At 62.1% G+C, this 55,486-nt stretch carries 57 protein-coding genes, 1 tRNA gene and 1 pseudogene (2 of these 59 only partly in view); 37 read left to right on the top strand and 22 right to left on the bottom strand.

Annotated elements, in window-relative coordinates; genetic code table 11:
- From BHMPCIPO_RS30210 to BHMPCIPO_RS30205, 3 genes and pseudogenes are all read left to right on the top strand, one after another.
- A protein-coding gene (locus BHMPCIPO_RS30210; protein WP_173520507.1) for a cysteine hydrolase family protein crosses the window boundary here: on the top strand, positions 1-586 show its 3' portion. Its footprint begins 77 nt before the window's first position; 586 of the gene's 663 nt are visible here — the last part of the coding sequence; the start codon falls outside the window, past its left edge; its stop codon occupies positions 584-586.
- Positions 587-623: 37 nt separating this feature from the next.
- Positions 624-1,514: pseudogene (locus BHMPCIPO_RS33275) on the top strand (type I glutamate--ammonia ligase); the annotation flags it as partial.
- A gap of 5 nt (positions 1,515-1,519) precedes the next feature.
- The gene (locus tag BHMPCIPO_RS30205) at positions 1,520-2,578 is read left to right on the top strand and encodes an aspartate aminotransferase family protein (RefSeq protein ID WP_246304740.1); all 1,059 of its coding nucleotides are present in this window, start codon (positions 1,520-1,522) and stop codon (positions 2,576-2,578) included.
- Between the two features lie 30 nt (positions 2,579-2,608).
- On the opposite strand, the gene BHMPCIPO_RS30200 is transcribed toward BHMPCIPO_RS30205, so the two are convergent.
- Positions 2,609-5,533, bottom strand: a complete 2,925-nt coding sequence (locus BHMPCIPO_RS30200) for an aminotransferase (RefSeq protein ID WP_173520506.1) — start codon at positions 5,531-5,533, stop codon at positions 2,609-2,611.
- A gap of 114 nt (positions 5,534-5,647) precedes the next feature.
- A complete protein-coding gene (gene hutC, locus BHMPCIPO_RS30195; protein ID WP_173520505.1) occupies positions 5,648-6,391 on the bottom strand; it encodes a histidine utilization transcriptional repressor HutC in 744 nt (247 codons plus the stop codon).
- Positions 6,392-6,528: 137 nt separating this feature from the next.
- On the opposite strand from hutC, the gene hutF reads away from it, so the two are divergent.
- The 6 genes from hutF to BHMPCIPO_RS30165 all read left to right on the top strand — a co-directional run bounded on the left by hutF (position 6,529) and on the right by BHMPCIPO_RS30165 (position 12,859).
- A complete protein-coding gene (gene hutF, locus BHMPCIPO_RS30190) occupies positions 6,529-7,905 on the top strand; it encodes a formimidoylglutamate deiminase (RefSeq protein ID WP_173520504.1) in 1,377 nt (458 codons plus the stop codon).
- A gap of 35 nt (positions 7,906-7,940) precedes the next feature.
- Entirely contained in the window at positions 7,941-8,975 is a 1,035-nt protein-coding gene (locus BHMPCIPO_RS30185; RefSeq protein ID WP_173520503.1) for an ABC transporter substrate-binding protein, read from the top strand.
- A gap of 139 nt (positions 8,976-9,114) precedes the next feature.
- Positions 9,115-9,972: an ABC transporter permease gene (locus BHMPCIPO_RS30180; protein WP_173520502.1), complete on the top strand. Its 858-nt coding sequence runs from the start codon at positions 9,115-9,117 to the stop codon at positions 9,970-9,972.
- Entirely contained in the window at positions 9,965-10,792 is an 828-nt protein-coding gene (locus tag BHMPCIPO_RS30175; protein WP_173520501.1) for a quaternary amine ABC transporter ATP-binding protein, read from the top strand. Before BHMPCIPO_RS30180 ends, BHMPCIPO_RS30175 begins: the two co-directional genes overlap by 8 nt.
- Positions 10,785-12,281, top strand: a complete 1,497-nt coding sequence (locus BHMPCIPO_RS30170; RefSeq protein ID WP_173520500.1) for an HAL/PAL/TAL family ammonia-lyase — start codon at positions 10,785-10,787, stop codon at positions 12,279-12,281. Before BHMPCIPO_RS30175 ends, BHMPCIPO_RS30170 begins: the two co-directional genes overlap by 8 nt.
- On the top strand, positions 12,278-12,859 hold the full coding sequence (locus tag BHMPCIPO_RS30165) for a HutD/Ves family protein (RefSeq protein WP_173520499.1): 582 nt from the start codon (positions 12,278-12,280) through the stop codon (positions 12,857-12,859). Before BHMPCIPO_RS30170 ends, BHMPCIPO_RS30165 begins: the two co-directional genes overlap by 4 nt.
- On the opposite strand, the gene BHMPCIPO_RS33270 is transcribed toward BHMPCIPO_RS30165, so the two are convergent.
- Together BHMPCIPO_RS33270 and BHMPCIPO_RS33265 are read right to left on the bottom strand one after the other, a co-directional pair.
- Positions 12,860-13,123 carry a GNAT family N-acetyltransferase gene (locus BHMPCIPO_RS33270; RefSeq protein ID WP_246304739.1) on the bottom strand — a complete coding sequence of 88 codons (264 nt, stop codon included), beginning with the start codon at positions 13,121-13,123 and terminating at the stop codon, positions 12,860-12,862. It abuts the gene before it with no gap.
- The gene (locus BHMPCIPO_RS33265; protein WP_246304738.1) at positions 13,114-13,317 is read right to left on the bottom strand and encodes a GNAT family protein; all 204 of its coding nucleotides are present in this window, start codon (positions 13,315-13,317) and stop codon (positions 13,114-13,116) included. The genes BHMPCIPO_RS33270 and BHMPCIPO_RS33265 overlap by 10 nt, the downstream gene beginning before the upstream one ends.
- Before the next feature lie 317 nt (positions 13,318-13,634).
- Between BHMPCIPO_RS33265 and BHMPCIPO_RS30155 the strand changes: the two genes are divergently transcribed.
- From BHMPCIPO_RS30155 to BHMPCIPO_RS30075, 17 genes are all read left to right on the top strand, one after another.
- Positions 13,635-13,793, top strand: a complete 159-nt coding sequence (locus tag BHMPCIPO_RS30155; protein ID WP_173520498.1) for a hypothetical protein — start codon at positions 13,635-13,637, stop codon at positions 13,791-13,793.
- A gap of 163 nt (positions 13,794-13,956) precedes the next feature.
- Positions 13,957-14,322 carry a hypothetical protein gene (locus BHMPCIPO_RS30150; protein ID WP_173520497.1) on the top strand — a complete coding sequence of 122 codons (366 nt, stop codon included), beginning with the start codon at positions 13,957-13,959 and terminating at the stop codon, positions 14,320-14,322.
- Positions 14,323-14,626: 304 nt separating this feature from the next.
- Entirely contained in the window at positions 14,627-14,908 is a 282-nt protein-coding gene (locus tag BHMPCIPO_RS30145) for a hypothetical protein (RefSeq protein ID WP_173520496.1), read from the top strand.
- Positions 14,874-17,255, top strand: a complete 2,382-nt coding sequence (locus BHMPCIPO_RS30140) for a bifunctional DNA primase/polymerase (RefSeq protein WP_173520495.1) — start codon at positions 14,874-14,876, stop codon at positions 17,253-17,255. The genes BHMPCIPO_RS30145 and BHMPCIPO_RS30140 overlap by 35 nt, the downstream gene beginning before the upstream one ends.
- 300 nt (positions 17,256-17,555) lie before the next feature.
- A complete protein-coding gene (locus BHMPCIPO_RS30135) occupies positions 17,556-17,717 on the top strand; it encodes a hypothetical protein (RefSeq protein ID WP_173520494.1) in 162 nt (53 codons plus the stop codon).
- A gap of 308 nt (positions 17,718-18,025) precedes the next feature.
- A complete protein-coding gene (locus BHMPCIPO_RS30130) occupies positions 18,026-19,501 on the top strand; it encodes a hypothetical protein (protein WP_173520493.1) in 1,476 nt (491 codons plus the stop codon).
- 337 nt (positions 19,502-19,838) lie between these two features.
- Positions 19,839-20,273, top strand: coding sequence for a hypothetical protein (locus BHMPCIPO_RS30125; RefSeq protein WP_173520492.1), 435 nt, complete (start codon positions 19,839-19,841; stop codon positions 20,271-20,273).
- Positions 20,260-21,465: a phage portal protein gene (locus BHMPCIPO_RS30120; RefSeq protein WP_173520491.1), complete on the top strand. Its 1,206-nt coding sequence runs from the start codon at positions 20,260-20,262 to the stop codon at positions 21,463-21,465. The genes BHMPCIPO_RS30125 and BHMPCIPO_RS30120 overlap by 14 nt, the downstream gene beginning before the upstream one ends.
- On the top strand, positions 21,462-22,961 hold the full coding sequence (locus tag BHMPCIPO_RS30115; RefSeq protein ID WP_173520490.1) for a phage major capsid protein: 1,500 nt from the start codon (positions 21,462-21,464) through the stop codon (positions 22,959-22,961). The genes BHMPCIPO_RS30120 and BHMPCIPO_RS30115 overlap by 4 nt, the downstream gene beginning before the upstream one ends.
- Before the next feature lie 33 nt (positions 22,962-22,994).
- The gene (locus tag BHMPCIPO_RS30110) at positions 22,995-23,333 is read left to right on the top strand and encodes an HNH endonuclease signature motif containing protein (RefSeq protein ID WP_173520489.1); all 339 of its coding nucleotides are present in this window, start codon (positions 22,995-22,997) and stop codon (positions 23,331-23,333) included.
- Positions 23,334-23,370: 37 nt separating this feature from the next.
- Positions 23,371-23,592, top strand: coding sequence for a hypothetical protein (locus tag BHMPCIPO_RS30105; protein ID WP_173520488.1), 222 nt, complete (start codon positions 23,371-23,373; stop codon positions 23,590-23,592).
- 65 nt (positions 23,593-23,657) lie between these two features.
- The gene (locus BHMPCIPO_RS30100; RefSeq protein ID WP_173520487.1) at positions 23,658-23,942 is read left to right on the top strand and encodes a head-tail connector protein; all 285 of its coding nucleotides are present in this window, start codon (positions 23,658-23,660) and stop codon (positions 23,940-23,942) included.
- The gene (locus tag BHMPCIPO_RS30095) at positions 23,942-24,283 is read left to right on the top strand and encodes a phage head closure protein (protein WP_173520486.1); all 342 of its coding nucleotides are present in this window, start codon (positions 23,942-23,944) and stop codon (positions 24,281-24,283) included. Before BHMPCIPO_RS30100 ends, BHMPCIPO_RS30095 begins: the two co-directional genes overlap by 1 nt.
- 105 nt (positions 24,284-24,388) lie before the next feature.
- On the top strand, positions 24,389-24,742 hold the full coding sequence (locus tag BHMPCIPO_RS30090) for a hypothetical protein (RefSeq protein ID WP_173520485.1): 354 nt from the start codon (positions 24,389-24,391) through the stop codon (positions 24,740-24,742).
- A complete protein-coding gene (locus tag BHMPCIPO_RS30085) occupies positions 24,739-25,158 on the top strand; it encodes a phage terminase small subunit P27 family (protein WP_173520484.1) in 420 nt (139 codons plus the stop codon). The genes BHMPCIPO_RS30090 and BHMPCIPO_RS30085 overlap by 4 nt, the downstream gene beginning before the upstream one ends.
- 34 nt (positions 25,159-25,192) lie before the next feature.
- Positions 25,193-26,821, top strand: coding sequence for a terminase large subunit (locus BHMPCIPO_RS30080; protein WP_376741735.1), 1,629 nt, complete (start codon positions 25,193-25,195; stop codon positions 26,819-26,821).
- Between the two features lie 347 nt (positions 26,822-27,168).
- Positions 27,169-27,564 (top strand): hypothetical protein, encoded by a 396-nt coding sequence (locus BHMPCIPO_RS30075; RefSeq protein ID WP_173520482.1) that lies wholly within the window; start codon positions 27,169-27,171, stop codon positions 27,562-27,564.
- On the opposite strand, the gene BHMPCIPO_RS30070 is transcribed toward BHMPCIPO_RS30075, so the two are convergent.
- Positions 27,565-27,750 carry a hypothetical protein gene (locus BHMPCIPO_RS30070; RefSeq protein WP_173520481.1) on the bottom strand — a complete coding sequence of 62 codons (186 nt, stop codon included), beginning with the start codon at positions 27,748-27,750 and terminating at the stop codon, positions 27,565-27,567. It abuts the gene before it with no gap.
- A 48-nt stretch (positions 27,751-27,798) separates the two neighbouring features.
- Positions 27,799-28,359, bottom strand: a complete 561-nt coding sequence (locus BHMPCIPO_RS30065; protein WP_173520480.1) for a hypothetical protein — start codon at positions 28,357-28,359, stop codon at positions 27,799-27,801.
- 133 nt (positions 28,360-28,492) lie between these two features.
- Between BHMPCIPO_RS30065 and BHMPCIPO_RS30060 the strand changes: the two genes are divergently transcribed.
- The 3 genes from BHMPCIPO_RS30060 to BHMPCIPO_RS30050 all read left to right on the top strand — a co-directional run bounded on the left by BHMPCIPO_RS30060 (position 28,493) and on the right by BHMPCIPO_RS30050 (position 31,215).
- Positions 28,493-28,747 carry a hypothetical protein gene (locus BHMPCIPO_RS30060; protein WP_173520479.1) on the top strand — a complete coding sequence of 85 codons (255 nt, stop codon included), beginning with the start codon at positions 28,493-28,495 and terminating at the stop codon, positions 28,745-28,747.
- A 210-nt stretch (positions 28,748-28,957) separates the two neighbouring features.
- Entirely contained in the window at positions 28,958-29,347 is a 390-nt protein-coding gene (locus tag BHMPCIPO_RS30055) for a hypothetical protein (protein WP_173520478.1), read from the top strand.
- A 266-nt stretch (positions 29,348-29,613) separates the two neighbouring features.
- Positions 29,614-31,215: a recombinase family protein gene (locus BHMPCIPO_RS30050; RefSeq protein WP_173520668.1), complete on the top strand. Its 1,602-nt coding sequence runs from the start codon at positions 29,614-29,616 to the stop codon at positions 31,213-31,215.
- On the opposite strand, the gene BHMPCIPO_RS30045 is transcribed toward BHMPCIPO_RS30050, so the two are convergent.
- From BHMPCIPO_RS30045 to BHMPCIPO_RS30035, 3 genes are all read right to left on the bottom strand, one after another.
- Positions 31,172-31,248, bottom strand: a tRNA-Met gene (locus tag BHMPCIPO_RS30045). The two genes, BHMPCIPO_RS30050 and BHMPCIPO_RS30045, sit on opposite strands and share 44 nt — an antisense overlap.
- A gap of 135 nt (positions 31,249-31,383) precedes the next feature.
- Positions 31,384-32,637 carry a tRNA 2-thiouridine(34) synthase MnmA gene (gene mnmA / locus BHMPCIPO_RS30040; RefSeq protein WP_173520477.1) on the bottom strand — a complete coding sequence of 418 codons (1,254 nt, stop codon included), beginning with the start codon at positions 32,635-32,637 and terminating at the stop codon, positions 31,384-31,386.
- Between the two features lie 293 nt (positions 32,638-32,930).
- Positions 32,931-33,680 (bottom strand): helix-turn-helix transcriptional regulator, encoded by a 750-nt coding sequence (locus BHMPCIPO_RS30035; protein WP_173520476.1) that lies wholly within the window; start codon positions 33,678-33,680, stop codon positions 32,931-32,933.
- A 490-nt stretch (positions 33,681-34,170) separates the two neighbouring features.
- Between BHMPCIPO_RS30035 and sciP the strand changes: the two genes are divergently transcribed.
- Entirely contained in the window at positions 34,171-34,446 is a 276-nt protein-coding gene (sciP, locus tag BHMPCIPO_RS30030; protein ID WP_003527546.1) for a CtrA inhibitor SciP, read from the top strand.
- Positions 34,447-34,750: 304 nt separating this feature from the next.
- Positions 34,751-35,032, top strand: coding sequence for a GNAT family N-acetyltransferase (locus tag BHMPCIPO_RS30025; RefSeq protein ID WP_173520475.1), 282 nt, complete (start codon positions 34,751-34,753; stop codon positions 35,030-35,032).
- 298 nt (positions 35,033-35,330) lie between these two features.
- Here BHMPCIPO_RS30025 and BHMPCIPO_RS30020 read toward each other — a convergent pair whose 3' ends face one another.
- A complete protein-coding gene (locus tag BHMPCIPO_RS30020) occupies positions 35,331-35,681 on the bottom strand; it encodes a flagellin family protein (protein WP_057254717.1) in 351 nt (116 codons plus the stop codon).
- 440 nt (positions 35,682-36,121) lie between these two features.
- Here BHMPCIPO_RS30020 and ctrA point away from each other — a divergent pair, with 440 nt between their 5' ends.
- Positions 36,122-36,823: a response regulator transcription factor CtrA gene (gene ctrA / locus BHMPCIPO_RS30015; RefSeq protein ID WP_025424706.1), complete on the top strand. Its 702-nt coding sequence runs from the start codon at positions 36,122-36,124 to the stop codon at positions 36,821-36,823.
- Between the two features lie 315 nt (positions 36,824-37,138).
- On the opposite strand, the gene BHMPCIPO_RS30010 is transcribed toward ctrA, so the two are convergent.
- Both BHMPCIPO_RS30010 and chpT read right to left on the bottom strand, forming a co-directional pair.
- Positions 37,139-37,501 (bottom strand): response regulator, encoded by a 363-nt coding sequence (locus BHMPCIPO_RS30010; RefSeq protein WP_034806707.1) that lies wholly within the window; start codon positions 37,499-37,501, stop codon positions 37,139-37,141.
- A 260-nt stretch (positions 37,502-37,761) separates the two neighbouring features.
- A complete protein-coding gene (gene chpT / locus BHMPCIPO_RS30005) occupies positions 37,762-38,406 on the bottom strand; it encodes a histidine phosphotransferase ChpT (RefSeq protein ID WP_173520474.1) in 645 nt (214 codons plus the stop codon).
- A 274-nt stretch (positions 38,407-38,680) separates the two neighbouring features.
- Between chpT and BHMPCIPO_RS30000 the strand changes: the two genes are divergently transcribed.
- Together BHMPCIPO_RS30000 and BHMPCIPO_RS29995 are read left to right on the top strand one after the other, a co-directional pair.
- The gene (locus BHMPCIPO_RS30000) at positions 38,681-39,271 is read left to right on the top strand and encodes a DUF1134 domain-containing protein (protein ID WP_173520473.1); all 591 of its coding nucleotides are present in this window, start codon (positions 38,681-38,683) and stop codon (positions 39,269-39,271) included.
- Between the two features lie 238 nt (positions 39,272-39,509).
- Positions 39,510-40,679: a coiled-coil domain-containing protein gene (locus tag BHMPCIPO_RS29995; protein ID WP_173520472.1), complete on the top strand. Its 1,170-nt coding sequence runs from the start codon at positions 39,510-39,512 to the stop codon at positions 40,677-40,679.
- 103 nt (positions 40,680-40,782) lie between these two features.
- Here BHMPCIPO_RS29995 and BHMPCIPO_RS29990 read toward each other — a convergent pair whose 3' ends face one another.
- Together BHMPCIPO_RS29990 and BHMPCIPO_RS29985 are read right to left on the bottom strand one after the other, a co-directional pair.
- The gene (locus tag BHMPCIPO_RS29990; protein ID WP_173520471.1) at positions 40,783-41,619 is read right to left on the bottom strand and encodes a TrmH family RNA methyltransferase; all 837 of its coding nucleotides are present in this window, start codon (positions 41,617-41,619) and stop codon (positions 40,783-40,785) included.
- A 4-nt stretch (positions 41,620-41,623) separates the two neighbouring features.
- Positions 41,624-42,007, bottom strand: a complete 384-nt coding sequence (locus BHMPCIPO_RS29985; protein WP_173520470.1) for a hypothetical protein — start codon at positions 42,005-42,007, stop codon at positions 41,624-41,626.
- 29 nt (positions 42,008-42,036) lie between these two features.
- Here BHMPCIPO_RS29985 and BHMPCIPO_RS29980 point away from each other — a divergent pair, with 29 nt between their 5' ends.
- Together BHMPCIPO_RS29980 and rpoH are read left to right on the top strand one after the other, a co-directional pair.
- On the top strand, positions 42,037-43,065 hold the full coding sequence (locus tag BHMPCIPO_RS29980) for an RluA family pseudouridine synthase (RefSeq protein WP_173520469.1): 1,029 nt from the start codon (positions 42,037-42,039) through the stop codon (positions 43,063-43,065).
- A 212-nt stretch (positions 43,066-43,277) separates the two neighbouring features.
- Entirely contained in the window at positions 43,278-44,186 is a 909-nt protein-coding gene (rpoH, locus tag BHMPCIPO_RS29975; RefSeq protein WP_173520468.1) for an RNA polymerase sigma factor RpoH, read from the top strand.
- Between the two features lie 105 nt (positions 44,187-44,291).
- Here the strand turns inward: rpoH and BHMPCIPO_RS29970 are convergent, their stop codons facing one another.
- Together BHMPCIPO_RS29970 and BHMPCIPO_RS29965 are read right to left on the bottom strand one after the other, a co-directional pair.
- Positions 44,292-46,571, bottom strand: coding sequence for a hypothetical protein (locus tag BHMPCIPO_RS29970; protein ID WP_173520467.1), 2,280 nt, complete (start codon positions 46,569-46,571; stop codon positions 44,292-44,294).
- A gap of 63 nt (positions 46,572-46,634) precedes the next feature.
- Positions 46,635-47,933, bottom strand: a complete 1,299-nt coding sequence (locus BHMPCIPO_RS29965; protein ID WP_173520466.1) for an adenylosuccinate synthase — start codon at positions 47,931-47,933, stop codon at positions 46,635-46,637.
- Positions 47,934-48,137: 204 nt separating this feature from the next.
- On the opposite strand from BHMPCIPO_RS29965, the gene BHMPCIPO_RS29960 reads away from it, so the two are divergent.
- Entirely contained in the window at positions 48,138-49,019 is an 882-nt protein-coding gene (locus BHMPCIPO_RS29960) for a DMT family transporter (RefSeq protein ID WP_173520465.1), read from the top strand.
- Between the two features lie 125 nt (positions 49,020-49,144).
- Here the strand turns inward: BHMPCIPO_RS29960 and BHMPCIPO_RS29955 are convergent, their stop codons facing one another.
- From BHMPCIPO_RS29955 to glmM, 6 genes are all read right to left on the bottom strand, one after another.
- On the bottom strand, positions 49,145-49,651 hold the full coding sequence (locus tag BHMPCIPO_RS29955) for a GNAT family N-acetyltransferase (protein ID WP_173520464.1): 507 nt from the start codon (positions 49,649-49,651) through the stop codon (positions 49,145-49,147).
- 118 nt (positions 49,652-49,769) lie between these two features.
- Positions 49,770-51,365 carry a phosphoglycerate dehydrogenase gene (serA, locus tag BHMPCIPO_RS29950; protein WP_173520463.1) on the bottom strand — a complete coding sequence of 532 codons (1,596 nt, stop codon included), beginning with the start codon at positions 51,363-51,365 and terminating at the stop codon, positions 49,770-49,772.
- A 136-nt stretch (positions 51,366-51,501) separates the two neighbouring features.
- Positions 51,502-52,680, bottom strand: coding sequence for a phosphoserine transaminase (locus BHMPCIPO_RS29945; protein ID WP_173520462.1), 1,179 nt, complete (start codon positions 52,678-52,680; stop codon positions 51,502-51,504).
- Between the two features lie 212 nt (positions 52,681-52,892).
- A complete protein-coding gene (locus BHMPCIPO_RS29940; RefSeq protein WP_173520461.1) occupies positions 52,893-53,732 on the bottom strand; it encodes an outer membrane protein in 840 nt (279 codons plus the stop codon).
- 188 nt (positions 53,733-53,920) lie between these two features.
- Positions 53,921-54,745, bottom strand: coding sequence for an outer membrane protein (locus BHMPCIPO_RS29935; RefSeq protein ID WP_173520460.1), 825 nt, complete (start codon positions 54,743-54,745; stop codon positions 53,921-53,923).
- Positions 54,746-55,129: 384 nt separating this feature from the next.
- A protein-coding gene (gene glmM / locus BHMPCIPO_RS29930) for a phosphoglucosamine mutase (RefSeq protein WP_173520459.1) crosses the window boundary here: on the bottom strand, positions 55,130-55,486 show its 3' portion. 996 nt of this gene lie beyond the right edge of the window; only the last 357 of its 1,353 coding nucleotides appear in the window; its start codon lies off the right edge, out of view — the gene reads right to left on this strand; the stop codon is at positions 55,130-55,132.

Genomic DNA, 55,486 nt, shown 5'->3' with positions numbered 1-55,486 from the left:
GCTGTTCGTCGACATGCAGCGCATCTGGTGCGAGCCGAACCTCGACCCGACCCACCCGCAGGATGCCGACAGCTATTACCACAGGCGCCTGCGCCAGACCGTCATTCCCAACCAGGTCCGTATTCTGGAAGCGGCCCGAAAGGCTGGCTGCGAGGTGCTGCACACGATCATAGAGAGCCTGACGCTCGACGGCCGCGACCGTTCGCTCGACCACAAGCTCTCGGACATGCACGTGCCGAAGGGCGCGCCCGAGGGCCAGGTCATTCCGGAACTCGCGCCAGTCGACAACGAGATCGTGTTGCCGAAGACGTCGTCCGGCGTCTTCAACTCGACCAACATCGACTACATCCTGCGCAACCTCAACACCCGCTACCTGATCATCGCCGGCGTCATCACCGACCAGTGCGTCGACATGGCCGTGCGCGATGCCGCCGACCGCGGCTACCTCGTCACCGTCGTCAACGATGCCTGCGCCACCTACAGCGAGCAGCGCCACGACGCAGCACTGCGCGCCTATGCCGGCTATTGCTGGACGACCGACACCGACACCGTCGTCAGCCGCCTGAACGGCCTGCGCCAAGCCTAGATCGCCGCCGAAGAAAACAGAGACAAGAGGGGAACCCATGACCGAAACCAACAATGGCACGGCGGCCGCCGAACTGACGGAACTCGCCACCTTCGTCACGACCGATATCGCCGGCATCACCCGCGGCCGCAGCTTCGCCGCCGCACAGATCGACGACTACCTGCGCAAGGGCGTCGGCTGGGTACCGGCCAACCTGGCGCTGACGCCCTTCGACCAGATTGCCGAGAACAATCCCTGGGGCTCGGCCGGCGACCTTCGGCTGATCGCCGACCCCAACAGCAAGGCGCGCGTCACCTGCCTGCCCGACGAAACGCCGCTGCATTTCTATCACTCCGATATCACCGACCTGCAGGGCAATGCCTGGGACTGCTGCGTGCGCAGCTTCCTGAAACGGACGCTGAAGGAGTACGAGGACGCCGGCCTCAAGGTCATCTCCGCCGTCGAGCAGGAGTTCCAGCTGCTCGGCGTCGACTGGCCGGATGCTCCCTCCTTCGGCCTGCGCGCCCAGCGCCGCGCCGAGCCCTTCGGCCCGCTGCTGATGACGGCGCTGCAGGAAGCCGGCGCCGAGCCGGAAATGTTCCTGCCGGAATATGGCAAGGACCAGTTTGAAATCACCTGCCGCCCGGCCGACGCGCTGACGGCCGCCGATCGTGGAGCCACCATCCGCGCGATCACCAAGGAAGTCGCCGCCCTCTTCGGCTGGAATGCGAGCTTCGCGCCGAAGACATCCGCCAGCGGCGTCGGCAACGGCGTGCACCTGCATGTGAGCTTCACCGATCTCGACGGCAATCCGGTGACCTTCGATGCCTCGCGTCCCGGCAGGCTTTCCAAGGCCGCCGGCTCCTTCGCCGCCGGTGTCGTCAAGCACCTGCCGGCGCTGACCGCCTTTACCGCTCCGTCGGTGCTCTCCTACATGCGGCTCGTGCCGCACCATTGGAGCGCCGCTTACACCTGCCTCGGCGAAAAGAACCGCGAGGCGACAACAAGGTCTGGTTCGGCCATTCCGGTTCCGATGCCAACGAGGCCGTCTTCCGCGCCGTCATCAAGGCGACGGGCCGCACGGGCGTCATTGCTTTCGTCGGCGCCTATCACGGTTGCACCACGGGCTCGATGGCGTTCTCCGGCCATAGCGTCCAGGCAGGCGCGGCGAAGGCCGACGGCCTGCTCCTGCTCCCCTATCCCGACCCCTACCGACCCTATCGCGACGACCCGACGGGCGGCGCGATCCTCGACGAATTGCGCCAGCCGCTCGAAGCGGCGCCGGAACGGTTCGCGGCCGCCTTCATCGAACCGATCCAGTCCGATGGCGGCCTGATCGTTCCGCCGCCCGGCTTCTTCCGGGCATTTGCCGAGATCTGCCGTGAATACGGCGTGCTCGTCGTCTGTGACGAGGTGAAAGTCGGCCTCGGTCGCAGCGGCCGGCTGCATTGCTTCGAGCATGAGGATTTCGTCCCCGACATCCTGACGATCGGCAAGGGCCTTGGCGGCGGGCTGCCGCTCTCCGCCGCGATCGGTCCGGCCAAGGTGCTCGACTGCGCCAATGCCTTCGCCATGCAGACGCTGCACGGCAACCCGATCTCCGCTGCCGCCGGCCTGGCGGTCCTCGAAACCATCGAACGCGAAGAGCTTGCGCGGGAGGCGGAGCGCAAGGGTGAGCGGCTCCGTCAGGGTCTGCAGCGCCTTGCCGAACGTCATCGCCTGATCGGCGATGTTCGCGGGCGCGGGCTTGCCTGCGGCGTCGAGCTCGTCACCAACAGTCAGAACCGAACGCCGGCATCGCGTGAAACGGCCAAGCTCGTCTACCGCGCCTATGAGCTCGGCCTCGTCGTCTACTATGTCGGCATGAATTCGAACGTGCTGGAGATGACGCCGCCGCTGACGATCACCGTTCAGGACATCGACGCGGCACTCGATATCCTCGACCAGGCCTTCGACGATGTGGGCGCCGGTCGTGTTTCTGACACAGTGCTGGCGGATTTCGCCGGCTGGTAGCCTGGCTCGGCGGCAGTGCCACCGATGGCTTTACCAGCCGTCCTCCAGCACCCGCGCCAACATGTCGGCGAAAAAGTCGGCGCTCTCCCGGCTGAGGCAGAGCGGTGGCTTGATCTTCAGCACATTCAGATGGTCACCGGTCGGCTGCATGATGACACCGAGTTCGAGCAGGCGATCGCAGATCGCTGCTGTCTCCTCTGTCGCCGGCACCAGGGTCTCCCGGTCGCGCACGAATTCGACGCCGAGATAGAGCCCCATGCCGTGCACGGCGCCGATCAGCGGGAAGCGTTGTCCGAGCGCTTCGAGCCGCGCCTTCAGATGGCCGCCGACGACACGGGCATTCTCCGGAAGCCGCTCTTCCGTGAGGATGTCGAGCACGGTCTGGCCGACGACGGAGCTGACGGGGCTGCCGCCGGCGGACGAGAAGAAATACCCCTCCTTCTCCAGCGCATCGGCAATCTCGCGCCGGGTGATGACGGCGCCGAGCGGATGGCCGTTGCCCATGCCCTTGGCGACGGTAATGATATCGGGAACGACGCCCTGCTCTTCAAAGCCCCAGAAGTAGTCGCCGAGACGACCATAGCCGACCTGCACCTCGTCGGCGATGCAGACGCCGCCGCGTGACCGCACCATGGCATAGACCGCGTCGAGATAACCCTTCGGCAAAGGAATGCCGCCGGCATTGCCGTACACGGGTTCGCAGATGAAGCCGGCAAGCTTTTCGCCGGCGGCGTCGAGCTCGGTAAGCTTCGTGACGACGGCGCGGACATAACTGTCGGTCGTATCGGCACCACGGAATTCGCCGCGATAGGTGTTGGGCGCCTGCACCGGATGCACCCAGGCCGGTCGTGTTTCGAGCGCCTGCGGATTGTCGGCGATCGAGGTGGAGACTGCGTCGCTGGCAACCGTCCAGCCGTGATAGGCCTCGAGCAGGCTGACGACGTTGCGGGCGCCGGAATGGGCCCAGGCAAGCCTGAGCGCCAGATCGTTCGCCTCCGAGCCGCTATTGACCAGGAACACCGTGTCGAGCCCGTCTGGCGCAAGCGCCGCCAGCCGCGTCGAGAATTCGGCGACGGAGGCATAGTGGAAGCGCGAATTGGTGTTGAGCAGCGACCATTGCCGCCCGACCGCGGACGCCAGTCGCGGATGCCCATGACCGAGGATCGTCACGTTGTTGACCATGTCGAGATAGCTGCGGCCCTCGACGTCAAAGAGGTATTCCTTCCAGCCGCGCTCGATCTGGGGCGGGTGCCGGTAGTAGTTCTTCTGCGGCTTGGCGAAATGCTGCCGGCGACGGGCAAGCAGCGCGTCGCTGTGCGGTTCCGGCGCATCGCATTCGAAGCCGAGGACGGCGGCCGGCGACGGGCACAAGGCCTTCCACGCCTCCGCCTGATGCGGCATCACGAAGAGCGGCGGAACGAGGCCGTGCTCGCGGCAAAGCTGCACGCGGATCAGGCCATAGGTCTGCTGCTCACCCGAGACGACACCGACCACGTCACCGGCGGCGACGGTCTCCTCGATTTCGCCACCGACTTCGACGCCTTCAAGGAAAAGGCTCGCCTCGGCTCCGTCCAGAACCAGCAGCCCGTCCTGCCGGATGATGCGCCCCGCAAACGGGGCAACGATCTCGCGGCCCGCTTCCAGGCAGATGTCGACATGCAGCGCCAGCGTCGGGTCGGGCTTCGGCGATCTGCGTTGCGTTTCGGTCATCCGGTACTCGCCGTAGCGGGTGGTCGCGACCCCGATCGCGTGGGCGGCGTGCTGCAGCAGCGAAATCGGCAGCCCCTGGTGCTGCCAGCGTTCCTCCGGCAACAGCGGGCTCAGGATCGACAGGTCGATCGGACGCACGTCGGTCGGCCCGAGCCCCCGGATCAGGCCTTCTCCCGTGACAGGCGTCAACGCGGGGGAAAGCCCCGCCGCCGTCAGGATGGCGTGTTCCATCACCGCCGGCGGAACCGAGGTCGCAACATCGAAGATCTCCCGCTCATGCGCGGCATTGCCCTCGACATAGGCGTTGTCGGGCTCGCGGGAAAGCTGGTGCTCGGAGCTTGCGATGAGCACGGCGGCGCGGGCGACGATCAGCGGCCAGAGCGCCTTCAGTTCCGCTTCGGTCAGCGGGCACGCCGCATGAAACGCCTTGACCGCCGGCAGGATGAACCAGGGGTCGCCATCGGCGTGATGGAGCAGCGAGGCGCAGGTGACCGCAAGTTCGGCAACCAGCCACCCCTTCAGGATATCGCCGAAATCGATGACGCCATCCGGGATCGGACGGCCGGCCGCATCCGGCTGGCTCACCACATTGTCATCGGTGACATCATGATGGATCGCCTGGACGCGCAGTTCCGCCGTGAGCGGCTGCAGACGCCGCATCGCGCCGACCATAATTTCGGCGATCCGCTTCTTGCGCTGCTGATCCGGCATGTCGGCGAGAAGATGGAGCACGACGGGACCGGCGCGGCGCACGTCCCATTGCAGCTCGCGTTCAAGCCCGGGATGCTCGAAGTCCTGCAGCGCGGCGGCCAGCCGCCCGGCCAGGTCTCCGAGCGCGGAAACGGCTTCACGCGAGAGATGCTTGCGCCGGGTGAGCGGCTCGCCATCGAGAAAATTCAGCAGGCGGATGCGGTAGGCCTGGTCGCGAACGGTAACGCTCTCGATCGCCTCGCCCTTGAGCGAAGGCACCACTTCCGCAACACGCGCCGAAGTCAGGCGCTGGGACAAGTGCTCTAAGGCCGCATTCTGGGCCTCGAGTTCGAGCGCTCCATATTCCGCACGGCAGATTTTCAAGACATAGCGCCGCTCGCCGGTATCGATGCGATAGTTGCGGTCCTGCTGGCTGCCGAGTTCGCTGATCGTGCCTGACAGACCGTAGTGCTCGGCCAGCAGCGCCCGCGCCTCCTCGGCGCTGACATCGGGCCTCGGCAGCTCGGTGCGAAGCTTCAGCGCGTCCTCAACCATATCTCGTCATCCTCCCATACGGCGGTCGATCCTCCGAATCGACCGGAATAGTGTCGAGATTAGAGCGGGATGAGGAAAAGATGTGCGGTTTTCTGCCGAAGCATCCATCCCGATCTATTGCGACATGCCTTCGAGGCGATAGCGGGTGCCGGGATAGAGCAGCCGTGCCGTCGTCACATTGGCCGTCTCCGACCAGGTGCGGCGGCGGATCATCAGGCAGGGTTCGTTGCGGTCGATGCCGAGCAGCTTGCATTCCCAAGGCTGCGGCGACACAGCCTCGACGATCTGTTCGGTGCGGGTGATCGGCGCGACTGCAGTGAGATAGGCATTCGGCGTCATCGCCTGGAAATCCTGCTCCAGATAACGCGGGCAGACCGCCGGATTGACGAAACGGTCCTCGATCTGGATCGGCAGGCCGTTTTCCGAATGCACCATGATCGAATGAAAGACACGGGCGCCGGTTGCAAGTCCGAGCGCGTAACCGATTTCGGGCGTCGCCACCTCTTCCTGCAGAAGCGTCATCAGCGACGTGTGGATGTGGCCGCGTTCATGGATTTCATCGGCGATGTTGCGGACTTCCAAGAGGGCGGTGCTGCCCTTGTGCGCGGCGACGAAGGAGCCGACGCCCTGCACCCGCGTGATCGCGCCTTCGGTCGCGAGTTCCCTGAGCGCCCGGTTGGCGGTCATGCGGCTGACGCCGAGGTCGGCGACGATCTCGTTTTCCGAGGGGATGCGGTGATGCGCCGGCCACTCGCCGCTCTCGATACGGCTGCGGATGAACTGCTTGACCGCCTCGTAGCGCGGCACCGGCCCGTCTTCGAAGGCGGCCATATCGTTTCGTTTTTTGAGTGCCGTCATCAACTCACGCCCCGCCTTTTCCAGAATGCCGAACAAATCATGCGCATTCGCTCACAAATCTTTTCGTTCATTTCACGCTTGCGCGCCAGCGCAAAATATCTATAGTTCCATATACAACTACGTACAGGAAAATGCACATGGCCACTTTTCCCGTCAACCGGATCTTTGCAGAACGGGCGCTCCTGCCCGGCGGCTGGGCCCAGAACGTCGCGATCTCGCTCGACGCGTCGGGTCACATTGCAGCGATCGAAACCGGCAGCGCCGCCGCCAATGGCGACGAGCGTGCGGCTGGCCCGCTGATCCCGGCAATCGCCAACCTTCATTCCCACGCCTTCCAGCGTGCCATGGCCGGCCTTGCCGAGGTCGCCGGCAGCGGCGACGACAGCTTCTGGACCTGGCGCGAGGAAATGTATCGCACCGTCGGGCTGGTAAACCCCGACGATGTCGAGGCGATCGCCGCCAAGCTCTACACGGAGATGCTGAAGGGCGGTTTCGGCCATGTTGCCGAATTCCATTACCTACATCATCAGGCCGATGGCACTCCCTATGCCGACCCGGCGGAAATGTCGCTGCGCATTCTCGCCGCCGCCCGCACCACCGGTATCGGCCTCACGCATCTGCCGGTGTTCTATGCGCACGCCAATTTCGGCGGGGTCGCACCGAACCCCGGTCAGCGACCCTTCCTGCATGATCCCGATCGTTTCTTGGCCCTACTCCAGCGCCTTGAGCCGCTCTACCGCGAAGCCAGCAACACGCTCGGCTACGCCATCCATTCGCTGCGCGCGGCAACGCCCGAGGAAATGCGCATCATCCTCGATGCGGCGCCCGTTTCCGGCCCGATCCATATCCATGTCGCCGAGCAGACCAAGGAAGTCGACGATAGCCTCGCCTGGAGCGGCCGCCGCCCGGTCGAATGGCTGCTCGATGAGATGCCGGTTGATCAGCGCTGGTGCGCCATCCACGCGACCCATCTCACGGAAACCGAACGCCAGCGCCTGGCGCGTTCGGGCGCAGTCGCCGGCCTCTGCCCTGCCACCGAAGCCAATCTCGGCGACGGCATCTTCCCGGCGGTCGACTTCATGGCCGAGGGCGGCATCTTCGGCGTCGGCACCGACAGCCATGTGGCGACTAGCGTCGCCGAGGAACTGCGCCTGCTCGAATACGGTCAGCGCCTGCGCGATCGTCGCCGCAATCGGCTCGCGACGGGCCCGGGCGCCTCGATCGGCCGGACCATCTTCGACGCCGCACTTAGAGGCGGCGCCCAGGCTGCCGGCCAGAAGACGGCCGGCATCGCCGTCGGTGCCCGCGCCGATTTCGTCGTGCTCGACGGCAGCAACCCCTATATCGCCGCCGCCAGCGACAACCAGATCCTCGACCGCTGGCTCTTTGCGCTTGGCGGCGAGAGCGTCCGCGACGTCATGGTCGCGGGCGAGTGGAAGATCCGGAACGGACGCCACGACCGCGAGGACGATATCGACCGCGCCTTCGCGCGGGTGCTGATGAAACTGAAATAGTCATCGAAGCCAAAATCAAAAAAGGGAACAGCTTAATGTCGATCAACAAACTGAAACTCACGCTTGCCGCCACCGGCCTCGTGCTTGCGGCCTCCACCGGCAGCGCCAGCGCCTCCTATTGCGGCGACGGCAAGACCGTCACCTTCGCCGGCATCGACTGGGAAAGCGGTGCCTTCATCACCGAAGTGATGAAGACCATCCTTTCCAAGGGCTACGACTGCCAGGTGGATTCGATCCCCGGCAACTCCGTGACGCTGGAGCAGGCGACGGCCAACAACGACGTGCAGATCTTCGCCGAGGAATGGCTTGGCCGCTCCGACGTCTGGAACAAGGCCGTCGAGGAAAAGAAGGTCGTCGCCATCGGCAAGACCTTCGTCGGCGCCAGCGAGGGCTGGTTCGTGCCGGAATACGTGATCAAGGGTGACGCCTCCCGCAATCTCGAAGCCAAGGCACCGGACCTGAAGAGCGTCTCGCAGCTTTCCGATCCCAAGATCGTCGAGCTTTTCGCCGATCCGGAAGAACCGTCCAAGGGCCGCTTCCTCAATTGCCCGTCGGGTTGGACCTGCGAGGGCGTGAGCTCCGCCAAGCTCGAAGCCTACAAGCTCGGCGAGACCTATGTGAACTTCCGCCCGGGCACCGGCACCGCGCTCGATTCCGCCATCACCTCGGCCTATCTCCAGGGCGAGCCGATCCTCTTCTACTACTGGTCGCCGACCGCGATCATGGGCAAGTTCAAGCTCGTCCAGCTCGAAGAACCGGCCTACAACGAAGCCTGCTGGAAGGAGCTTTCGAGCGCCAACGGCAAGCGTGACCAGGGCTGCGCTTTCCCGTCGGTGGACGTCTCCTACGGCGTCAACAGCACTTTTGCCCAGGAAGCGCCCGAGATCGTCGCGATCCTCGAAAAGGCGACTTTCCCGCTCGACGCCGTCAACGGCAGCCTCGCCTACATGGCCGACAACAAGGTCGACGCGACGGCGGCCGCCGCCGAGTTCCTGAAGACCAAGGCCGACGTCTGGGGCAAGTGGGTTTCCGATGAAGCCCGCGGCAAGATCGAAGCCAGCCTGAAGTAATCGCCCCTCATCGCCGGCTCGGGTCCCTCGCCGCTTTCAACGCGACGCGTGAGCCCGGGCCGGCGACTGGCCACAATACCCGAGGCAAGCGCCGTCGGCCGCCTTTCTGCGCCCGTCGGTCCGAGCAAGGAACCGTCCGATGTTTCCGGATACTCTCAATCTCTCCATTCGCGGGCCGGTGAACGATTTCATCCAGGCGCTGGTCAGCGGCTATGGCTGGGTCTTCAAGGCGATCAGCGGCGTCATCCTGAAAGCCGTTCTGTTCATCGAATGGATCCTGCGCGGCCTGCCCTGGTGGGTCGTCATCCTCATCTTCATGGCGCTTGCCTGGCAGAGCTCCAAGCGCTGGGGTCTGACGGTCGTCGTCGGCGTTCTCCTGTTCTTCGTCGGCGTGCTCGGCCTCTGGGACCTGACGATGCAGACGCTGGCGCTGATGCTGATGGCAACGATCGTCTCGGTCGTCATCGGCGTGCCGATGGGCATTCTTGTCGCCAAGAGCCGGATGGTGCGCAACATCACCCTGCCGGTGCTCGACGTCATGCAGACGATGCCGAGCTTCGTCTACCTGATCCCGGCGTTGATGCTCTTCGGCCTCGGCAAGGTGCCGGCGATCCTGGCGACCATCATCTACGCGGTGCCGCCCTTGATCCGCCTCACCGATCTCGGCATCCGCCAGGTCGACCATGAGGTGGTGGAAGCGGCGACCGCCTTCGGCGGCAGCCCCAACCAGATCCTCTTCGGCGTCGAGCTGCCGCTCGCCACGCCGACGATCATGGCCGGCCTCAACCAGACGATCATGATGGCGCTGTCGATGGTGGTCGTCGCCTCGATGATCGGCGCCCGCGGCCTCGGCGAGCAGGTGCTGAACGGCATCCAGACGCTCGACGTCGGCAAGGGGCTCGAAGCCGGCATCGGCATCGTCATTCTCGCGATCGTTCTCGACCGCATCACACAAGGCTTCGGCAAGAGCCAGACGGAGGATCCGCGCAATGGCTGATATCGAGATCCGCAACGTCTACAAGATCTTTGGACAGGACGCGAAGGCCGCGCTCGCCATGGCCAAGGAAGGGCTCAACAAGTCCGAAATCCTCGCCCGCTCCGGCTGCAGCGTCGGCCTCAACAATGTCAGCCTGACGATCGGTGCCGGCAAGATCTTCGTGATCATGGGGCTTTCCGGCTCCGGCAAATCGACGCTGGTGCGCCACATCAACCGGCTCATCGAGCCGACCAGCGGCGAAGTAGCGTTCGACGGCAACAACATCTTGGACCTCGATGCCAAGGCGCTGCGCACCTTCCGCATGCACCGCGTCAGCATGGTGTTCCAGAGCTTCGCCTTGATGCCGCACCGAACCGTGCTGCAGAACGTCGTCTACGGCCAGCGCGTGCGCGGCTTGCCCAAGGCCGAAGCCCGCGAGATCGGCATGAAGTGGATCGAGACCGTCGGCCTTGCCGGCTACGACGCCAAGTTCCCGCACCAGCTCTCCGGCGGCATGAAGCAGCGCGTTGGGCTTGCCCGTGCGCTCGCCGCCGATACCGACGTGATCCTGATGGACGAGGCCTTTTCGGCGCTCGACCCACTGATCCGCGCCGACATGCAGGACCAGTTGCTGCAACTGCAGCAGAATCTCGCGAAAACCATCGTCTTCATCACCCACGATCTCGACGAGGCGCTGCGCATCGGTTCGGAAATCGCCATCCTCAAGGACGGTCAGGTGGTGCAGGTCGGCACGCCGGACGATATTCTGGAGCGGCCGGCCAACGATTACGTCGCCCGGTTCGTGCAACGCCGACAGGGACGACCGGAAGCCCATGAGTGAAAGTAGAAGCGCTGAGAGCATAATCCTCGATGCGCCGCTGACGTGGCGGCAAATCGCGGCGGTCGCCAATGGCGCCCCGCTCGCTCTTTCCGATGCCGCACGGCAGCGCATCGTCCATGCCCGCCGGATCGTCGACGCGCTGGTCGAGCGCAGCATCCGCGGCTACGGCATCAACACCGGCGTCGGCGCGCTCTGCGACATCGTCATCGATCGCGAGAACCAGCAGGCACTGTCGCGCAACATCATCCTCAGCCATGCCTGCGGCGTCGGCGAGCCGCTCGCCCGCGCCGAGGCTCGCGCGGTGATGGCGGCGCAGATCGCCAACTTCGCCCACGGCTATTCCGGTGTGCGCATCGAGACGGTCGAGGCGCTGCTTGCGCTCCTCAACGCCGATCTCGTCCCGGACATCCCGTCGCGCGGCTCGGTCGGCTATCTGACCCACGCGGCCGCGATCGGCCTCGTGCTGATCGGCCACGGAACCGTCGATGACGGCGAGGCCAAGATCGGCGGCGTCGAGGCGCTTGCTCGCATCGGGCTGAAGCCGCTGCGGCTCGAGGCCAAGGAGGGCCTGAGCCTCGTCAATGGTACGCCCTGCGCCACGGGACTTGCGGCCCTGGCGCTCTGGCGCGCTGCCCGCCTCTTCGACTGGGCGGACGCGGCCGCCGCCATGACCTATGAAAACCTCGGCAGCCAGGCCAATGCCTTCGCCGCCGTCCCGCTGGCGCTTCGCCGCTCGAAGGGGCTCGAAGCGGTCGGGGCATCGCTCCGCGCCTACCTCGCCGATAGCCCGATGCTGGCCGAGACCGCCGGCACGCGAACACAGGATCCCCTGAGCCTTCGCGCCGTGCCGCACGTCCACGGTGCTGCGCGCGATGCCCTGGCCCAGGTCGCCGAAGTCGTCGACCGCGAACTCGCAAGCCTCACCGACAACCCGGCCGTATCAGGGACGCCCGAGGCGCCGGAAGTGCACTCGCAGGCCCATGCGGTGGGTGCCGCCCTTGGCCTTGCCATGGACAGCCTGGCGGTCGCCATCGCCGAGGTCGCCGCCATCTCCGAGCGCCGCATCGACCGGCTCGTCAACCCGCTGGTGAGCGGCCTGCCGGCCTTTCTCGCCGGCGACAGCGGCGTCTCCTCCGGCTTCATGATCGCGCAATATACGGCTGCGTCGCTTGCCGCCGAAAACCGGCGCCTCGCCGCCCCCGCAAGCCTCGACGGCGGCATCACCTCGGCGCTGCAGGAGGACATTCTCACCCATGCGACGCCAGCCGCCTGGAAGGCGCTCTCGATCGCCGACAATCTCGAAACCATCCTGGCGATCGAGCTGCTCGCCGCCACGCAAGCCTATGACCTGCAGCCACGCGGCCGCGCCGCACGCACGGACGGCCTCTACCGGCGCATCCGCGCGAAGATCCCGACCTATTCTGACGACCGGCCGCTGAACGGCGACTTCGCGCGCATGCGCGCACTCATCGAAGAGACCATGCCATGAAGATCCTGCGCGCCAGCACCTACAAACGCATGCCGTGGAAGAACGGCGGCGGCGAGACGGTGGAGATCGCTGTCTTCCCGGAAAAGGCCTCGCTTTCGGATTTCGACTGGCGCGTGAGCATGGCGACCGTCGCCAGCGACGGCCCTTTCTCGAGCTTCCCCGGGATCGACCGCACGCTCTCGATCCTTCAGGGCAACGGCATGCGGCTGATGATCGAGGGTCGCGAGCCCATCGTGATGACCGCAGAGACGGCCCCGCTCCCCTTCCCCGCCGATGTCGCGACCTCTGCGACGCTGGTGGACGGTCCGATCGTCGATCTCAACGTCATGACCCGGCGCGGCAGGCTCGCCCATACGGTTCGACGCCTGGCGACCGACCATCCGCAGACAGTGGACGGCACGGCGGAAGCGACCCTCATCCTTTGCCACGGCGGCGCGGTGCGCCTGGCAGCGGCAGAGGAACAAGCCGATCTCGCAGCAGGAGACACGGCGATCCTTGAAGGATCCGCCGCCGTCACGATTGAGCCTGCGGCCTCTGCCGTCGTGTTCGTGGTCACCATCGACAAACCGGCGGCATGATCAGGCCCCTGTTCGCCCGGCCCAGCCTCGGCTGAGATGCAGCAACGGATAGGGCCGCCCTGCATCATCGACGGGTGAGCGTCCGACCGTCTCGAAACCCAGGCGCTGATAGAACCCGGCACCCGATGCATTCTGCTCGTTGACATCGACCGTCAGCACCGGATGCAGCGTCATCGCGTGTTCGACGAGCCGCCGGCCGACGCCGCTGCCGCGCGCATCGGCGTGGACGAAGAGCGAGTCGATCTGTGCCCCGCTCACGCCCATGAAGCCGAGCGCCTCATCGTTTTCATCGGCCGCAATCCAGAACCCGGCAGCAGATACTGGTCTCGGACCATCGTTTCGATAGCGGCAAAGTCTTCCTGCGTCAGGAAATCATGCGTGGCGACCACGGCGCTGCGCCAGATCTCGAAGGTGCGTGGAAAATCGTCAGGACGGGACGGGCGAATGGAAATGGTCATGAAACAATCACTTTAAAAAAGCGAGGCGCCGACGAGGATTGCAAAGCTTCCGGCTCGAGCCGAAGCAGTGCTTGAGGCGCCAGGTGCGAAGATGTCCGGGCACGATTCCTGTGCGGCACGAGGCGCACACCCTACTCGAGGGCGCGCAGATCGCAAGCCATTTGGGCAAGTGCGCCTTTCATGCAACGCCGGTTAAGTTTTCGGTAACCATATCTCATGTTCCCCGGGGAACAGCCAAGTTGCCGCCACACGATAGTCTCCATGTCACGGTTTTACCGACACACGTCAACAAACGCAGGGCTCGGAGGACAACGGACATGATCAGGACCGCTTTCGGCGTCAACGTCACCGTACTGGTCTTCTCGATCACCGTGATCGCCATCATGCACTTCGCCCTGTCCCAATATCGGGCAGCCGAGATCGCCGATATCACCCTGCCCGACTACTCGGCGATCACCTCGTCGATCCACCGCTGAGGCGTATTCCGCTTCGCTTGGGCCCACCGCTCGAAGCGGCGGCGGGAGCGGGAGCTGACAAGCAATCCTTCCATTTCGGTGGCCGCTTGCATTGTGATAGGGAACGCCTGCCGAGCGCGTCCCCGCTCGAACCCAGACAATGCTTTTTAGAAAGGCCCCGGAAATGACGGATCCGCAAAGCGAACTGAAGCTCAGTGCGTTCAAGCTCCACGAACAGGCGGTCCGCGCATCGGTCGGCGGGAAACAGCTGGCACTAGATGCCCTCGAACTCGGCGGCGAAATCCTGATCGTCCTGACGTGGCTGGGCAATTCCGAGAGAGGCCTGCGCAAGCCGGAATATGTGCTGCCCTTGAGCGCGGTGACACACCAAGACCTGAGCAATGATCCGGAAGCCAAATACAAATGGTCCATCGGCGCGCCGCTGCCGCAATCGCTTTTCGACGGCAGCGCGTCACGGCAGTTCAGAAGGCAGTTCGGGGTCAAGAGCGGGCCGGCGCTGACTTTGCCGCTGAAGCCGACACGCCATTGAGTGAGGGCCCCTGTTGACGGGGGGGCTCTCACAGCTTGATCTCTGCCCGTGCGGAACCACTCGCTTCCGCTTCACCTGGCGAATATCGCAGAACTGCGTCGGTGCTGAGAATGAGAAGACGGCTAGCCGATGCGTTCTCGGGCAGGAACGTGCCCAGGTATCCGAATCAAACAATTGGAGAAATGGTAGCGGAGGTCCGTTCTGTTCAAAATAGCCGAACGGAAGCCCTTGATATCATTGATCTCGGCACCTGGCAGGAAGCGCTCTTAAGCGCACTTCGTTCCTACGCACCAGAGACACCCCAATGAAAATCACGAACATCAGGCGCCTTGACGCGCCTCCGAGCGCGCGTGGCTTTCGTGCGCTGATGACGTTCAATCTCGCCATCACCACCGAGATCGTCTTGTACGACTTGCAACTCGTGCAGGCGCCAGACGGTGCGCACCTCGTCTATCCATCCAACACCTATAACGGCAGCCCGACGGCATCTTTCTCGCCTGCCGTCCGCGGGCAAATCGCCGATCTCGCCATTATTGAATACCGGAGCCATAATGACCAACATTCAAACGTCCGCAGCGCAGCCTGAACCCGACACTCACGACCTTGCGAACCTTCGCCGCGCCCTCATTGACAACGGCTACGCGCCAGTGCCGGTCAAGGGCAAGTGGCCGCACTTCAAGCGCTGGCAGAATATGCGCATGCAGGCCGCGCAGGTCGACGGCTACATTCGCCGCTATCCCGACCATATCAGCACCGGCATCCTAACCGGCGACATCGTCGCCATTGATATCGACGCGCCCGGCGCTACGATCTCTGAAAAGCTCATTGAACGATTGATGGAGATTCCCGGCGCTGCGCATGCTCCCTGCCGCACTGGCAAGGCTCCGAAGTGCCTTTATATATTCCGCGCAACAGATCCACGGTCAAAACGCGAGACGCCGGAGTATCGCGTCTCGGGCGAGAAGTGCCAGGTTGAGGTTTTGGGTACTGGCAATCAGTTTGTCGCGTTCGGCGATCACGTCGAAACCCAGAAGCCATATACTTGGTCGAATGGCGATCCTCTGACGCTGCCGCTGCAAGATCTGCCGGAGATCACGCCAGAGATGGTCGACACCTTCCTGGCAGATGCAGCCGCCATTCTCGCAGCCGCCGGTGAGCCCTTGACGAAGAAGGCGGAGCCACGGAAGCAGCCGCAAGGCGGCGACACGTTCTGGCAGCGCGTCAATTCGGCAGCCTTGGCAAACACTGATGCGTGGGTGACGTCGCTCTTCTCAACCGCCAGCAAGGAAGCCGGCACTGGCGCATGGCGCGTCACGTCCAAGGATCTCGGCCGCAATCTCGAGGAAGACATCAGCATTCACCCTGACGGCATCCGCGACTTCGGCGAAGAGAAAACCACCACTCCGATTCAACTCGTTATCGACTTCGGCGGCGCCGCCACGACGACGATGGCCGCGCACTGGCTGTGCGAGCGATTGGGGCGCGATCCTGCGGACTTCGGATGGGAGACGCGCCAGCCGGCCGTGACGCGCATGTCTTTCAACGCTCGCCCTCATGTTGTTGCCGACAACGATAACGACGACGACGACTTTGATGACGTCGAGGCTACATTCGACGCCAACACCATTCCCGAGGCCGATTGCTACCCGCCTGGCGCCGTCGGGAAGTTCGCGCGCTGGATCACGTCTTGCTCGCGTTTCCCCTCGCCGCACCTCTCGCTTGTTTCGGCGCTCGCGACTACCGCCGTGCTTGCTGGCCGCAGGTACAAGGGGCCGACTGGCTTGCGCTCAAACCTTTATGCCGTCGCACTGGCGGAGTCTGGTTTCGGTAAAGACATCTCGATCCGAGCGGAGGACGCTATTCTGGCCACGGCCACGGACGGCGAGAAAGTCGCGGAGACCCTACTGGCCGACAAGCTGCGCAGCCTCCCCGGCCTTGCAGGACGCTTGCGCAAGTTTCCGGTTGCGCTTGGTGTTGTCGACGAGTTCGGAAAGTGGCTCGCGGAACTTACGGGACGGAACGCAGCGACACACAACAAGGAGATCCTGACAGCCTTGATGGAGCTCACAGGCGCGCCGTTCGGCACTTGGGGCGGTGCGGAGAAGGCCGACGGCAATCTCTCACGCGTCGTGCAGCCGTGCCTTGTCATGCATGGCGTTTCGACGCCTTCGACGTTCTGGGAGGCATTGGGCAGCGGGAATATCTCCGAAGGCCTGCTCGGCCGTCTGCTTGTCATCGATGCGGGCACGACCCCGCCGAAGAAAGTACGGCGACCCGCCGGCAGCATCGACAATCCGCCTGCTGAGTTCGGAGAAATGGTGGATAAGCTGCTTGGCTGGCAAGGCGGCGGACGTTACGGGCCAGGCGCCTTCTATGCGCTTTCGGCCACGAGCAAAACCAAGCCCTGGCCCATGGTCACGGCTTCATACGCCGACGGAGTCGAGGATGTCTTTGAAGGCTTCGACGACCGGATGCGCGCTTTGAAAGTCGACCCCCAATATCGTCCGATCCGCAGTCGTGTCGGCGAGCATGCGGCCAGGTTGGCGTTGATCGTGGCTGTCGGTTGCGACCCGGAAGAGCCAGTCATCACGCTGGAAATCCAAGAGTGGGCGAACCGAGTTGCTGAGGCCAGCTTTCGGGCAATCCTGCGCGGTGCGCACGATAACGTGGCTGACAATGAGAAGGGGCGCGAATACCTCCGCATGAAGCGGATGGTGGACGGAGCGAAGTCTGAAGGACTGGCACTTGGCGTCATCACACGGCGCGTGAAAGGCAGCCTCGATCGCAACCGGCTCAACGATGTACTGGCGCAACTTGAGGAAGCCGGCGAGATCGTGCTGGCCGAACAGCCAGGCGTTCGTGGGCAGACTAGGACGCGGTACTGGTCTCGGGTTCACTTGCCCGAGGATGCGAAACCCTGCGCGAAGCTATAGCGAAAGGCCTGTTTAAGCGCAGTCGAAGGTATGTCCTGTTTTGTTTTGGACATGCCTTCGACCTCGAAATCAGACATGCCTTCGACATGCCTTCGACATACCTTCAGACATACCTTCGACATGCCTTTAAATAGTAAATAGTATATATATATCAATTATATAGCTATGTATTGGCCGAAGGTATGTCCGGCAAAAACGAGGGGGACACCCCCCCACCGGAAAAACAGGGTGTTTTTGCGCCTGAGAGGACTAAGGGTGCGAAAAACGGACATGCCTTCGATTCCACAAGCGGGAGACATCATGGAAGCAGAAGCCGAGACAGACATCGAAAGCGCAGCTCGTCGCAGCTACGCGACAGCAAGCGGCATCACTATGCGGCGCGTCACCTGGCTTGAGCTCTACCATTGGCGCCCAGATCTGCGGCCAGCCAATGACAACGTGCAGAGGGACATGGCCGCGTGAGCCACACCCCTTGCCGCTCGTCGCCGGGGGTGGGTCGCGACTTTGCCAAACAGGCCCGGAACCGGCGCTCCCGCATCGCTCAAGACATTCTGAAATTGGGTCATTCCCAAATGCGTAAAAAATAGATTGACAAACGAATAAAAGTATGAGTCAGCCTATTGACTGAATTGTAAAACCGATCTATCTTACAACCGTAAGGCCATCGCGCCGGCGGATAAGCCGCCAAAACAAGAGCCGCAAAAGCGGCCAGAAACCGACCGACTTTATTGTCGGCCATTAGCCCTGATGGGCACGACCTGGGGAACTCAATGACAATCAACGACAGCCGTGGCATCGCCGCGGAGCACCACCATTCGTGGAATCGACGGGAACACATCCTTGTCGGACAACGGCTCTATAGCAACCGCAAGCTGGCATTCTGGCTGGCCGGGAAGCAGCCCGTCCTAAGGCTGGAAAAGACCGCGCCGGAATCGCCTCTCTCGCCTGAGGCAGCCAGCGCGCCATGGATTCCGGAAAAATTTCTGTCGGACCTCGTGGACGGCGACGACATCGCCGCGTCCGGACGATACATGAGTATCTCGGAACGCCTGCGTCGCCTCTACGCTATCGCCCTGCATTTCACGGCTATCCGCGAAGGCCGCATCGTTCCGACGCGCTATCAGCGCCCTAAGGGCACCCTCGTCCGGATGGAGAACGACGGCCCGACAGCCATTTGGCGTGCCTGGGCTAATGCCATATGGGCGACGTTGCCGGCGAACGATTCCGACATATTCTCTCGGACTGCCAAGACGGAGTCGCCGCGGAATGGGCACTTAGCGGACAGCCTGGCTCTTCTGCTGACGTGGGCGAGGATGCGCGCGCCGCTATCGCTCGACGGCACTAATTGGTTTCAGGCCGACAACGACAATTACGACGGCGAAGAGCAGTCGGCGCGACCCGCATCGAACCTAGAGCGGCGCATGCGGCCTGGCTCGTCCGATGCGGAGCTGCTGTCATTCATAAGGAAAGCCGGCCCGACGGCCGAATGGCGGCACGCCAAGTTGGGCGGTTGCTCCGCCATCGAGATGCGTCCGATTGATGTCGACTATCAAAAGGTGGACGACAAGACAGACAAGGCTGGACGCGTCAAGAAGAGCCACAACGTCATCGTCCGCGCTGGCAGGCTGCGCATTGGCAACGGTAAGACCGTCGCGGATGGAACCCGCGTTGAAGAAGGAACAATTCTCCATCAGGAGGACCGCTTCGGCGAACTGCTCGGCCCGGAGCCCGACCCGGCAGAGAAGGTGCGCAGCGCATCGTACTGGGCATCGCTGTTTAAGGTCGACCGCAAGACGGTTATCGAGACGGACGAGGATGGGAACGAAAAGCTGCGCTTCATCAAAGCGGGTAAGATGCGCCGAAAGGTTATTTTCACGGCGGAAGACCACGCCGCACTTTTGGCAGGCCCGTTACCGGAGGTAACTCGCTACCCCGACGGACTGCCGTGCGGCGCGCCGACTATCAGCGACAATTTCGTCGGGGGCTGGATGTCGAACCCGAAAGGCAACCAGCCGCTTGAGCGATGGGAAGACATCTCCGACGAGATTGCACGCCAACAGGAATTTGAGCGGTGGGCTGCAGCGCTACCGCCGGAAGAGCGCAAGGCGCTAAACCTTGCTGCGACTGCCGCGAATTTCAAAGAAGTTGGCGAGGCCTTAGGAAAAGACGGAAAGACTGCAGAACGATACGGCAAGAAGACACTGGTCGCTGCAAACGACAATCTGAAGAAAATCATCGCCGCCTAGTCCCCATTTGGTAACTCGGCGGCAAGGTAAATAGGAAGGGAAGAACGCCGTCCCTGAGACATTGTCTCCGGCTGGCGCATCCCTTCGCACCATTTCGCCGTCCCCCAGGGCGGCATTTTTCCTTTCGCGGTCTGCCGGCCGCGATAGCCGTCGACGCTATGTAGGGACATGTGGCCGTCGACGGCAGCCCCATTGCTGAGTTCGGATGTAAAACCAGCAATACTATCCGCCCGCGTGACGCGCGGCGTTGATCCGCGGCCCGCTTGCTTCACCTCATAGCAAGCGGGCCGTTTGGTTTTGTCCAATTCAAAATCTTTCAACGGAAAGGAGGCCGTCAATGGCCTGGGAAACTCGCGACTATACGGTCGCCGAGGCCGCTAACCTTGCCGGCCTTCATCGCGCAACGCTTGATGTCGTTGTCCATCGGGCACGCCATCTCGACGTGCTCTTCTCGGAAAGGCGAAAGCATCGCCGCTGGTTTAGCGCGAAAGACATTTGCGTGCTGCGAGTTGGTTACGAGCTCGAGCGCACTGGGCGGGATTGGGCGACGGCTCTTGCGCAGGCGTTCGAACATCTGAGCCAACCGCCACCGTCTGACGCGCTTCTCGTAGTTCCGGCGATGTCCGTCTCGGCTCGCTCTGGGCGCGTCGTCGCCGGCTTATCCGACCTCATCCCCACCGCATCATTCATCGTGCTGCCGCTCGGCAAGATTGCCGCGGAGATCCAGGCGCGCTGCGAACAAATTCAGGAGGCGCCTAGTGTGGCCATTTAGCAGGAAAGCACCACCCATCGAACAAAAAGCTCTCCCTGCCGGGACTGCCAGCTTCGATCCTGAGCTATACACCTTGCTGACAGGCGGCACCGTCGCCGGCATCAGCCAAGGTCAGGCGCTTAGCGTGCCTGCTGTGCAGGCGTGCATTCGGGCCATCAGCGAGGCCGTTGCGACGTCGCCGATCACGGTTAAGCGTCGTGTCGGCGATCAAGAAGTGGATGTTCCTGACTTTCCTGCGCTGCGCCTGCTTACCGGCGAGGCGAACGGATGGACGAGCGGCTTTGAATTGCTGCGTGACCTCGCCAGCCAGGCGCTGACGAGCGATGCAGGCGGTCTTGGCTACGTTAACAGAGTGCGCGGCAAGCCTGTCGAAATCATCCACTACACGCCAGGCTCGATCACTGTCGAGTACGACGCCAAAGGCACGCAGGAGCCCTCGTACCGCATCGGCGGCAAGAAGGTGAAGTCGGCGGACATTGTCCACCTTCGCGGAGCTTTTAGCCGCTGCCCGCTAAGCATGGCAAAGCAGTCGATATCGACCGCCTACTACATCGAGCGGCACGTCGAAAAACTCTTCGCCAATTCGGCCCGACCTGGCGGCATTCTGTCGTTTGAAGGCAAGCTCAACGCGGAAGCGGCGACGCGCATCGGCCAGTCATGGCGTGCGGCGCACGGCGGCGAGAAGAGCGGCGGCGTGGCTGTTCTGGATAACTCGGGCTCTTACACGTCGGTAGCGCTTACGAGCGCCGATGCGCAGACGCTGGAACTTCTAAAGGAAGCAAACATGCAGATCGCGCGAGCGTTCCGAGTGCCACCGTCGATGATCTACGAACTGTCGCGCATGACCTGGTCGAACTGGGAAAGCGCCGGCCGCGACTGGATCACGTATTCGCTAATGCCGTGGCTCAAGGCCATGGAGTCTGCGCTTAACAGGGCGCTGCTCTCTGATGCGGAGCGCGGCGAATACTCCTTCCGTTTCGACGTCGACGACACGACGCAGGCGGATCTCACGGCACGCGCGACCGCAATCAACAGCCTTATCCAGGCGACGGTGCTTTCACCTGACGAAGGCCGGGACTGGCTTGGCATGGCACCTCGCGCGGACGGTCGCGGCGGCGAGTTCATCAACCCCGCGATTACGGTCAAGCCGGCAAACGACAACACGCCACAACCAGAAAAGGATGCAGCGTGAGCAAAATTGAACGCATTGAAGTCAAGGCGGCGCTGACCGCCGCAGAAGACGGCACGATTGAGGGCGTCGCATGGCCTTTCGGCTCCGTCGACCTAGTCGGAGACGAGATCGAGCCAAAAGCGTTTGCAGGTGCCGCGGCGCCCCTGCCGCTCTTGTTCCAGCACGACGAGCCGGTCGGCGTATGGGACGAAATCAAGTCAACAGCGGAAGGCCTTGTAATGAAGGGCCGTCTGCTAGTCAATTCGGTTGCGCGCGCGGCCGAAGTAAGAAGCCTTATTGTAGAAAAGGCCGTTCAAGGTCTCTCTATCGGCTTCGTTACCGAGAAAGCAAGTCCACGCAAAGGCGGCGGACGGCTTATTTCCAAGCTTTCTCTTAAAGAATGTTCGGTCGTTGCTGTTCCATGCAACCCGGACGCACGTATCACCTTTGCAAAGGAACTTTCTTCTATGGAAAATACTGCAATCGACACCAAGGCCATCAACGACAGCATCGAGGCCGTTACCAAGCGCCTCGACGCCATTGAGGCAAAGGCGAACCGCCCCACCGCGGACAACGACAACGACGCGCCGCTCGACACCAAGGCCATCTCCGACTGGGCCAAGACGGGCCGCCTTGACGGCGTCGACACCAAGACGCTGGTCGTCGGCACGCCTTCCGCAGGTGGCTACACTGTTGCGCCGGAATACCGTGCGGACATTATCAAGAAGCTGACCGAGCTCAACCCCATTCGCCAGCTTGCCGGCGTCACTTCGGTCGGCACGTCGAAAGTTTACTGGCCCGTACTCAATAGCGATGCTGCTGGCACTTGGGTCGGCGAAACGGCGGCCCGCACTGAGGACGAACCGGACTTCGCGCAGGTCGGCATCGACGTCTTTGAACACGCCGTCATTGTCCCGATTAGCCGCCAGCTCCTCGAAGATTCCTTCATCGACATGGCCGGCCTTCTTGCCGAGCGCATCGCCGTAGGCTTCGCCAAGGCGGAGTCCACCGCATTCCTGACCGGCACCGGAACTGGTGAGCCGTCTGGCATTATCGACGCTCTGGCATCGCTCGGCGGTCTGAACGAAACCGCAGACGTCATCGCCGACATCGTCGACCTCTACTACAGCTTGCCGACGCAGTACGCCATGAACGGCTCCTGGCTGCTGTCTCGCCCCACGATCGCCAAGATCCGCAAGGCCGCTGACACCTCGACGCAGCGCGGCACCATCTGGTCTGACTCGCTTGCAGTCGGCACTCCGCCGCGTCTGCTCGGCGCGCCTGTGTATGAGGCTCCTGGCCTTGCGACGCACGACTCGACTGGCGCTTCCACGGTTGGCGCATCTGCGTTGTTCGGCGACTTCTCTGCCGGCTTCCGCGTCGTTGACCGTGTCGGCCTCGACGTGATGCGCGACGATTTCACTGGCGCCGCAAACGGCATCGTGAAGTTCCACGCACGCAAGCGTGTCGGCTCGTCGGTGGTACTGCCGGAAGCCATCGTGGCCCTCAAGGGCTAACATTGAGAGGGCGCCTTCGGGCGCCCTTTTCCCATGCCAAGAAAGACCCCCCGTATTTGCACCTGTGGTCGCGTGGTTCCGCCTGGCCAGCAGTGCGTGTGCGCGAAAGCCCGAAAGGCCGCCAGCGACGCTGCCAGGCCCACTGCTGCGGCAAGGGGCTACGATGCGGCCTGGCGCGAAGCACGCGCCAAGCACCTGGCCCGCTTCCCTGACTGCGTCGAATGCGGCGAGCGTGCCACGCTGGTCGACCACGTCGAGAGCATCCGTAAAGCGCCACATAGGCGTCTGGACCCGAGCAACTTTCAATCAATGTGCCCGACCTGCCATGGCCGCAAGACCGCTGCCGTGGATGGTTCTTTCGGGCGAAAGTAACATCAACAAAAGAGGAGAGAAAAAGAGATGAGAGACAATGAACGTAGTATCGCTGGCGCAACCGTTCGAAGCGCAATTCAAGTTCTACCGAGAAGACGACACCATCGGCTGGGCTGACTGCCAAGTAGTCGGCGTCAAGACAGACGGTTTCACTCAGTCGCTGATTATCGTGACCCAAGGCGAGAACGGCATGATCGGTGGCTTTGAGGTCGCCGAGGTCAGGCCGATGCCCATCAGCGCGATCCCCGACGGCAAGTGATCGCCCCCAAGGGGCAGCCATCTGCCGTGATCCACCAAAATTGATAGATCAAAGGAAATCCATCAATGGAACTGATTACTCTTGCGCAGTTCAAGGCGCATGCCCGCATCGACGGCACGGATGAAGACGCAGCCGCACAGGTGAAGGTCGACGCTGCCAACAGCTACGTCTCGTCGTTCCTTGGAACTCTGGCGCCTGATTACGTAGCGCCTGACGAGCTCGTGCAGGCGACGCTGCTGATCGCCAGCCACTGGTGGGAGCATAGGGAAACCACCTTCGCCGGCAACCTTCTAGACATACCGCTCGACGCGTCGGAGATCATCGCGAACCATCGTGAGTGGAGCTTCTGATGACCGCCACCGCAGGGGAGCTCCGTCACAAAATCGAACTGCAAGTCCGAACCCTTATGGACGACGGTTTCGGGAACCAGATTGCCGGACCATTCGAGACTCAAGCATCTGTCCGCGCCAAATTCCACTTCCTGCGTGGTGGAGAGGAAGTCATGGCCGGCCGTTTGGCTGGTAAGCAGCCGGCAATCATCACGGTACGATCGAGCGCCGCGACCCGCACGCTAACCACCGACTGGCGGATCCTGAAGGACGGCCAAGAGTGGAACATCCGCAGCATCACTGATCCGGATGGCCGGCGCGCCTGGCTCGAAATCCTCGCTGAGAGCGGCGTCACCACCTGACGCGACGCCAGCCCACCGACCAAGTCAAAGGAATTAAAGATGAAAATACGACTGTTAGGAATCAACATACAGCGCGTCGTCGCCTGGGACCGGAATTTTGCGATCATGGGATTCGCCGATATCGCCCTTCCGGCTATCGAAACCACGCTGCGCGGCGTAGCGCTGGCGCGTCATGGCGGCCAGATCATTGCGATTCCGCCGAAGGTGCCGGGAGCCAAGCCTGGCGACCTCGCAGCCATCTCGTGGAATTCGCGCGGCGAGTTCGCGAGCAAGGTCTGCGACGTCATCCTTGAGGGATACGCGAAGATGGGCGGCGAGATGCCACCTGCGTCGCCGGAAAGGGCCGAAACCCGCGCAAACGCACTGCGCCGACTTTCCGCTAAGCCATCGCACCAAGACGATGAGCAGGACGACGACAGCGGCTTGCGCCGGCTGCTTGGCGTGGGAGACGCCCAGTGAGCCATCATACTCGTGGCCGCAAGGCCGACCCCAAGCCGGCAGATAATGCCATTAGGAAAGTCCCGCGGCCGCCGGCTCACTTCAACGACGGCGCCAGAGCTGAATGGAAACGGCTCATGCCGATCTTGGTCGAGCGCCGCGTCCTATCGCCAGCCGACATTCACGCAGCAGAGCGCTTCTGCGATGCGGCCGGAGACATTGCCGCAGCGCGTGAGGCTATCGCGAAGGATGGCGCCTACATCACAGACCGTCACGGCGAGATGAAGAGGCATCCTGCATACGCAACTTTGCGCGAGGCGACGGCCGAATCCCGTCGATGGGCTGCAGAATTGGGCGCTACGCCGGCCGCGAGAGCGCGGGTAACGGCAGACGTGGATAAGGAAGACGATGACGACGACTCGCCGCTCTCGGTCTAGGCTGCAACGACCCGCAAACGATAATGCCGCCCTTGTGTCGAAGGCGTTTCCGCACTGGATCTATGACGGTTCGCCGATTGAAGATCCGTTCGGGAAGGGCGAAAGGGCCGTTGAGTTCCTTCGGCGGCTCAAGCACCCCAAGAGCACGTTGCCTGGTCGCCAATTCGTGCTGGATCCGTGGCAAGAGCGCATTGTCCGTAAGATTTATGGCCCGCGTGACGAGCGCGGCCGCCGCATCGTGCGAACTGTGTTTCTGATGCTGCCTAGGGGCGCGAGGAAGAGTTCGCTGAGTAGTGCAATTTCACTTCTCGAGGCGATTGGCCCAGAGCACACGCCTGCTGGCGAATCCGTCTTTGCGGCATCGGATCGAACGCAGGCCGGAATTGGTTTCCGCGAAGCCGCGGACATCATCCGCTGCGACAAGCGTCTCGTCGCAGCCACGAAGATCAACGACGCTTTCAACGCGCCAAAGCAGATCGTCCTGAAGCGCGACAACTCCGTGCTGAAAACCGTGTCGTCAGACGGAGGCGCGCAGCATGGTGGCACACCGCGGTTCGTCCTTGCAGACGAAATCCACATTTGGAAGGGCCGCGATTTGTGGGAGGCGTTGCGAACTGGCCTGTCCAAGACACCTGGCTCGCTGCTTGTCATCGCAACCACGGCTGGCCGCGGGCAGGAAAACTTGGCGTTCGACACGTACTCATACGCCAGCCGCGTGGCTCGCGGTGAAATCGAAGATCCGTCTTTTCTGCCGATCATCTTCGAGCCGGCGCCGAATGCCGATTGGCGAGACGAAGCCGTTTGGCATGCCGTCAACCCAGGCCTGTCTTGCAATCCGCCATACCCCGACATTGCTGGCTTACGCGCGATGGCGCGTGAGGCAGAGAGCCGCCCAGCCGAACGGGAAGCCTTTAGGCAGTTCCACACGAACGCCTGGCTTGACCATTCCGCTGCGCCATTTGTCGACATGGAGACATACGACGCAGGCGCCGAGCCGATCGACCTGGAGGAGCTCCGCGGCCAGCCTTGCTGGCTGGGTTGCGACCTCTCCTCGTCTACGGATTTATCGGTCATCATTGCAGCCTGGCGAGATGGTGACGGTGGTTATGTCATCAAGCCGGAATTCTTTTGCCCCTCCGAAAACATACGCGAGCGGCAGGAGGCTTCGGGGGCGCCGTATGTGCGGTGGGCGGCCGAAGGGCTCATCACAGCCACCGACGGCAACGTTGTGGATTTCCGCGCCGTTGAGGCTCGTATCAGGGAGCTATGCGACGAGTTCGATGTTCAGGAAATCGCGTTCGATCCCGCGTTGGCTCGCGTCATCTTGAGCAATCTTCAGGACGACGGTCTGCCAGCCATCGAGTTCCGGCAAGGCGCGCTATCGATGATGCCCGCCATTGCAGAGCTTGAGCGGGCCGTCGTGGCAAAACGGCTTAAGCACGGCGGCCATCCCGTCTTGCGTTTCTGCTTCGCCAACACCGAAGTCGAGACGAATAGCCACGGACACAAAGTCCGCCTGAAGAAGTCCAAGAAGTGGCTTTCGATCGATGGAACCGTCGCAAGCGCTATGGCGACGATGCGCGCGTCTCTCGGCGATTCTGCCGGTAGCGGCTCGATCTATGACGACGACGGGTGGCAAGAGGCCCTGGCGGCGTTTGCGTAACGTAACCAGACGCCGCTTCGATTCCCGGTTGTAATCCTGCGACTAGGCAACTACGGTTCGGCAATCTATCTCTGCGACTTCGGCGGCGAACCGCTTTTGATGCTGAGGGCCCTTTGACCTCCCATCCGACCTCAAGTCGTTGGTGGCCCAATTTGCGCCACCAACGGCCCCATGCATCTCTTCCCAAATCTGCTTCCGCCGCAAAATGTAGGCGCTCTCTTCGGCTGGGGTGAGTTCAGACCGAGCAAGATTCTCGTCGATCTCCATTAGCTCGGCATGCAGGTCGGATGCCGAGTCGTGGTTTGACGATGAACTGAAACAAAACTGGCGGAGATGAGGGGTGGCCAATGAAGAAAGCACAGCCATTCTTTGCGAGTACACCCACTAACTTCCAAGGAAAGTTCCCCAACATCTCTACCTATGAAATCCGGATAGAGCAGGACCGCAGCGGTTATCATAGCAGGGACGGCAAGCCCACTGTTGGGCTTTACACCGAAAAGGCTAACCTTCCGCCCCAGATTGGGTGCGTCAATCCGCGCTGCCATCGCGGTGGCCTTTCGCTGGAATGGTATCTGCACTCGGTCAAGAAAGACGAGCCATTCGCTTATGAGACCGACTTCTTTTGCAATGGCGACGAAGGGACGCCTGGAGGGAGGAAGAAGGGCGATCCGTGCCTGAACCGTTTCCACGTGGAGATTCGGGCGAACGACCTATCGTCCTACAAGTACCGCTCAGACAGATAGTCACTCCGAGCGGTCTAACTGGGCGTGCGCCAAGACATGCTTGAGCCGTTTATCGCGAAGCTTAACCTCGCTGTATGAAACGTACATATCGAGACCGACATCGTCCGCCTCGGCCAGCGCTTGAGAAAGTTCTTGCGCCAATCGCACGACCTTCATTGCAGCTTCTGTTTTGGCGGCATCGTCCATAGAAATCCCCCCAGGTTGCAATTGAGGTTGCCACAATGCATTTGGCGGTCAAGTAGCGTCTTCTGCCACCAGCTCGCCGACATGCCCGATCGTCACCTGAGTAAACTTTGAAATGAACTGCAGATCAGCGAACGTGCGCAACGACCTCGGTGCACGGTAGTCTATGCGGTCGAATCTATCGCCAACTCGCCATTCAATACGAGCTGATGGATTCGGCCCGTACAGGTAGACGTCGACCGCGCCGTGTTCGGGGTCGCGATAGGAATCGCGATCGGCGGGAACTGCCTCGAGCAAAGCGGCGAGCGCATCGCCGAATGTCTCGCCCCGCTTCACCTCTTTGCCGTCGTCATCGAAGACTAGGGAGTCGGACGCGGCCAGTGACGCATATTCCCGCACCGTCTTGGCGCTGTCCTTGACGTTTCGACTGCCGGCGACGGCGATAATCAGGTTTGCCGCGTCCTCGAAAGTGACGCGGGCGACTGCGCGCCCCCTCCCACTCATTGTGCGAAGCTCCGCTAGAGCTAGGTTGCGGTCGTGCTGGATGACCGTTCCCTCAGGAACCCCCGTTTCTCTTGCTATTGCGGCAACCAACTCCTTTGGGCTTGCCATGCAGTCTCCTCATCGTGGTGTGTGGTGGCATCTAAGTAGCACAAATTTCTTTCGCGTAAAATGCAAAAGGGAGTTGACTACATTTCTCAATTGCGTATTATGCAAAACAGATTTGATGCAGCGAGGAAAACGAATGACACTGCATACGCTTCCGCAGGCAGACAGAAAGCTCAAAGTTCAGGATCTTGAGAATGACGTTTGCAGCCTGCTCCACATGACCCGCATCGCGGTTTCGCACATCGAGGGCGTCGTCAACTTCGAGCACAGCATCGGTAACCTGTCCGATGACGACTCAAACGGCGTGATCTTCGCTTTGTACGAGATCCACAGCCGCGCCCAAGCGCTTCGAGATCGGTTCTACGAGGCCGTGCACGGACAGAGCGCCTAATGAGTTTCGCCCACGTATCGTCGCAGGCCTTCTATCCTGACAGACGTAATGGACAGATGCGCGTTCGAGTCGCGCCGTGGGCTCCAACTACAGCGCTGCTGCACCACCCGGCAATCCGGCCGAGCAGCGCATGGCCAGCGCGGCCCACCACCGTCTTATGACGCGCGCTGGCCGGTATTCTATTGACTGCAAGCAATGAGGAGAATGGATATGAGCAACACTCTTTCTTTCGAACTGAAAAAGACCGCTGAATGGCGCGCCGAGAAGGCAAAGCGTCATCAGGAAGATTCGCGCAATCAAACTGCCAAGATCTTGCTGACCCGACTTGCTGAGCAGGTTGCTGATGAGGAATTGTCGAGCCGTTACGACAGCCTTCACGAAGATGAAGGCGTCAGCTCGAATCGCCTTGGCGAAATACATTCGGAGGTTCTCGGCGAGATTGGCTTTCAATGGGAGCCAAAGCACGTCAACGAGGTCATCGAGAGGATTGTCAATCGTGCTACGGGCAAGGCGCCGACGACCGACGACCTGGCAGAAGTGAATCGGAAACGCGGCGAAACGGATGCCGCCGCAACGGCTGCCGGTAAAACCGCAAACTAATTGTGTCCTCCGGGCCGCTGCTCTCAACGGAGCGGCGGCTTTATTCGTGAGCGCCCCTTGATGGAGGCGGCGTGTTTTCAGTTAATTTATGTCCATCACGAACAGCAGGAAGGAGAATGAATGTCCGCACAACTGGCAACCATCAGCAACTCGCATAGCGGCACCCCTGCGCGAGAGGTGTTTCTGGCTTTCGTTAGAGCCTTGGCCGTGAGGCAGGCGCGCATTGACGCCATGGTAGCGTCGGCAGCCAACGACAATCGCCCATCATGAGGCGCGCCATCATATACGCACGGTACTCCACGGACTTGCAAAACGACCAATCCGTCGAAGACCAAATCAGATTGTGCAAGGCTCATGCCGAAAGGCTGGGCCTTCAGGTCGTTCAGGAATACTTCGACAGAGCGAAGTCTGGCGCGTCCATGTTCGGCCGCCCTGGTCTCTCTAGCCTTATGCAGGCTGCTGAGATGGGAGCATTCGACGTACTAGTATCGGAAGCACCTGACCGCATCTCACGCGACATCGCCGACCTCGCCCACATCCACAAGAGCCTGACGTTCCGCGGCATCGAAATGAACTGCGTTAACGGCGGGCGCATGGATACTGTCCAAATCGGCATGTATGGCGTCATTGGCCAGATGCAGCGCGAGGAAGGCGCGAAAAAGGTAAAGCGCGGCATGGTGGGCGTCGTGCGCTCTGGTCGAAACGCTGGCGGCAAGGCATACGGCTACCGCCCTGTGCTTGGGAAGAAGGGCGAACTAGAGATCGTCGAGGAAGAGGCCGCGACGGTGCGGAGAATATTCGAGCTTTATGCCACCGGCATCGCCCCGCGCACCATTGCCGCGACATTGAACGCTGAGGGCATCCCTGCGCCGCGTGGACTGCGCTGGAACGGCTCAACAATCAACGGCAACGGCCAGCGTGGCAACGGCATCCTGCGCAACCCGATCTATGCCGGCAGGATGATCTGGAACCGCGTGCATATGGTGAAAGACCCGTCCACCGGCCGCCGCATATCGCGCATCAATCCAGAAAGCGAATACGAGGAGATAGACGCGCCTCACCTTCGTATTGTCGACCAGTCGCTCTTCGACGCTGTGCAAGCGCGGAAAGAGGCGACAGGAGGCGCGCGAGCACGAGACGTGCCGAAGTCCAAGCGCTTGCTTTCTGGCCTGTTGCGCTGTGGCTGCTGTGGCGGCGGCATGGCGCTCATGGGCGTAGACAGAAGCGGGCCGCGGATTCAGTGCAGCACCTATCGAGAATCCAGAAGCTGCACAAACGGCGCGCGCTATTACATTGAGAAAATCGAGCGCCAGGTGCTCGACAGCTTGCGCATCCAGTTCGCTGATACGGCCATCATTGACGAATACGTGAAAGCCTATCGCGAAGAGCGCCGCCGTATCGAAGCAGAGGCACGCCGGAACCGCAGCACTTCAGAGAAAGCGCTGGCAGACGCCAAAGCCGGCATCACGCGAATCGTCGAAAGGATTGCAAAAGGTCTGATCGATGACGACGAGGCGGCGGTGCTACTGCAGCCCTTGCGTCAAGAGCGCGATCGACTTGAGCGAGAGATCGCCGCAAGCGAGGCACCTTCGAACGTTATCGAGCTCCACCCGCAAGCCGTGAAGCGCTTCAAGGAGAATGTCGAGCATCTTGCCGACATCGTCGCAACAAAGACCGGCACTGTTGACGTTGGCGCGGCAAGCGCCTTCCGGCAATTGGTGGCGGCCATTATCGTTCACCCAAGGGAAAAAGGAGAGCCGTACACGATCCAAATAAAAGGATACTTGTCTAGCCTGATTGATTCCACACTGTCGGCTAGATCGTTGGTAGCGGAGGAGGGATTCGAACCCCCGACACAAGGATTATGATTCCTCTGCTCTAACCTACTGAGCTACTCCGCCGGGTACCGCGTCGGGGCTTCGAAGGGGAAGCCGTCTTGACTGGACGGGCGGCTTATAAGGCGCGCTTCCGGCCAGTGTCAAGCCAAGTCTCCGGGAAAATGTGAAGTTTTCACAACAGCCCGGAAATCAAGGGCTTCAGGCGGCCGCCGGCGCCGAAAGCAGCGCCTTCAAGGCCGCTTCCGCACCCGCTTCGCGTTCGGATTTGCGAATAAATCCGCCGCCATAGACGCGCGCATCCTCGCCGACACCCGAATAGAGCGCGCAGGCCTGGCCGGGCGCGATGCCGGCTTCGCCCTCGGCGAGCTCCACATAGATGCCCTCCTCGTCCATCGCCAGGATAGCCGGGGCCGGCTGGCGGGTGGAGCGCACCTTGGCGAAACAGTCGAAGCCGCGGGCAGCAGCCGCTTCGAGCTCCTCGTCGCCAAGCCAGTTGACGTCGCGCAGATAGACGCGGCGCGTTTCCAGCGCTTCCTTGGGGCCGACGATCACGCGGCGCGAGCGGGCATCGAGATAAACGACATAGAGCGGCTCGCCGGTCGCAATGCCGATGCCGCGGCGCTGGCCGATCGTATAGTGCAGGATGCCCTCATGGGTGCCGAGCACGCGGCCGTCGAGATGCACGATCTCGCCGGAAAGCGCTGCATTCGGCTTCAGCTTCGAGACGATGTCGCTGTACTTGCCCTGCGGCACGAAACAGATGTCCTGGCTGTCGGCCTTCTGGGCGACGACGAGGCCCATCTCCTCGGCGAGCTTGCGCGTCTCGGCCTTGGAGAGATGCCCCAGGGGAAAGCGCAGATAGTCGATCTGCTCCTGCGTCGTCGCGAAGAGGAAATAGCTCTGGTCGCGGTCCGCATCGGTCGGCCGGTAGAGCGCCCGCTGCCCGGCATAGCGCGGGTTCGGGCTCGGGCGCGAGCGGATGTAATGGCCGGTCGCCAGCGCATCGGCACCGAGCTCCTTGGCGGTCGCAAGCAGATCGGCAAACTTGACCGTCTGGTTGCAGGCAACGCAAGGGATCGGCGTTTCACCGGCGATATAGCTTTCGGCAAAGGGATTGATCACCGTTTCGCGGAAGCGCGCCTCGTAATCGAGCACATAATGCGGAATGCCGAGCGTTTCGCAGACGCGGCGCGCGTCGTCGATGTCCTGGCCGGCGCAGCAGGAACCGGCGCGATGGACGGCAGCGCCGTGATCATAGAGCTGCAGCGTGATGCCTAAGACGTCGTAGCCCTCGCGTTTGAGCAGGCCGGCGACCACGGAACTGTCGACGCCGCCGGACATGGCGACGACGACACGCGTATCTTCGGGCTTGCGGTCAAAATCAAGACTGTTCACGGGATCCAATCCGGCCTTCGGGCGGTAATCCTTCACCTGCCCTGTTTCACGCTTCATCCGATGCTTAGCCGAGGAACTCTCGGCTTGCGGCACGCTCGGCTTCTACAGCGCCGCGCGTCTGATCAGACGCGCTAAGGTCGCTGTAGCACTTTCGAGTTGCTGCATGTTTTTGTCCTTTACTCGGCTACGATTAAAGGAAACATGCAGTCGGCGCCGCGCGTCCGATGAGACGCGCAAAGGTCGCCGCAGCACTTTCAGTTCCGCGACATATAGAAACTTGTCCGTCCGGCGGCAAGGCCGGCCGTCAGCCCCGGCGACCCCGCGCGTCTTTAAGACGCGCCATGCCAGCGTCAGATCAGCTTCAGCCGCATGGCGCGGGCGATCGCCTGCATGCGGTTGACGGCGTCGAGCTTACGGGTCGCGCTCTTGAAGTAGCTGCTCACCGTATAGGTCGAGATGCCAAGGATAATGGCAATCTCGTCGCTGCTCTTGCCGGCGGCCGCCCAGCGCAGGCATTCCACCTCGCGGCTCGACAGCTTCTCGCGCGCCGAATTGCCGGTGTCGAAGGTGCGCTCCAGGCATTCGAAGAGCTGGACCAGCGCCAGATAGAGCGTGGCGCATTCGACGCCGAAGGGTGCCTCGCGGCGGCCGGACAGCATGGCAATGAAGGGATCGCCGGTGCTCGTATGCAGGAGCACGGCGAAGTGGCGGGCCATCTCCGGATGGGCGAGCAGCCGGCGCACCATGGCCTCGTCCACCGGCTTCGCAGCGATATCGAGGAGCTCCGGCCCGCCGGTCACCGGCAATTTCGTAAAGCGCAGCCGCTCGACGAGCGCGCTCGACTGGAAGGTTTCGCAGGCGTCGTACTGGCGAACGAGCTCCGACGGCCAATTGCTGAGCACCAGCCGCTCGGAAAAACGCTGCTGCTCGGCCAGCGGCATGCGCGCGATCATGAAATGGCCGAAGCCATAGCGGGCGATCAGCCGTCGCATGAGGTGCAGAAGTTCGTACTCGGTCCGGACGGCCGCCGTATCGACGTCCGAAAAAATGTCCGCCGTGTCCGCCTCGCGCAGCAAGGCCGGCTCATTCGATTCCTTCATCTGCGATCACCACATCCCCAGGCGCCACCGCGCCCGGTCGAGAGAATACAAAAACGCCTCAGATCACCTGAAGCATGAACTTCACCCGACGAACAAAATACAGCCGTCGCCACCGGCCTGACCGCGCAAGCAACGCGTCCGGTTGTGAAAATTATGACGATGCACCAAGAATGATTGCGGGAGAGCACATACGTCGCTCATCCTTATTTCGGCGCCTCGTTACCAAAAATTTTAGTTAAAGTGAAATGTGGTAATTGCATGGCTCCCATGACAATTCCGGGATAATCCAGGCTCTTCTCAAAGCAATTCGCGAGGACAGCGCTCAAGCCCCCCATGAATGGATGGGGGAATATCGGCGATAATCGGCGATGAGATGCCCCGCCGAAGTGTCTCAAATTATGAGCAAATTGTTACTTGCTGCTTAGGTAAATGTTAAATGTGGCAGGCTAAGGTCTCGGTCATATGGTCTTGAGTTTGTGTAGAGAGTCCCATGACCGAAATGATGCGACCACGCGTAAAATATGTCATCGGCCCCGATGGCAGCCCTCTGACGATTGCGGATCTGCCGCCGGCCAATACTCGGCGCTGGGTGATCCGCCGCAAGGCAGAGGTCGTTGCCGCCGTGCGCGGTGGCCTGTTGAGCCTTGAGGAGGCGTGCGAACGCTATACCCTCACGGTCGAAGAATTCCTGTCCTGGCAGTCCTCGATCAACGATCATGGTCTTGCCGGCCTGCGTACCACTCGCATCCAGCAGTATCGCCACTAGTTCGCCCATTGCAGGGCCATAGGTCGAGCGGCGGCTTCGGGTTCCCCGGAGCCGCCGCCGTCGTTTCGGCCTCCACAGGCCGCGCGTTTTATCAAACGCGCAAAGGCCGCTGTAGAACTTTGATTTCTACATGTCTTCGTCCTTAAATCGAGGTCGATTTAAGGAGACATGCAGAGGCGAAAGCCGGATTGGTGCCGTTTCGCGAACAGTGTGTGTATCAGCGCGAGTGGATTGACGGATTCCGATTTCCGGATTTCTGCGTTAGCTTCCGCACAAAGAAACCGGTTCACCAAGGAAGTCTGCCATGGAAATCGCGCACGAGGAAACTGGATCGCACGGCCGCTACTCGACCGTTGTCGAGGGACATACCGGGGAAATGACCTATTCGCGCACCTCGCCGCAATTGATCATCGTCGATCACACCCTCGTTCCGGACGCGCTGCGCGGCAAGGGTGTCGGCCAGGCGCTGGCCAAACACGCGATCGACGAGGCGCGCAAGGGTGGCTGGAAGATCATCCCGCTCTGTCCCTTCATGAAGGCGCAGGCCATGCGGCATCCCGAATGGCAGGATGTCATCCAGGGATGAGACAAGACTGAGAGCCTGCCGCCTGTCCTGACCTCAACAAGCTCCCTGATCTCAAAATGAGAAGACCCGCCCGAATGCCAAAGCGTCGGGCGGGTCTCTTCGTCTTGTCACGATCGTGCCGGATCGGGTCATGCCAACGGCATGATCCGACAAGGCTGAAAATATCTGCCCCGAAACGGGTTACCTGCCTGACCAGCGCACGGAATCCCCCGGACCGGAACCGACCTGGGGTCAAATCGTCCGTCAGATCAAGGCCTTGCGGCTTGGCTGCGCCCGATCGAGGCGCAGGAGCCGCAGCTTATGCCCGCAGGCGGGTCGATGTGTCCCGCTCTTCGAGGGCCGCCGCCTTCGCGTATTCAGCCTGCACTTCTTCGAGCGCGAGCTCGGCAGCATCCTGCTGCGCCTTCAGTTCGCGAATGGAAACCTGAAGATTGTCGGCTCTCTGACGTGCGGCCTTGGCGAAGGTGGGATAGGCGAAGTGCTGGGGATCGGAGATACCCGACTTCTTTTCCTCGAAAATAATCTGATTTTCCAGATCCTTGGTCATCCGCTCGAACTCAGCCATCATCATCTGAAGCTGGTTCAGCTGACGCTGCTTCTCGCGAACCTGAAACTCCTTCAGGCGGACAAGGCTCTCACGTGCTTTCATACGCAATACTCCCGTGGATAACGAGACCCCGGTTACTGATTTGCCCGCAAGCCGGCCCGAACGGGCCGGAAACGAAAAATCTTCAGCGATATTAACAAAAGCCTACCGCTGGTAACCTTTCGTTTACGGGCATCGTTAATCATAGGCGCGATGATTTAAGGCTCCGTAAATGCTGAGGCACGAAATGTGACCGCCCCGGCATTAACGAGTCGGAAGAGTCAGATAGCGGAATTTCTTCATGTTTCACATGAGATTGGCCGTTCTGGATTCACGTTTGAAATCAGGAGACTGCTAAAAATATTTAACAATCTCGATACACCTTGCCAGAGGGAATCAGAATTTGTTAACCATTTGGTGGCAGCCTCCAAATCAGGCAACGACTGGATCCGTATCGCGTAAGGGTGCCACGACGACCTTGGGCGGCGGAAAAGGGGAAGAATATGCGGGTTCTACTAATCGAAGACGATAGCGCAACGGCTCAGAGCATTGAGCTGATGCTCAAGTCCGAGAGTTTCAACGTCTACACCACCGACCTCGGTGAAGAAGGCGTCGATCTCGGCAAACTTTATGACTACGACATCATCCTTCTCGACCTCAACCTGCCGGACATGTCCGGCTATGAAGTCTTGAGAACGCTGCGACTTTCCAAGGTGAAGACCCCGATCCTGATTCTCTCCGGCATGGCCGGCATCGAGGACAAGGTCCGCGGCCTGGGCTTCGGCGCCGACGACTACATGACCAAGCCCTTCCACAAGGATGAACTGGTCGCCCGTATTCACGCCATCGTCCGCCGCTCCAAGGGTCACGCCCAGTCGGTCATTTCCACGGGCGAGCTGATCGTCAACCTGGATGCCAAGACGGTCGAAGTCGGCGGACAGCGCGTCCACCTGACCGGCAAGGAATACCAGATGCTCGAGCTGCTTTCGCTGCGCAAGGGCACGACGCTGACCAAGGAAATGTTCCTGAACCACCTCTATGGCGGCATGGACGAGCCGGAACTGAAGATCATCGACGTCTTCATCTGCAAGCTGCGCAAGAAGCTTGCAAACGCCGCCGGCGGCGCCAACTACATCGAAACCGTCTGGGGCCGCGGCTACGTGCTGCGCGAGCCGGACGGTGCTGAATACGCCGAAACTGCCTGACACCCGTAAAGGGCCTGCACGACCCGCATGATGCGGGCCCGGAAGTTCACAAAACCCGCCGCGCGCGGGTTTTGTTGTTTCTAGAGTAGGCCGCGCAAAAGCGCCCAGCGGTCTTGCGGTAACGCCAGACGAAAAAGCAAAAGCTTGAAGCGCAAGCAGCGAATCTCGGAGAGCGCGAGGCGCTGTATGCCGTCGCCGTCAGCAGCATCGAAGCCGGGATCGGGACGAATGGGAAAGACGGCCGGCTGCAAACACGAAAAAGCCGCGGCACGAACCACGGCTTCATTTCATAGGCTACTTGCGAGCGGGACGATTTCAGGCTGCCATCGACTGGCTGGCGAAAACGCTGGTCAGGATCTTGCGGTCGAAAGGCTTCAGCAGGAAGTCGTCGGCGCCGGCCCGCTTGCCGGCCATCATCTTCTTCAGATCCGCCTCGACGACGCAATAATAGATCCGGACCGACGGGCCGTTCGGAAGCCGCCGGATGTTGCCGATGAGCTCGAGCGCGCCTTCCAAGCCGGCATCGATGATCAGGATGTTCGGGAGCTCTGCCTCGCAGCGGACGAGCGCCTCGAGGCTGTTCGACGCTTCGTAGACCATGAAGCCCATGCCGGACAGGATACGTTTCCCAACCTTCCGAACGACATCCGAGCCGTCGGCAATCATCAAGCGCCGCATGTCCAACTCCCTTCACAACTTACCTATACGCGTACTCGCAGGCTTGAAACAACTCTATACAAATTTGGGAAAGAATTCGTTACGGAGTTTGCTTAACGTTGCCTTTCTTCGCTACGTCAACCATCTGAAAAGATTAAAGTTTCCAGAAACGGACAATGTGCGAGAAACGGAACGTAACGGGCGGCGAACCCGCGCCAGCGCATGGGATCGCCCGTATTTGCACGTCGAAATATGGAACGGTTGCCGTCGAAAATGAAACCTCAGGCTGCAACACGCGTGGTGAAGATGATCTCCTCACCGGTCGATGCAACCTCGATCGTCATGCCCGCTTCCTCGCCGAGGAGCACGGTGTAGTAGGGCTGGATCGAATGCGCGTCGACAGCTTCTTCCGGTGTGCCGGACAGCAGTTCCGTCAGCTTCGGCGGCACGCGCATCATGCGGCCTTTTGCGACCAGGGTGAAGACGGCGTCGAATTCCGGGTTCTCCAGCGTCACGTCGATCGAACCGCCACGCGGGATCGCGCCATAGGCGATGAGGAAGAGGTTCAGGAGCAGCTTGACCCGGTTCTTGGCGATGATCGCGCGCGGGCCGTGCCAGTTGACCTCGGTCTTCTTCTCGGCCGCCGCAAAATCCTTGGCGGCCTTCTCCGCTTCGCCGGTGTCGATCGAGGCTCCGACCGAACCGGATGCGCCGAAGGCGAGGCGGGCGAACTTCAGGCGGACCGATGCGTTGAGCGCGCTGGTCCGGATCAGGTCCATCGCATCGGCGTCGGCGCCGCCCTCGTCCAGGAGTTCCAGGCCGTTGTTGATGGCGCCGACCGGCGAGATGATGTCATGGCAAACCCGGCTGCACAGAAGCGCGGCCAGATCGGGTCCCGTCAATGTCAGGTTCGGATTCGTTGCCATCGTGTATCCTTGTTGGTTCCGCCGCCCGCCCTTGGGGGCACGCGCCATCGTGACGCCGGTAAAGCCTCATGCGAAAAGACGCAAGCCACGGGCTGCCCGGCGCAGCCGTTCATCAGTGGATCATAATGACACCACATTTGGTAAACCGATTGTTAAGACCATCGGTTCAAATTGCATGGAAATGGTCCAGACCCTTCACTGGCCGCGCAGTGATCTGACTGGCGGCCACTGCAAACCCGCAAGCGAGCAACATTCGCGCCTGACGGAGGAAACGATGCATCAGATCATGAAGGCAGCCAAGCAGGCCTGCCGTGTATTCCTGGCCACGGTGTTCCTGGTCGCCGCTGCCCAAGGGACGGCGCATGCGCAATCTGCGAACAACAGCCAATATACGATGCAGGAAATCGTCGATGCCGGTCACGGTTTCTTCGGCGAAACATCAGGCGGCTTGGCGAAAGTCGTCGAGCGCGCCTTCGAGCGCTACGGCCTGCCGAACGGCTACATTCTCGGGCAGGAAGGCTCGGGCGCATTCATCGCCGGCCTCACCTATGGCGAAGGCGAACTCAATACCAAGAACGCCGGCCAGCACAGCGTCTTCTGGCAAGGCCCCTCGCTCGGCATCGACTGGGGCGGTCAGGGCAGCCGCGCCATGATGCTCGTCTACAATCTGCCGAGCGTGCCAGCGCTCTACAAGCGCTTCGGCGGCGTCTCCGGTTCGGCCTATGTCGTCGCCGGCGTCGGCATGACGGTTCTGACCGACGAGCAGATTGTCGTCGTTCCGATCCGCACCGGCATCGGCGCACGGCTCGGCATCAATGTCGGCTATCTCAAGATGACCCAAACCCCCACCTGGAACCCCTTCTGAGGCCCTACTGCATACCCCCCTAAATCGGCATCGATTTAAGGGCAAATTTATGCAGCAGATCTAAAGTGCGACAGCGCGCGGCGCTGTAGTCGGGTCAGCGCGGGCAAAATCCCGCGCCAGACACTTGCAGCGCACGAAACGTCATGTTTAGTGCAATGAAGCGAAATGCGCAGCGCCTGCCGGACCGCGAGGCCCGGCAGGCGCTGCGGTTCCGATACAGATTTGAAACGGCCAGCTCGTGATCCAATTCGCGCTTCTCTTTGCCCTGGGATTTCTGACGGCGATCATCATCGTCCTGCTGGTCGCTCCGGCGATCCACCGCCGCATCGTGCGCTTTGCCGAAGATCGACTGAAGGCCACCATGCCGCTCAGCCCGCAGGAGGTGCGCGCACAGAAAGACGCTGCCCGCGCGGCCTATGCCGCTGAAAACGCGCGCATGCAGCAGGCCCTGAAACGCGAGCGCGACAAGGGCGTGTCGCTGATGCTGGCCAACGAGAAGAGTTTGCAAGAGGCGCGGCGCCTCAGCGGCGAGAATGCCGACCTGCATGCGCAGCTTGCCGACATGAACGTCGAAGCGGCCGACATGCGCTCCGCCATCCGACAGTTCGAACAGCGCCTGGAACGGATGAAGGCAACGCTCGACAACGTCGAGCGCGACAACGCCGGAAAATCCGACGAGATCCAGAAGCTCGGCATCCAGCTCGCTCAGCATGCCGCCGAGATCGACAATCTCAAGATCAGTCTGGCCGCGCGCGAAACCGAGGTCGAGCATCTGAAAAGCCGGATTACCACGCTGCGCGATGAGCGCGAAGCCCTGCGCGGCGATCTCAAGGCCGAGACGACCCATGCCAAGGAAATGGAGCTGCGCCTCTCGCGCGACGAAACGCGGCTCCACCGTCTGGAAGACAAGCTTGCGCGCGAGATGGCGACCAGCGCCGACCGCGAGAGCGCGCTCGAACGGCGAGCAGGGGAAATCGAACGGCTGAAGGCCAAGGTGAAGGATACCAACCAGGAAATGCGCGATGCGGCCAAGGCCCTGCGCGCCGCCGGTATCGCCTTCCCGCTGCGAAAGGAACGCCGTCCGGCCGCCGAACGGGCCGCCAATGGTTCCGTCTCCCAGTCCGATCAGCCGGCCGGCGAGGTGCTGGGCTCTGCCGCCGCCGATGATCTGCGCAACCGCGCCACCGCGCTTTCGGAACGCCTGACCAATTCGAAATCCGCCGCCCACGACGACGCTCTACGCGACGAGGTTGCGGCAATTGCCGCCGGCATGGTCGCGCTGACGGCGACGAACGAAGGCCCCTCTTCGCCCATCCTCAACCTGTTGGCAGGCGACGAGCAGGAGCAAGGCACTGCCAAGCGCGAGAGTTTGGCGAAGCGGGCGAAGGACATGCTGCCGCGCGAATAGAGCCCGTTGGTCGGGCAGACCGTTGACGCCGTCGGCGCACGCGCCGGTCGCCCGGTCACGGGATCGGTCCACTTGCAGTCATGGTAAGCCTGTGAACGGGCGGTCAGATCCGGCCGTTGATCAGTGCCACCTGGTGCAGGGCAATGCCCGCGGCGGTGGAGACATTGAGACTGTCGAGGCCCGGGCGCTGGCGGATGCGCGCCGTGTGGACAGAGGCCAGCACCGATTGTGGCAACCCCTCCCCTTCGGTTCCCATCAGAAGTGCCGTGCGCGCCGCCGGCGGGATCGCGCCAAGCTCGGTGTCACCGGCGGGCGAGAGCCCCCAGATCGCAAAGCCCGCCTGCTGCAGCCGCTCCAGCATGGTGGCGACCGAACCTTCGCGCGCAAAAGGCACCGTCAGCACCGAGCCGACGGAGACCCGGATCGCCTTGCGGTACATCGGGTCGCAGCACGTCTCATCCATCAGCACGGCATCGACCCCGAAGGCCGCGGCGTTGCGGAAGAGCGCGCCCATGTTGTCGTGGTTGGAGATGCCGCAGGCCGCCAGAACGAGGCTCGACGCGGGCAGCGACGCGATCAATGCATCGCGGCCGGGCTCACCGTCGCGGCGGCCGAGCGCAAGCACGCCCCGATGCATGTTGAAGCCGGCGATTGCATCGAACACCTGCGCGTCCGCCACATAGACCGGTACCGACGGCGGGAACCGTTCGAGAATATCCTGAACGCCGGAAAGCCGGTTTTCGAGCAGCAGGATCGCCTCGGCCGCAAAGCCACGCCCGGCTTCCTGCGCCGCCGCCAGCATGCGCAGCACCACCGTGCCTTCGGCGATGAAGCGGCCCTGCCGCCCCGTCAGATCGCGCTCCTTGATCGAGACGAAGCCGGCAATCCGGGGATCGGCGGGGTCATCGATGCGCTGGACGGGCGGAAGGGCATTCGACATGTCGTCAGTTCGTCCTGACGGTGACGTCGGCAACGATGCGGCCGGCGCCGATGTCGAACACGATGGCGCGCGGCTCCGACCCCGGCAGGTTGCCGTAGAAGAGCACCTGGGAGCCGGAGAGCGCCACGTTCGTCACCATGAAACCGGCGGGAAGCGCTGCGACCGCATTGACCGGCGCTTCGCTCGGAACGACGGCAGCGGCGGCCTGAACGGGTGCCTTCGCGTCCGTGCGTGTCAGCTTGTAGACAATCGTCCCAAGGACGGCCATAAGCATGATCAACATGACGCCGGCCGAGACGAGCTGAAGCTTCACCATCTTGCGGCGGACATTTTCCATGGCCGGATCTAGCGGCTTGTCTTCCTGGTCATCGGGCTCGATTGCGGTCATGGCTGGCCTTTTTTCGGATTTGGAACGGAATGAACGACCCCTTTAAACAAGCGACGGCCAATAGGAAAGTCCTGACCGCAGGCGAGGATGCCACGGGGCGCCTTGATTCCTTCCTCACGGACGCACTTTCGGGTGAATTCTCCCGCAACCGGATCAAGAGCCTGATCGAACAGGGCGCGGTGTCGATCAACGGCAAGCCGGTGACGGAAGCGAAGAAGAAGGTCCATCCCGGCGACGTCTTCGAGATCGATCTGCCCGAGCCCGAAGACCCGGAGCCGAAGGGCGAGGACATCCCGCTCGACGTGCTCTACGAGGACGACGACCTGATCGTGCTTTGCAAGCCCGCCGGCCTCGTCGTGCATCCTGGCGCCGGCAACTGGACCGGCACGCTGGTCAACGCGCTGATCCACCATTGCGGCAGCAGCCTGTCGGGCATCGGTGGCGTCAAGCGCCCGGGCATCGTCCATCGCCTCGACAAGGAGACGAGCGGCGTCATGGTCGTCGCCAAGAACGATGCCGCGCACCGCCATCTCTCGGAGCAGTTTGCCGACCATGGCCGCACCGGTCCGCTCGAACGCGCCTATCGCGCCGTCGTCTGGGGGCGCCCGCGGCAGTTGAAGGGGACGATCGACGCGCCGCTCGGGCGCGCCGGCGACCGGACCAAACGCGCGGTCAAGCGCGAGGACAGCGACGATGCCCGCGAGGCGATCACCCATTATGAGGTCGTCGAGCGCTATCTCGAAAAGCCGGATGGCACCTGCCTGGCGTCAACCGTGGAATGCCACCTCGAAACGGGGCGCACGCACCAGATCCGCGTGCACATGGCCCATATCGGCCATCCGCTGATCGGTGACCCGGAATACGGCGCCGCCTTCCGCACCAAGGCGAATTTGCTGCCGGATGCGGCCAAGGCCGTCGTCAATCAATTCCACCGCCAGGCCCTGCACGCCTTCATGCTGCAGTTCGAGCACCCCACGACCGGCGAAACCATGCATTTCGAAGCGCCTGTGCCGGCCGACATGGAGCAACTGATCGAGGCCTTGCGCGGCGAAGTGTGAGCGCGCCCCTTGAATTCTGCTGTCAGGATTCCAATCTAAGGCTTAGTCTCTGTTCGTGACTTCCTGTCACCCGGCGTCACAGTTTGGTGAAACCGGAGTCCTTGAATCATGCTTTCGCCGTACTTATTTTCTAGGCTCGTGGGGTCTTGACGAAGACCCACATGCCCGGCTTGCCGACCGGAAGCCGGAGACGATTAAAGGGGGGTGCTTCTATGGCCCGAAACAATTTGCCGACCATTGCCGCTGGTGAAGGTGGCCTCAATCGTTATCTCGACGAAATCCGCAAATTTCCGATGCTGGAACCGCAGGAAGAGTACATGCTCGCCAAGCGGTACCAGGAACATGACGACCGCAACGCGGCGCACAAGCTGGTCACCAGTCACCTTCGCCTCGTCGCCAAGATCGCGATGGGCTATCGCGGCTATGGCCTGCCGATCGGTGAAGTCGTATCCGAAGGCAATGTCGGCCTGATGCAGGCCGTCAAGAAGTTCGAGCCCGATCGCGGCTTCCGGCTCGCGACCTACGCGATGTGGTGGATCAAGGCGGCGATCCAGGAATATATCCTGCGCTCATGGTCGCTTGTGAAAATGGGCACGACCGCCAATCAGAAGCGGCTGTTCTTCAACCTGCGTCGCCTCAAGGGCAAGATCCAGGCGCTGGATGAAGGCGACCTGAAGCCCGAACAGGTCAAAGAAATCGCCACCACGCTCAAGGTGAGCGAGGACGAAGTGGTTTCGATGAACCGCCGGCTTTCCGGTGACGCGTCGCTCAACGCGCCGATCAAGGCGAGTGAGGGCGATGCCGGCCAGTGGCAGGATTGGCTTGTCGACGACCACGACAACCAGGAAGAAATCCTGATCGAGCAGGACGAGCTCGAAAGCCGCAGGGCGCTGCTCGCCAATGCGATGAAGGTGCTGAACGACCGCGAGCGCCGCATTTTCGAGGCGCGCCGCCTGACCGAGGAGCCGCTGACGCTCGAGGATCTTTCGGCCGAATTCGACATCAGCCGCGAACGCGTGCGGCAGATCGAGGTGCGTGCCTTCGAGAAGGTCCAGGACGCCGTGCGCAAGGCCGCTCTCGAGCGCGCCAACGCCTTGCGGGTCGTCGAAGGCGCCGTATAAGGCCCCTCGCGTCCCTTACGGTGGCGCGGCAGCGCCATGAGCCAAATGAAAAACCCGGCGGATCGCTCCTGCCGGGTTTTTCTTTGTCCTGTCGTGTCTCGGGGCTTACTGGCTGTTGGTCGCCGCGTCCGTTGTCGGCGCGGCCGCCCAGGCGCGCAGCGCCTGATTGAAGGCGTCCGTTCCGCTCGGTCCCTTCTCCAGCGTCAACAGTGCGCGCCGGCCGTTCCTGTAGGTCAGCGGAATGTCGATCCAGCTGCGACTGCGCAGCAGTTCGGTGTTGTTGCCGATCGCGTCCTTGGAATCGTTGAGCGCGATCATATGGAAGTCGTCGGTGATCTTGGCCGGGACGGCGATCAACGCGTCACCCCGATCCTGCTCCGTACGCTTCATCGAAACGCGCTGCACGCTGTCGATCGCGCCGCCTTCGAAGTTCTGCGGCAGCGAGAAGACGAATTCGATGACATGACTTGCCGGCAACGACTCGTCGGCGTTGCGCTTGATCGTCATCAACGCAGTGAGGCCCCGGTCCGGAATGGTGATCTGTGCCTGGACGGCCGGTTCGGGCTTGGCGTCACCGCCGGGCGATTCTTCCTTCACCGACCACGCAACGGTTCCCGGAATGGCCGTCGGCGAAGACTGGCCGAGGCGCTCTTCGTAGAGGAACATCTTCTCGCCATTGGCGATCGCAATCTCCGGTGTCGTCGGCTGTCCACCAGTCTGCTGTCCGGCCGGCGGTGTGCCCGCTTGACCGGCCGTTCCGCCCTGGGCACTAGCCGTTTCCAAAGGCTTGCTCGCCTCGGTCTGCTGCGCCACGGACTTGCCTTCCTGGCCGGTGCCCTCGCCGCTTGCGGTGGCGGGCCCATTGTCGACTTCGGAGCCGTCATTAAGCAGGCGCTGGGTGAATTTCGTCGAGGTGTTGTCCGGGACCGCCGTGTCGTCGTGTTGTGCCGGTTGCTGCTGCGTCGCTTCTCCCTGGCCATCTGCCGGCGGAGCGCTCTCTTCTGCCGGCGATCCTCCGATGTTTGAAACGGCCGAAGTGACCGACGCCACGATCCTCGAAAGCCAGGCGTTGCCCGCTTCCCGATTCTGCCAGTAGGCGAAGCCGCCACCGCCAAGCGCCAGCAAGATGATTGCAGCGATGGCAAGGCGCTTGATGCTGAAGCGCGACGGCTTCGGTGTAGCCCGGTAAGATGACGGCCGTGATGCTGCCGGCGCCGGTCCCTCGGCGCCACGTTCCGGCTCGCGCGCAGCCGTCGATGCTGCTGCACCCGCCGTCGCTGCGGTCGCGGCACTTTCGAAACCGAGCAGGTCGTCGATGTGGTCCCAGGCCGTGCCGGCGCGATCTTGCTGGCTCTGGGGAGTATCGGCCGCCGCCTGTCCGGTCTTCTCGATCGGCCAGGACCAATCGGCAATCTCCGGTTCCGCGCTCTTTTCGGTGCGCCGTTCCTCGAATGCCGCGAAGGGATCGTTATCGTCGAACGACCAGTTGCGCGCGGTATCGGCCTTCGGGGGCTCGGCTGCAGCACTCGGCGTCTCCGCCGGCACATCCTGCTGCGGCTCTTCCACCGGATGCATGCCGAGGAGCTCGGGCCCATGGGCCTGCTCGTCCTCCTCGACCTGCTGGTCCGCAGGAGCGTGCGTCGCCATCGGAGTGGCGGTTTCCCATTCCGGCAGGTCCCACTCGGAGGCGGCCGGCTTTTCTTCGGCGGCAGCCGCCGGAGCATCCCATGCCGGCTCTTCGACCGAGCGAGGTTCCTCGTCCACCGGCGGAGGGGGTGCAGTCACATCGTGCGTTTCGTCCGCAGCCGGTGCCGCATACTCCGCGGCCTCGTAAACCGGGACATCTGCCTGCGGCTCTTCGACGACGGGGGCGCTCGCCTCGTCGATCGGAGTATCGGTCGTTTCGACCACTGGTTCTTCCGCAGCCGGCTCTGCCGCGGCTACTTCCGCCGCTTCGGCGGGATGGTCGGCATACTGCGCCGGCTCCTCTTGAACCGCCGCACCATGTTCGTCCGCTTCCGGTGCCGCTTCCTCGGCGACCGCGACCGGCTCGCTTTCGCCAGCCGGTTCGGGCTGCGCTTCAGGCTCGGGAACGATTTCCTCGACCGGCTGCTCGACGGCTACGGTTTCGGACGCATCCTCCACCACTTCCGTCTCTTCGAGAGAGGGCAAGGCCTCGGCATATTCGCTGTCGACTTCGGCGATCGCGTTTTCGAGTTTCGCCAACTGGCGATTGATCATGTCGTCCGACGGACGCGGGTTCATGTTTTCGAGCTGGCGGCGCACGGCCGCGCGCGCCTTCTCGTATACCCTGTCCCGCATTTCGGGTGTGTTTTCCGACAGGCCGTCAACGGTCCTGCGAATAACTGCAACAAAATCCGCCATTAGTACTTTCTCATACGCCCAGGTATGTCTTTGCGATCGCGACGCAATGTCATTTCGCCGACACTAGTCCTCAAAGGGGTCCGTCACAAGTATTGTGTCGTCCCGTTCGGGGCTGGTCGAAAGAAGAGCGACCGGCGCACCGATCAGTTCTTCGACCTGACGAACGTATTTGATCGCTTGCGCCGGAAGATCTGCCCAGCTGCGTGCGCCGACCGTCGATTCCTTCCAGCCTTCGAGTGTAATATAGACTGGCTTTGCCGAAGCTTGCTGCGCCTGGCTTGCCGGCAGGTGATCGATCTGCTGTCCATCCAGAGTATAACCGACGCAGATCTTCAGCTCGTCGAGACCATCGAGCACGTCGAGCTTGGTGAGCGCGATGCCGGTGATGCCATTGGCAGCAACCGACTGGCGCACCAGTGCCGCGTCGAACCAGCCGCAGCGGCGCTTGCGCCCCGTCACCGTACCGAATTCATGCCCCTTTTCGCCGAGGAACTGACCGATTTCATCGGTGAGCTCGGTCGGGAACGGGCCCTCACCGACGCGCGTCGTGTAGGCCTTGGTGATGCCGAGGATATAGCCGAGCGAACCCGGGCCCATGCCCGAGCCTGCCGCGGCCTGGCCGGCAACGGTGTTCGACGAGGTGACGAACGGATAGGTGCCGTGGTCGATGTCGAGCAGCGTGCCCTGCGCGCCTTCGAACAGGATGCGCGCGCCCTTGCGGCGGGCCTTGTCGAGCAGCACCCAGACGGTGTCCATGAACGGCAGCACCTTGGCGGCGACAGAGGAAAGCTCCTGCATGATCGCCTCGTGGCTGATTTCCGCTTCACCGAGACCGCGGCGCAGCGCGTTGTGGTGCGTCAGCAGGCGGTCGACCTTGGCCGGCAGGGTATCGAGGTCGGCGAGGTCCATGACGCGGATGGCGCGGCGGCCGACCTTGTCTTCATAGGCCGGGCCGATGCCGCGGCGCGTCGTGCCGATCTTGGTGCCGCTGTTGGAGGCCGCATCTTCGCGGATGCCATCAAGCTCGCGGTGCAGCGACAGGATCAGCGTGGCGTTGTCGGCGATGCGCAGATTGTCCGGCGTGATCGCAATACCCTGCTTGCTGAGCTTGTCGATTTCGGCAATTAGCGCATGCGGGTCGATGACGACGCCGTTGCCGATGACGGCAAGCTTGCCGGGACGGACAACGCCGGAAGGCAGGAGCGACAGCTTGTAGCTGACGCCGTCGATCACCAGGGTATGGCCGGCATTGTGACCGCCCTGAAAGCGCACGACGATATCCGCGCGTTCGGAGAGCCAATCCACAATCTTGCCTTTGCCTTCGTCACCCCATTGGGAGCCGACCACTACGACATTCGTCATAATTCTCTTCCTGTGCAGGCGCGCAAACGAGGCTGCGCTGTTCTCAAACCCGCGCATCTATACTGTGTTGTCATCCGGAAAGCGACCCCGTTATATAAGGCGTTCCGCCCTTTTTGCATGACAAGGCCGGGATTTAGCGCCTATATCTTCGTCTCTCCCGCCATCCCGGCAACAGGTCCCCATCCTCGCACAGGTCCGAGCATCGTGAATTCCAGAGCCTATGTCTATCTCTGCGTCACCGCACTCTTCTGGGGCGGCAATTCCGTCGCCGGCAAGATGGCGGTCGGGCACGTGAGCCCGATGATGCTGACGACCCTGCGCTGGGTCTTTGCGCTGGTCGTCATCCTGGTGCTGATGACGCCGCAGATCCGTCGCGACCGGGACAAGATCCGCAAGCACTGGCTGCAACTGCTCGCATATGGCGCGATCGGCTTCACCACCTTCAACGCCCTGCTCTATTCGGCGCTGAAATATACGAGCGCCATCAACGCCGTCATCCTTCAGGCCGGCATTCCGATGCTGATCTTCCTGTTCAACTTCATGCTGTTCCGCACGAAGGCATCGATCGCCCAGGTGATCGGCTTCACCGTTACCCTGATCGGAGTATTGGTGACGGCAGCCCACGGCGACATTTCGAGCCTGTTGACGCTCGAGTTCAATTTCGGCGACGCGCTGATGATCGCCGCCTGCGTGGTCTATGCCGGCTACACCGTGGCACTGCGCTACAAGCCGGTCATGCACTGGCAGAGCTTCATTGCCGCGCCTGCGTTCGGCGCACTCATCAGCGCCCTGCCGCTGCTCTTCTGGGAAATCAGCAGCGGCACGGCGATCGTGCCGGATACCACCGGCTGGATCATCGTTCTCTATGCCGCGATCTTCCCGTCGCTGATGTCACAGGTGCTCTATGTTCGCGGCGTCGAGATGATTGGCGCCAACCGGGCGGGCCTCTTCATCAATGCGATTCCCGTTTTCGGAACGCTTCTTTCCGTGTTGCTGATCGGCGAGACCTTCCGCCTTTTCCATCTTGTCGCCCTCCTGCTCGTGCTTGGCGGCATCGCCATTGCCGAGAGGGGTCGCCCGCACTGACGAGCCCTCACGCCTGCCGGCAAAGGTCGCGCGATGCAATTGCTGGAGGTCGGGAGGCGATTCGGCCTTGGTCGCAGAGGATGTTTCTATCGCCTTCTCCTCGGGGGCCAAGGCATTTTCATCTATCAGACGAGAAGCCGCTCCATATAGAGCGCTTCCTCGCCATAGCTTGAGAGCTTCAGCGCCAGCCGCTCGTCCATGCGCACCTCAAACCCCTGTCTTTCCCAAAAGCCGCGGGATCCGTTGACGGAGACGAGCGACATCGACCGGAACCCTTCTGTCTTGGCGACATCCTCGAGCATCGGAAGAACTCCGCCCCCTGCTCCGGAGCCACGCATCTCGGGGAGAAGTGCCAGATCGTGGATGTACCAGGTGTCGGCGGCGTCAGGAATTTCGCCAAGCATGGTATTCAGCGATGGTGGCGCGCCTCTGAGCCAGGGATGGCTCAACACATGACCCCGCGACTGCCCGTCCGCGTCCAGCATGAAGCAACTGGCGGGGCTCAAGGCGATGCGATCGGCAAGCACGGCATCATCCTCGGGGAACGCCTGGTGAACCACAAGCTGGATCTCCGATACGGAAACGAGGTCTGGCAGGCTTGCCTCGCGCCAGCGGAACGTCATTTCGGTCATTTCTCATCACACGCTCTGAAACAGGAAAACGCACCGGCGGTCACCGGTGCGTCCTCGACATGTCCCGTGATTGGGGTCGACGAAGCGGCAGATCTTGCTGCCGCTTCCCGTGCCGGCCTCAATCGATGTTGAAGACCAGCGGCTTTGCCTGGCGAATTGCCTTGTTGGCGCGCAGCTTGTCAAGCACGGTCTCGGAAACGGCAGCGTCGACATAGAGCAGAGCGATCGCGTCGCCGCCTTCCTTCTCGCGGCCGAGCTGGAAGTTGGCGATGTTGACGCCGGCATCGCCCAGCGTCATGCCGATGAAGCCGATCATGCCGGGAACGTCAGTGTTGGTGATGTAGACCATGTGGCTGCCGACATCCGCATCGAGGTTGATGCCCTTGATCTGGATGAAGCGCGGCTTGCCGTCGGAGAACACGGTACCGGCGACCGAGCGCGTCTGGTTCGCCGTCGTCACCGTCAGCTTGATGTAGCCGTCGAAGACGCCGGTCTTGTCACGCTTGACCTCGGAGAGGATGATGCCCTTTTCCTTGATCATGACCGGCGCCGAAACCATGTTGACGTCGGCGACCTGCGGCCGGATCAGGCCGGCGAGCACCGCGCTCGTCAGCGCCTTGGTGTTCATGCCGGCGGTCGAGCCGTCATAGAGGATCTCGATTTCCTTGATCGCGCTTTCGGTGACCTGGCCGACGAAGGCGCCGAGAACGTCGGCAAGCCGGATGAACGGCTTGAGGATCGGCGCTTCTTCGGCGGTTATCGACGGCATGTTGATGGCGTTGGAGACGGCACCCTTGACCAGGTAGTCCGACATCTGCTCGGCCACCTGCAGGGCGACATTCTCCTGCGCTTCCGTGGTCGAAGCGCCGAGATGCGGCGTGCAGACGACGTTCGGCAGGCCGAAGAGGGGGCTTTCCGTCGCAGGTTCGACCTCGAAGACGTCGAAGCCGGCGCCGGCGACATGACCCGACTTGATCGCTTCGGCAAGCGCCTTCTCGTCGACCAGACCACCGCGGGCGCAGTTGATGATGCGCACGCCCGGCTTCGTCTTGGCGATCGCTTCGGCGCTCAGGATGTTGCGGGTCTTGTCGGTCAGCGGCACGTGCAGCGTGATGAAATCGGCGTGCGCGAGCAGCTCATCGAGCTCGACTTTGGTGACGCCCATTTCCTCGGCGCGCTCCTTGGAGAGGAACGGGTCGTAGGCGAGCACGTGCATCTTCAGGCCGATGGCGCGCGAGCAGACGATCGAGCCGATATTGCCGGCACCGATGACGCCGAGCGTCTTGCCGGTGATCTCGACGCCCATGAAGCGCGACTTCTCCCACTTGCCGGCCTGGGTCGAGGTATCGGCCGCGGGAAGCTGGCGGGCAACGGCAAAGAGCAGCGCGATCGCATGTTCGGCGGTCGTGATCGAGTTACCAAAAGGCGTGTTCATGACGATGATGCCGCGGCGCGAAGCGGCCGGAATGTCGACGTTGTCGACGCCGATGCCGGCGCGGCCGATAACCTTGAGGTTGGTCGCAGCCGCGATCAGCTTTTCCGTCGCCTTGGTGGCCGAGCGGATCGCAAGACCGTCGTAGTTGCCGATGATTTCGGCGAGCTTGTCCTTGTCCTTGCCGAGCTTCGGCTGGAAATCGACTTCGACGCCGCGGTCGCGGAAGATCTGGACGGCGGTTTCCGACAGTTCGTCGGATACGAGAACGCGAGGTGCCATGAGAGGCCTCCTTACTTAGAGATCAGGTCTGAATAGGAATGCGGATAGCCGGCCTCGCCCCCTCCCCGGGAGCGAAGCGGATCACTTTCATCTGTGCGGGACGCGGGCAGAGTACATTTTCCTCACCCGCTCCGGATCAGGCCGCGGCCTGCGTCAATGTCGCCTTCTGGGTCTCGAAGGCCCAGGTGAGCCACGGCATCAGCGCTTTCATGTCGGCGGCCTCGATGGTAGCGCCGGCCCAGATGCGAAGACCGGACGGCGCATCGCGGTAATGGCCGATGTCGAAGGCGACGCCTTCCTTCTCGAGTAGCGCAACCACGCCCTTGGCGAAGGCGGCCTGACCATCGGTGTCGAGCGCCAAAACGTCCTTGTCGACGATCTTCAGGCAGACCGAGGTGTTGGAGCGGGTCTCGTCCTTGACCGCCAGGTTGGCGATCCAGTCATTGGCGGCGATGAAGTCGAAGATCACCTGCGCATTGGCATCGGCGCGGGCCATCAGGCCCTTGAGCCCGCCGACCTGCTCAGCCCAGAGCAGTGCGTCGATATAGTCCTCGACGCAGAGCATCGACGGCGTGTTGATCGTCTCGCCGGAGAAGATGCCCTCGATCAGCTTGCCGCCCGAGGTCATGCGGAAGATCTTCGGCAGCGGCCAGGCCGGCACGTAGGTGAGCAGACGCTCGACGGCGCGCGGCGACAGAATGATGACGCCATGGGCGCCCTCGCCGCCGAGGACCTTCTGCCAGGAGAAGGTGACGACGTCGAGCTTGGCGAAGTCGAGGTTCTGCGCGAAGGCGGCAGAGGTCGCATCGCAGATCGTCAGGCCCTTGCGGTCGGCCGGGATGAAGTCGGCATTCGGCACGCGCACACCGGAGGTCGTGCCGTTCCAGGTGAAGACCACGTCGCGGTCGAAATCGACCTTGGAAAGATCGGGCAGTTCGCCGTAGCCGGCTTCGAACTTGCGAACGTCGGCAAGCTTCAGCTGCTTGACCACATCGGTCACCCAGCCGGCGCCGAAGCTTTCCCAGGCAAGCATATCGACGCCGCGCTGACCGAGCAGCGACCAAAGCGCCATTTCGACGGCGCCGGTATCGGAAGCGGGCACGATACCGATACGGTAGTCGGCCGGCACTTCGAGAATGTCACGGGTAAGATCGATGGCCTGCTTCAGCTTCGTCTTGCCGATCTTGGCACGGTGCGAACGACCGAGCGGAGCATCGGAGAGAGCATCGAGCGTCCAGCCAGGGCGCTTCGAGCAAGGACCAGAGGAGAAATGGACATTGTTCGGACGGAGGTCCGGCTGTGCAGGCTTTGCCATGTGCTATCCTTCCAGATAGATAGCCCTTCGTTGGGGAAGGGTGTCCCGCCGTCGTCGATATTGTGGCCGGGACCGGAAGTCAAGCGCCTTTGTCGCAATCGAGAAAATTTATGGCGCCGCAGGCAACATCTGAAAAGCCTGAGCAAGGCCAGCCGATCGATTGTCAGAGGCGACGCCCTTCTTGCGCCGCCGTCCGCACCGGTTTCGAGAGATCAGAAGGAGAAGCGCAAGCCCGCCCGGATCTCGTGGCGCGACAGCCCGTCGTCGAAGCCCTTGTCGCCGCTGGCGCCAACAAGCGCCTCGGCGCCGAAGCCGAACATCTCGCCATCGGCGACATGCGAATAGCGATAACCGACATCGAGTTTCAGCTGTTCGCTGAGATCATAGGAAACGCCAGCCATCAGCGCGTAGGTGAATCGCCAACTGTCGCGCCCCTCGTAGGCGGCGGAAGTGGGCGCGCCGCCGACGCAAGCGCCGCCGCCGGCCACACAAGTGGCCCTTTCGATTGCGCTGTCCCAGTTGAGGCGTGTCGCACCGATGCCGCCGCCGACATAGGGCGTGAAACCCGCAAGCGTGCCGAAATCCAGATAGGCGTTCGCCATTAGCCCAAGAGCCGAATAGCCGGCACCGGTCGATAAAGCACAGGACGTGCCGGCCCCCTGCCCCGCGCAAGGACTTGCCGACGACGACGAACCGCTGAACCGGCCCTCGAAATATTCGGCCGTCAGGTCGGCGCGGAACGTATCGGTGAGCTGGTAGCCGATGCCGAGCGAACCGGAGAACGGTTTGTCAAAACGGGCATTGTCGAAGGAGACGCTGTCATAGGTCAGCGTTCCCGCATCGAAGGTCCGGTAATAGGGGTCGCCTTCGCCGCGCCAGGGCGCATAGCCGATATCGCCACGCAGGTAAATCGCACTGGTGCCGGCCGCTTCCTTCTCGATGGTGATCTCCGGGGCATTCAGAAGATCCTCGTCTGCCGCCAGCGCCGAACCGGAAAGTAGCAGCAGGCCGGCACCAAAAGCGGCTCCGCAGAACCCGTTTCGCCAATCCATGCCCATGCCCTTTCACCACTGCTATCCGTGCGGGATGGAGCCATGCCGTCGCCGCTTCGTTCAGCGTTAACTATTGCAGCGACTGGTTAACCCACGGTTAACCATACTCGTTAGGAAACGGGCAAAGATTGGCGGCCACGAAAAAGGCCACCCGCAGGTGGCCTTGGTGCTTGTCGGATACTGTCGGATTATTTGTAGACGATCGGCGGCGGCTCGTAAGGAACTTCGCAGGTGTTGCCGAAGGAGTAGCGCAGACCGGCGCGCGCCTCGTGGATGTAGAAGCCATCGTCGAAACCCGGTCCGCCGCCATTGGCGTAACCGAACATGTCGCCGTCATCGACCTGGCGGAAGCGATAGCCGATATCGGCCTTCAGGTTGCAGGTCAGGTCGATCGCTGTACCGGCCATGAGGGCGTAGGTGAAGCGCCAGCTATCCTCGCCGCCGTGATTGGTCGTCGGGTCGCATGCCGTGGGATCGGCGACACTGCAGCTGGTGTTGCGCAGTCCGTCCCAGCTCACGCGCGTGGCACCGATACCGGCACCGACGTAGGGCGTGAAGGCGCCATAGGTGCCGATGTCGACATAGGCGTTGGCCATCAGGCTCCAGGCCGAGACCGAGCTTATGTCACGCGACACGCAAGGACCTGCAACCGTCCCGCAGCCGCCGCTGGTCGAGCCGACGAAGTCGCCGTTGCCCCAGTAGTCGGCCGTGATGTCGGCACGGAGATAATTGTTGAACTGGTAACCGACACCGCCGCCGATCACCCAAGAATCATCGATATCGGCGGAGTCGAAATCCGCGATCGAGCCGCTCGGCCCCCCCTGGTAGAAATTTGCGCCGCGCAGATGATTCCAGGCGTAACCGACGTCGCCGCGCAGGTACCAGCCGCTGGTCTGGATGACCTCGACGGGCTGCTCCGGCACCGGCTCCATAGGCGGTTGGTAGACATCCGCAGCAAAAGCTGCCGTGCCGCTGAGCAAAATAGCAACAACGCCACTCAAAATTCTCTTCATGGCCCACTCCAATACATTCCGTTGCTTGGTTCACCATGAAACCGGTGCCCAAATCCCGATGTTGGTTATGGATAATGAGGAGGAAAGGTTAAGTTCCGATTAACTACAAACGTTTACCGAGATTGTTAAGAAAGCAGCCTATTCTTACGGTTGTTGTGCCGCATTACTGTCCGTCTTCGAGTTCCCTTAAGGTACAGCTAAATAAATCGGCAAGACAATGTACTAGCTCGCCCCTGAAAAGACAGGAACGCTCACCGCTTGAAAATCCGGTGCTGGGATGGCCTCGTGAGATGCTTTGGCCTTCGGCGACGGTAGCCGACAGCAGGACAAAAAAGAGGCCGATGCATCGCACCGGCCCTGGAGGGAAATCAGTCGCTGAATACTTCAGGCAGCATTGCGGACGCTGCCGATGACATTGACCAGCTCATCGACAATACGTTCGACCTGCCCGCGGTCGTCGCCTTCCGCCATCACACGGATCAGCGGTTCGGTGCCGGAGGGCCGGATCAGCAGGCGGCCGGACTTCGCAAGCTCTGCCTCCGCATCGGCGATCGCCTGGCGTACCGCCGTATCTTCGAGTGGCTTGCCGGCAGAAATACGAACATTCTTCAGCACCTGCGGCACCGGCTCGAACCGGTGGCACACCTCGCTCACCGCCTTGCCCTGACGCTTGACGACCGCAAGGATCTGCAGAGCGGCGACAAGACCATCACCCGTCGTGCCGAAATCGGAGAGCACGAT

Source organism: Ensifer sesbaniae (assembly GCF_013283665.1).
GTDB lineage: Bacteria > Pseudomonadota > Alphaproteobacteria > Rhizobiales > Rhizobiaceae > Ensifer > Ensifer sesbaniae.
The sequence above is the reverse complement of the archived record's forward strand: the minus strand, read 5'-3'. Positions and strand labels throughout refer to the sequence as shown.

Coding starts and splice junctions, on each gene's coding strand:
- BHMPCIPO_RS30055 (WP_173520478.1), top strand. CDS start 28,958: ATGAGCAACACTCTTTCTTTCGAACTGAAAAAGACCGCTGAATGGCGC.
- BHMPCIPO_RS29970 (WP_173520467.1), bottom strand. CDS start 46,571: ATGGCGGATTTTGTTGCAGTTATTCGCAGGACCGTTGACGGCCTGTCG.
- BHMPCIPO_RS30145 (WP_173520496.1), top strand. CDS start 14,627: ATGAAAATCACGAACATCAGGCGCCTTGACGCGCCTCCGAGCGCGCGT.
- BHMPCIPO_RS29955 (WP_173520464.1), bottom strand. CDS start 49,651: ATGACCGAAATGACGTTCCGCTGGCGCGAGGCAAGCCTGCCAGACCTC.
- BHMPCIPO_RS29990 (WP_173520471.1), bottom strand. CDS start 41,619: ATGTCGAATGCCCTTCCGCCCGTCCAGCGCATCGATGACCCCGCCGAT.
- hutF (WP_173520504.1), top strand. CDS start 6,529: ATGGCCACTTTTCCCGTCAACCGGATCTTTGCAGAACGGGCGCTCCTG.
- BHMPCIPO_RS30090 (WP_173520485.1), top strand. CDS start 24,389: ATGGGATTCGCCGATATCGCCCTTCCGGCTATCGAAACCACGCTGCGC.
- BHMPCIPO_RS30180 (WP_173520502.1), top strand. CDS start 9,115: ATGTTTCCGGATACTCTCAATCTCTCCATTCGCGGGCCGGTGAACGAT.
- BHMPCIPO_RS33270 (WP_246304739.1), bottom strand. CDS start 13,123: ATGGGCGTGAGCGGGGCACAGATCGACTCGCTCTTCGTCCACGCCGAT.
- BHMPCIPO_RS30110 (WP_173520489.1), top strand. CDS start 22,995: ATGCCAAGAAAGACCCCCCGTATTTGCACCTGTGGTCGCGTGGTTCCG.
- BHMPCIPO_RS30060 (WP_173520479.1), top strand. CDS start 28,493: ATGACACTGCATACGCTTCCGCAGGCAGACAGAAAGCTCAAAGTTCAG.
- serA (WP_173520463.1), bottom strand. CDS start 51,365: ATGGCACCTCGCGTTCTCGTATCCGACGAACTGTCGGAAACCGCCGTC.
- BHMPCIPO_RS30070 (WP_173520481.1), bottom strand. CDS start 27,750: ATGGACGATGCCGCCAAAACAGAAGCTGCAATGAAGGTCGTGCGATTG.
- BHMPCIPO_RS29980 (WP_173520469.1), top strand. CDS start 42,037: ATGAACGACCCCTTTAAACAAGCGACGGCCAATAGGAAAGTCCTGACC.
- BHMPCIPO_RS30155 (WP_173520498.1), top strand. CDS start 13,635: ATGATCAGGACCGCTTTCGGCGTCAACGTCACCGTACTGGTCTTCTCG.
- BHMPCIPO_RS30000 (WP_173520473.1), top strand. CDS start 38,681: ATGCATCAGATCATGAAGGCAGCCAAGCAGGCCTGCCGTGTATTCCTG.
- BHMPCIPO_RS33265 (WP_246304738.1), bottom strand. CDS start 13,317: ATGACCATTTCCATTCGCCCGTCCCGTCCTGACGATTTTCCACGCACC.
- BHMPCIPO_RS30065 (WP_173520480.1), bottom strand. CDS start 28,359: ATGGCAAGCCCAAAGGAGTTGGTTGCCGCAATAGCAAGAGAAACGGGG.
- BHMPCIPO_RS29935 (WP_173520460.1), bottom strand. CDS start 54,745: ATGAAGAGAATTTTGAGTGGCGTTGTTGCTATTTTGCTCAGCGGCACG.
- BHMPCIPO_RS30025 (WP_173520475.1), top strand. CDS start 34,751: ATGGAAATCGCGCACGAGGAAACTGGATCGCACGGCCGCTACTCGACC.
- BHMPCIPO_RS30020 (WP_057254717.1), bottom strand. CDS start 35,681: ATGAAAGCACGTGAGAGCCTTGTCCGCCTGAAGGAGTTTCAGGTTCGC.
- BHMPCIPO_RS29940 (WP_173520461.1), bottom strand. CDS start 53,732: ATGGATTGGCGAAACGGGTTCTGCGGAGCCGCTTTTGGTGCCGGCCTG.
- BHMPCIPO_RS30130 (WP_173520493.1), top strand. CDS start 18,026: ATGACAATCAACGACAGCCGTGGCATCGCCGCGGAGCACCACCATTCG.
- BHMPCIPO_RS30035 (WP_173520476.1), bottom strand. CDS start 33,680: ATGAAGGAATCGAATGAGCCGGCCTTGCTGCGCGAGGCGGACACGGCG.
- BHMPCIPO_RS30185 (WP_173520503.1), top strand. CDS start 7,941: ATGTCGATCAACAAACTGAAACTCACGCTTGCCGCCACCGGCCTCGTG.
- BHMPCIPO_RS30165 (WP_173520499.1), top strand. CDS start 12,278: ATGAAGATCCTGCGCGCCAGCACCTACAAACGCATGCCGTGGAAGAAC.
- BHMPCIPO_RS30010 (WP_034806707.1), bottom strand. CDS start 37,501: ATGCGGCGCTTGATGATTGCCGACGGCTCGGATGTCGTTCGGAAGGTT.
- BHMPCIPO_RS30125 (WP_173520492.1), top strand. CDS start 19,839: ATGGCCTGGGAAACTCGCGACTATACGGTCGCCGAGGCCGCTAACCTT.
- BHMPCIPO_RS30095 (WP_173520486.1), top strand. CDS start 23,942: ATGACCGCCACCGCAGGGGAGCTCCGTCACAAAATCGAACTGCAAGTC.
- BHMPCIPO_RS30105 (WP_173520488.1), top strand. CDS start 23,371: ATGAACGTAGTATCGCTGGCGCAACCGTTCGAAGCGCAATTCAAGTTC.
- chpT (WP_173520474.1), bottom strand. CDS start 38,406: ATGGCAACGAATCCGAACCTGACATTGACGGGACCCGATCTGGCCGCG.
- BHMPCIPO_RS29965 (WP_173520466.1), bottom strand. CDS start 47,933: ATGACGAATGTCGTAGTGGTCGGCTCCCAATGGGGTGACGAAGGCAAA.
- BHMPCIPO_RS30075 (WP_173520482.1), top strand. CDS start 27,169: ATGAAGAAAGCACAGCCATTCTTTGCGAGTACACCCACTAACTTCCAA.
- ctrA (WP_025424706.1), top strand. CDS start 36,122: ATGCGGGTTCTACTAATCGAAGACGATAGCGCAACGGCTCAGAGCATT.
- rpoH (WP_173520468.1), top strand. CDS start 43,278: ATGGCCCGAAACAATTTGCCGACCATTGCCGCTGGTGAAGGTGGCCTC.
- BHMPCIPO_RS30050 (WP_173520668.1), top strand. CDS start 29,614: ATGAGGCGCGCCATCATATACGCACGGTACTCCACGGACTTGCAAAAC.
- BHMPCIPO_RS30170 (WP_173520500.1), top strand. CDS start 10,785: ATGAGTGAAAGTAGAAGCGCTGAGAGCATAATCCTCGATGCGCCGCTG.
- mnmA (WP_173520477.1), bottom strand. CDS start 32,637: ATGAAGCGTGAAACAGGGCAGGTGAAGGATTACCGCCCGAAGGCCGGA.
- BHMPCIPO_RS30100 (WP_173520487.1), top strand. CDS start 23,658: ATGGAACTGATTACTCTTGCGCAGTTCAAGGCGCATGCCCGCATCGAC.
- BHMPCIPO_RS29945 (WP_173520462.1), bottom strand. CDS start 52,680: ATGGCAAAGCCTGCACAGCCGGACCTCCGTCCGAACAATGTCCATTTC.
- hutC (WP_173520505.1), bottom strand. CDS start 6,391: ATGACGGCACTCAAAAAACGAAACGATATGGCCGCCTTCGAAGACGGG.
- BHMPCIPO_RS30175 (WP_173520501.1), top strand. CDS start 9,965: ATGGCTGATATCGAGATCCGCAACGTCTACAAGATCTTTGGACAGGAC.
- BHMPCIPO_RS30135 (WP_173520494.1), top strand. CDS start 17,556: ATGGAAGCAGAAGCCGAGACAGACATCGAAAGCGCAGCTCGTCGCAGC.
- BHMPCIPO_RS29985 (WP_173520470.1), bottom strand. CDS start 42,007: ATGACCGCAATCGAGCCCGATGACCAGGAAGACAAGCCGCTAGATCCG.
- BHMPCIPO_RS30150 (WP_173520497.1), top strand. CDS start 13,957: ATGACGGATCCGCAAAGCGAACTGAAGCTCAGTGCGTTCAAGCTCCAC.
- sciP (WP_003527546.1), top strand. CDS start 34,171: ATGACCGAAATGATGCGACCACGCGTAAAATATGTCATCGGCCCCGAT.
- BHMPCIPO_RS30200 (WP_173520506.1), bottom strand. CDS start 5,533: ATGGTTGAGGACGCGCTGAAGCTTCGCACCGAGCTGCCGAGGCCCGAT.
- BHMPCIPO_RS30140 (WP_173520495.1), top strand. CDS start 14,874: ATGACCAACATTCAAACGTCCGCAGCGCAGCCTGAACCCGACACTCAC.